Raw genomic sequence first — 55004 nt, 5'->3', positions numbered from 1 at the left:
TTTGTGGAGGTGCGCACTCGCTAAGCATGATGTTAGTCGGGCGTATTTTGCAAGGAATATGTGGCGCTCTGCTGATGCCGCAGATACTTGCTACTATTCATGCTTCCCTAAGTGGTGAGCGACATGCTCGTGCCGTCGGTATTTATACATCGGTAGCTGGGTTAGCCGTTGCCGTTGGTCAAGCCTTAGGAGGTTGGTTGGTGTCGGCTGATCTGATGGGTATGGGGTGGCGAATGGCGTTTTTTATTAATGTACCTATATGTTTGCTTATTATAGGCATTGGCGTTGTTGTCATTCCCGAATCGCGAGCTGAAAGCAACCAGAGTATGGATTTGGGCGGTATTACTTTGTTTACTCTTGGATTGCTTTGTTTACTGCTTCCCGTCAGTTTGGGCCAGCGCTGGCCAGAGTTGTGGTGGTTATTGGCGGCTATTATCCCTTTATGGAAGGGGCTATATACGATTGAAAAGGGAAAAGAAGCTAAGGGAGGACAGCCACTTTTCCCTCCTTCCTTATTTAGAACTCCGGGTTTTAGAACGGGTCTATACGGGGTGTTTGCGGTTGCTTTTACTTACGCTGGTTTCTTATTCGTAGTGGCTTTTTGCTTGCAGAGTGAACTGACCTTTCGTCCATTTCAGTCGGGCAATACCTTTATCTCGTTAGGGGTTCTATTTTTCTTTGGCTCTCTGGTCAGTAAACATTTGGGAAGGAATCTAGGGGATCACCGTAGCTTCACATTAGGTGTATGCATCACTACGATGGGCTTTGTATTGACCACAGGGCTGTTTTGGCTGTTTAAGAAGGTTTTAGGAGTCGAGGATCTCATTGCCGCGATGGGGCTAGTCGGCTTAGGAAATGCGCTAATGATCACCTCGGCATTTCGTATTGCGCTTGCGAACGTTTCCCAGAGCTATGCCAGCTCGGCTAGTGGGGCTGTGGTCACAATGCAACAGAGCTGTTTTGCTCTTAGCACGGCATTTACAGGTATGTTATTTTCAGTAGCACTGAAGCTTGGCTATTTAATTGCCATCTCTATTTGTATCGGTGTGTTGGCTACTTTACTGACTGTGATTGGCGTTTCTATTTATTCCAATCGTCCAAACGCTTTAGCGAGGCCGCTGGATCTGTCAAGCAAGGTGTAGTTGAGGAAGGGACAGTGGCGTGAAATACCTGAGTCACGTTCTCGTTGATACATGCTTTTGGTTCTATAAAGAAGAGAAACCGGATAGCAGTCGGTAGCCTGCTATCCGGTGAGGTATTAGTTGATTAACAGAGTCGCTAGCCCCAAAAAGGCGGATAGACCGACAACATCTGTCACTGTGGTCAGTGCCATTCCGCCTGCAAGTGCAGGGTCGATTTTCATCTTTTTAAGCATGATGGGTAGCGTCACCCCGGCAATCCCAGCGACAAATAGGTTGGTGAGCATTGCCGCAGATATGATGCTGCCAAGTAGCCAGCTACCTTTCCAAGCCACCACAATCCCACCGATGATAGCCGCCCAAATGATGCCGTTCAAAAAACCAATTGCGGCCTCTTTGTATAGCAGTTGTTTTTTATTGCTGTCACCGATTTGACCGAGTGCCAACCCCCGGATCACTAATGCCACGGTTTGGTTACCTGCAACCCCACCCATGGATGGCACTATCGTCATCAGTACTGCGATTGCGGCCATTTGTTGTAGCGTGGCTTCGAACATGTTGGATACTGATGCCGCTGCAAGTGCGGCAAGAACGTTTGCCCCTAGCCATATGCTTCGCTTACGCGCTGATTTGACTACAGGTGCGAAAGTATCTTCATCATCGTCCATCCCGGCAAGGCTCATCATGGTATGTTCGGCATCTTCACGGATCACATCGACGACATCATCAATGGTGATTCGGCCAACGAGAAACTGATGTTCATCGACAACAGGAGCAGAGATCCAGTTACGTCGTTCAAATAGACTCGCGATGTCCGTATCTTTCATGTCCACCGAAATAGCTTCATCGGCGTCGTCCATAACTTCACTGACTTGTGTATCAGGCTGAGTTGTGAGCAGCGTGGTCAACGCCAAATTGCCGATTAAGCGATCTGCTTGGTCGATAACATATAAGGTGTCTGTAGCCTCAGGGAGTTCACCTTTAATCCGTAAGTAGCGCAATACCACATCAATGTCTACATCACTTCGGATAGTGATGACATCGGTATTCATGAGCCCGCCTGCGCTATCCTCAGGATAAGACAGTGCGGTTTCAACTCGCAGTCGCTCATCCGTATCCATTTTCGCTAGCACTTCTCTGGATACTTTATCGGGCAGGCTACGTAAGACGTAAGCTACGTCATCGGTATCCATCCCTTCTGTCGCTTCGGCCAGTTTCTCTGGCGCCATTTTTGAGACCAAGTCATCTTTGACGTCTTCGTTTAGTTCGTCAAGAGTCTCACCATAATCTTCGGGATCGGTAAGTTGCCAGAGTACTTTACGTATCTTCCGTGGTGAGGCTTCGAGCAACAGTGCTATGTCTTCTGGCTCCATATCTTGGAGCTGCTTACGGACGTGTACAAAGCGGCCATGCTCGAGGGCGTCGGTGATTTCTTGGAGGGTCAGGTGGGCTTTATCAAACTCGATTTGTTCTGCCATTGTCTCCCTCTAGCGGTATGATTTACGATGTCAGCATAGTAACGTAATTTAGAACTTTGTTTAATAGTTGGTTGTGCTAAGAGCGGTCCGGCATTGCGTCGTAGCGAGAGACGAAGCGTTATTCGTCTTCTTGGAATTTGTCTTCAATCAGAGAGCAGATTGCAATCAGAGCTTTGCTTGCGTCGTGACCTTCAACGTTAATCGTCACGGTTTGATTTTGGGATGATTCAAGCATAAGTAGGCCCATCACACTGTCTGCTGTCGCTAGTTTACCATCTTGATTTTCTATCGTGATCAAAGCATTAAATGACTGGGCGAGTTCGACGAGTTTGATGGCTGCTCGCGCGTGCAGGCCGAGTTTATTGCGGATGAAAACCGTTTTGCTAGAGCGCATATCTTCCATGATTAAGATGCATGTTTCTCAAGAGATGTGTGACGGATCTGCACTTGGTGACCAAGGGCAGTAAAATATTCACCAATTTGCTGTGTTAAGTAAACGGAGCGGTGTTTGCCACCTGTACAGCCAATGGCGACAGTGAGGTAGCTGCGATTATTTTTTTCCAGTAGAGGTAGCCATTGCTCGATAAAGCGTTGGATCTGAACTCGAAGCTTTATAACTTCGATATGGCATTCCAAATATGTTTTTACTGGGCTGTCCAATCCGGTGAATGGGCGCAGTTCAGGTTGCCAATGTGGATTGGGCAAAAAGCGCACGTCAAACACATAATCGGCATCTTGGGGCAGGCCATATTTAAAGCCAAACGATTGAAAGACCATAACGAGGTTTTGCCGTTGTCGACCTTCTACGTACATGCGGACGTTTTCACTGAGATCGTGCAGAGATTGCTGGCTGCTATCTATGACTAAGTCGGCACTTTCTTTGATTGGCGATAGAATGTCTTTTTCGAGCTCGATGGCTTGTGCTAATGATAATTTGCTTTCATGCTGGGAAAGCGGGTGCAATCGGCGGGTTTCACTATAGCGTTTAAGCAGAGCATCTTGAGTGGCATCCAAAAATAAGATATTGGTGCTGCTGTCTTTTTTTAGACGCTCAATCAAAGTTGAAACAGACGACGGATCCTTAGGCAGATTGCGAATGTCGATACTTACCGCGACGTTTTGTTTTCCGCCGCGTACTGATTTGACGAAAGACTTCAATAAATCGACAGGCAGGTTATCGACACAATAGTAGCCGATGTCTTCTAGTGCTCGTAACGCGACACTTTTTCCGGCACCAGATTGGCCGCTAATGACAACTAAACGCATGGTATGATTGGTTATCCGTTGACGATGATACTGTAGAGTTCTTGATCGCTTTGCGCGCTACGTAGCTGCTTAAGCGTTCCCTTGTTATTGAGCTTTTCGGCCATGCACGAAAGTGTTTTTAGGTGCTCTTTGCACTGAGCATCAGGAACGAGTAAGGCAAAAAGTAAATCGACAGGTCGGTTGTCGATGGCACCAAACTCTATTGGTTGTTCGCACTGTAATAATACAGCAATGGCGTGATCGCTTGATGTCATTCGAGCATGGGGAATAGCAATGCCATTACCAATGCCGGTGCTGCCCATTTTTTCTCGGCTTAGCATACACTCGAAGAGCTCAGTGGCATCTTGACCCGTATGACATGCCACGATCTCGCTGATCATTTCCAAGGCTCGTTTTTTACTAGTACATTGGACTGCACTTTTAGTGCAGTCCAATGAGAGTACATCGCTTATTTGCATAGTTAGTGGCTACTGAGTTTTTCTTTGTGTTTGTTGAGTTGGCGTACAAGTTTATCAACTAAAGCATCAATTGCTGCATACATATTTTCGTCTTCAGCGGTTGCGTGGATATCACTCAAGTTGACGTGTAACGTGGCTTCTGCAATCTGAGTTACTTTTTCTACACGCAATACAACTTGGACGTTGTTGATATGGTCAAAAAATCGCTCGAGTTTTTGAAACTTCGTACGTACATAGTCCTGCATTGAATCGGTAAGATCAACATGGTGGCCATTAATATTGATTTGCATAGACTTTCCTTCTCTGTTGGTGTCCTATAAAAGGCGTTTACGCTGACTCGAAGGAGATATACCTAACGACTCTCGGTATTTTGCGATGGTACGCCTCGCTACCTGAATCCCTTGGTCAGCTAAAAGCGCTGCAATTTTGCTGTCACTCAGTGGCTTTGCCGAGTTTTCAGCCGCGACGAGCTTTTTGATAAGCGCGCGTATTGCAGTAGATGAGCATTCACCTCCGTTGTCGGTACTGACATGACTGGAGAAGAAATACTTTAATTCAAAGATCCCTCTTGGGGTATGCATAAACTTCTGGGTGGTGACACGAGAGATAGTGGACTCGTGCATGTCAACGGCAAGCGCCACGTCGTTTAATACCATAGGCTTCATGGCTTCTTCACCACGTTCAAAAAATTCGCGCTGGTGCTCTACAATACATTTAGAAACTTTTAGAAGTGTTTCATTACGGCTCTCTAAGCTTTTGATCAGCCATTTGGCTTCTTGCAAATTAGAGCGGATATATTGGCTATCTGAGCTATTGCCTTTGCCTAGCACAGCGTATTGTTGGTTAACCTTAAGCTTTGGAATACTATCTGGGTTGATGGTCACTAACCATTTACCATGATCTTTAAATACAGAGACATCTGGAATGACATACTCCGCATGATCAGCGGTAATTCGATTACCAGGCCGTGGATCAAGCTGCTGGATCAGTTTTAGCGCTTCACGCAGCTCAGTTTCTTTGAGCTTAGATTCTTTGGTGATTTGTTTGTAATCTCGATTGCCCAGTTGATCGATATGATTATTTAAAATCAGTTTCGCTTCGACTAACCAAGGGGTGTCTTCGGGAAAAGCGGCTAACTGAAGCAATAAGCAATCTTGTAGATTAACGGAGGCGACTCCGACAGGGTCAAATTGCTGAATGCGTTTTCTGACTGCTTCAATTTCATCTAACTCTATTTCATCGAGGCTGAAGCTGTCGAGAATATCCTCAGGAGAGACAGTAAGGTAGCCGTAGTCGTCAATCGCATCGATAATGGCGAGGGCGATGGTTCTATCGGTTTCCGAAAATGGAGTGAGATCTAATTGCCAAGTGAGATAATCCTGCAAGGATTCGGTGGTCTCTCCTTGGTAAATCGGCAGGTCGTCATCTAAAGCTAAGCCTGTGCTGCCTGTATTGGCGCTGTAGACATCATCCCAAGTGGTATCGATTTCTAACTCGTTGGATATCTCTGATTTTTCAATCAATTCGGAGCTATCAGCAGCTTCTTTTTCGCTAGGCTCATCGGCAGGTTCTGCGGATTCTTTGTCTTCTGGCGCTGGCTTATTTTCCAAGGCTTGGGCTTCATCGTTGGACTCTTCAACGTCAAGCAAAGGGTTTGAATCGAGTGCATCTTGGATTTCTTGTTGCAGATCCAGAGTCGACAGCTGCAACAAACGTATTGCTTGTTGCAGTTGAGGCGTCATTGCTAACTGTTGACCTAGCTTGAGTTGTAATGAAGGTTTCATTCAGTATTACTAACCTTTTATTCTGCTAACTTCTACTGAGCTACTGTTTAATCATAGACGGAATTGTTCACCCAGATAAACTTGTTTTACGTGCTCATTATTGAGGACATCCGAAGGTGTCCCTTCCGCAATTAAGTGACCTTGACTTACGATATAGGCTTTTTCACATACATCAAGGGTTTCACGTACGTTGTGATCGGTTATCAATACGCCTAGGCCACGATCTCTAAGGTGTTCAATGATCTTTTTTATATCAATAACAGAGATGGGGTCAACCCCTGCGAAAGGTTCGTCCAATAAGATAAACTGTGGGTTGGCAGCCAGAGCCCGTGCAATCTCTACCCGTCGGCGCTCTCCTCCTGATAGTGCCATACCTGCACTTTGACGAATGTGCTGTATATTGAATTCTTCCAATAAATCTTCCAGTTTGTCTTGTCTCTGCTCTCGAGTAAGCTCATTCCGTGTCTGTAAGACCGCCATAATGTTGTCTTCTACCGACAGTTTACGGAAGATAGAAGCTTCTTGCGGTAGATAGCCGATGCCGAGCCTAGAGCGACTATGCATGGGTAAGATACTGATGTCATTGTCGTCGATCAATATTCTGCCTTCATCGCGTGCGACTAAGCCAACAATCATGTAGAACGAGGTGGTTTTGCCTGCACCGTTTGGTCCAAGGAGTCCAACAATCTGGCCGGACTCAACTTGGATACTCACATCCGAGACCACTTTTCTATTTTTATAACTTTTTGCTAAATGCTCTGCTTTTAATACGGCCATAGTTATTTCTGCTGTTGCATCGCCTGTGGTTGAATAATGGTGGAAACTCGATCGCCTTGATCTTTACCATCAGCAATCAATGTTTGTGAAGATATCTTGTAGCGAATCTTATTGCCTTTGATCACACTGTCATCTTGAGAGAGCTTGGCTTGATCTATCATGGTGAGCTGATCGTTCGCCATGCTGTAGTACAACTCTTTAGCTTCGCCATACAAGGTCTTGCCATCGTCAGTCAGCTGAGAGAAAGTCGCAGGATTGCCGAAACCTTCAATATCTTTTATCGCACTGGTTTTAGGATCTCGGTAGACGATGACTTTGTCAGCATGAATATTAATACTGCCTTGTTTCAACTTTACGTCGCCAAGAAAAGTCACGACATTACTTTGCATGTCGAGTTGTTGACTGTCTGAATCAATGTAGACAGGTTGGCTACGGTCTGTCGACAACGCCAGAGCGTTGGTCGAAAAAACTAGGCAAGCCAGCAAACTAAGGTGTGAGATTTTCATATCGACCTTGTACATGGTTATAGAGAACAGCATCGTGATTGGCAAAATTGCCCTTCATCGCCTGTCCTTCAGTTTTAAATTGAGGGCCTATCATGGTGACAGGTGTGTCAGTCCAAAAATCTCTTTTGATGACCTGTATATGCATAGAGTCGGTTGAAAAAGTATCAAAGGCCGACTTCGGTAATAAATTTTTTGCGAGCACATTGTGGGTTAGCGTTAATACATTATGCTTATCCAACACACCCTGATCCGCCGTGACTTGCCACTCTTGAGTGGTGCCTTGTCGATAGATTTTTAGTACTGGGTGATTGAAGTAGGTATCACCACTGTTGGCATAGTACTCTAGGTGGTTTGAAGTAATGATATAACTTTTAATGCCAGTATCCGTATAGGATGTGTTGACGATGTCGTCACCAGTGAACATCGGGAGCTCAGAGCTCGGCGCGACTTGATTGTTGACGCTTTGATGGCGATCCAATAGATAATAAGCAGCCCAAAGCGCTACAAAGATCAATAACAGGTACATTACACGGGGAAAAGTCATATGCTTAAGCCTTGGTGTAACTCTAATTCATCTTTCGCCTGCAAGATCAGGTCGCACACTTCTCTCACTGCGCCATAGCCACCGAGTACTGTGGTAATATAATTGGCGCGTCTCTTCAATAGTGGGTGGCCATTTGCGACACACACTTGCAGCCCCACTTGCTTCATTACTGGCCAGTCAATTAAGTCGTCACCAATGTAGCCGCAATGTTGAGGTGCTATATTTAGTTTTTGACATAAATCTTGATAAGCGAGATCTTTATCATCTTGACCTTGGTATAGGTGTTGCACGCCCAGCGCTTGCATTCGGTTGGCAACAATATTGGATTTCCTGCCAGTGATCACGGCGATCTCGACGCCTGCTTTCATTAAGCATTTGATGCCATAGCCATCTAAGGTATGGAAAGTTTTGAGCTCTTCGCCGTCATTACCCATATAAATTCGGCCGTCAGAAAAGACTCCATCGACATCACAAATGAGCAATCGAATATCTTTGGCGATATCTATAATTTGTGGGTCAACAAAGCCATATAGGGTTTCTATTTGTTGGTTCATTACATGACTCCTGCTTTGAGCAAATCATGGATACTTAGTGCGCCCACGAGCTGATTATTTTCACAGAGCAACAAGCCGGTAATACTTTTCTCTTGCATCATATTGAGCCCTTCTACAGCAAGCATGCTTGGGCTAGCGATGGTTGGGTCAGTGGTCATAACTTTTTCGATGGAGGTGCTATGGACATCAATACGTTTGTCTAAAACGCGTCTTAGATCGCCATCGGTAAAAATGCCAACGAGTACGCCGTTCTTATCGACGACCGTAGTCATGCCAAGGCCTTTTTGGGTAATCACTAATAACGCGTCACGTATGCTGGTGGTAGGTGTGACCATGGGTAATGCGTCACCACTGTGCATGATGTCTTCAATTTTAAGCAGGAGTTTTCTGCCCAGTGCGCCACCTGGGTGGGATAGGGCAAAATCATCGGCGGTAAATCCGCGAGCTTCCAATAGCGCTACGGCTAAAGCGTCTCCCATCACGAGCGTTGCCGTTGTGCTGGAAGTTGGAGCCAGGCCAAGTGGGCAGGCTTCTTTTGGAACGGCCACGGTGAGGTTCACATCGGCCAGCTTAGACATGTTCGAATGTGGATTACCCGTCATGGCGATGATTTGGATATCTAACCGTTTGAGTACAGGGTATAGAGACAGTATTTCTGTCGACTCACCCGAGTTGGAGATGGCGAGTACGATATCGCCAGGTTCAATCATACCGAGATCGCCGTGCGCGGCTTCTCCTGGGTGAACAAAAAACGAAGCGGTGCCCGTACTGGCAAAAGAGGCTGCTATCTTTTTGCCAATATGGCCAGATTTGCCCATCCCCATTACGACGACTTTGCCGCGTTTATTCTCAAGGATAAGCTGACAAGCTTGGTCAAAGTTGTCATCAATATATTGATCGAGTTGCTGCAAAGCTTGAATTTCGGTTTCGAGTACTTGCAGGGCAACGTTGCGATAATCGAACATGGATTTCCTTTATCTCGCGTTTACGCTGAGATATTCATCAATAGGTAGGTTTGATAACAGGCAAAACATACCAATAAAATTAGGCCTTCAATTCGGTTGATGCGCCGTGACTTGCCTAAAGCCATGACCACCAATAGGAGCGAGATGCCAAGCATTACCCAATAGTCTCTATGCATCACGTCTTCACTGAGAATAGAGGGGTGAATAATACCGGGAATTCCCATCACGGCCAAAATATTGAAAACATTCGAGCCGATAATGTTGCCAACTGCCATGTCATCTTCCCCTTTGGCAATTCCAGCCAATGAGGCGGCAAGTTCAGGCAGGCTAGTGCCAACCGCAATAATGGTGAGGCCGATGACGAGGTCACTCATTCCGAAATATTGGGCAATTTTAACAGAGTTATCCACCAATGTGTCAGCGGAAATGGGTAATATTATTAACCCTACGATGACCCAAAAGACCGCTTTGCGATTGCTAATACCCGTTGGAATCTCTGATTCTTGCTCTACTAACAGTGGGTCGTTGTTCTTTTTTTCCTGCTGGCTAATTCTCAACATGATGAGGATAAAAGCGGCGAACAACACTAACAAGAGCACACCTTCGTAAAAGGCAAGGTGGCTATCCCAAAGAATGGCACCCGCTAATAGAGTGACGCCAATCATGAGGGGAAGTTCCCGACGAATCACGTTTGAGCTAATCGATAAAGGTTTGACCAGAGCGGTCAGCCCTAGAATAAGGGCAATATTGGCAATATTAGAGCCCAGTACGTTACCTACTGCGGTATCGGTCTTTCCCGCGAGTGCTGCGGTGGCAGAAACGACCATCTCAGGGGCAGAAGAACCCATAGCAAGGATAGTCATGCCGATGACCAGAGGAGAAATACCGAGGTTTTTTGCTAATGCTGCTGAGCCGAAGACTAATCTGTCAGCGCTCCATACCAAAAACACTAAACCCACGATCAGAAACGCTACCGCTTCGAACATGATGATCCCTAATTTGTTAAAATTCGACTCTTTTGAGTAATAATTTTGACGGTTAGACGGCGAAATGTGAAGCCACGGGAAACAATAATTTTCATTTAATGCCCAAAATTTGTCATTAAGCATTGTTGTTAGATTGGATCTTCTTCTGGGGTGGCTTAGATTTAATTGAACAGTGCTTTTAATTCACGCTTAGAGTGCTTATGATTGCCGAGTCTTAATATGAAATAAATTTAGGGGGCGCGCAGAGCCGTTATGCCAACTGAAAATTTGGTTACGATCAATAATTTAAATTTTTCACGGGCCAACCGAAAAATCTTCGATGACGTGAGTTTATCGGTACCCAAAGGAAAAATCACCGCCATTATGGGGCCGTCAGGGATAGGAAAAACTACCCTTCTGAAGCTAATTGGCGGACAACTAATGCCGGAAAGTGGGCAAGTTGTTTTCGATGGTGATGATATACCTCGCCTGAGTCGGCGGAAGCTATATCAAGCCCGTAAAAAAATGAGCATGCTGTTTCAATCAGGCGCTTTGTTTACCGACTTGTCTGTTTTTGACAACGTTGCGTACCCGCTGCGTGAACATACTGATTTGGATGAGTCTTTGATTCGCACCTTAGTATTGTTGAAGCTTGAAGCTGTCGGTTTAAGAGGTGCGGCGCAATTGCAGCCTAGCGAATTATCCGGGGGAATGGCGCGTAGGGCAGCATTAGCTCGCTCGATAGCACTCGATCCAGAGCTTATCATGTATGACGAGCCTTTTGTGGGACAAGATCCTATTACGATGGGGGTACTGGTTGAGTTGATTCGTAATTTGAATCAAGCACTAGGTCTGACTTCAATTGTCGTTTCTCATGATGTGCCAGAAGTGATGAGTATTGCTGACTGGGTCTACCTACTAGCCGATGGAAAGATCATTGCAAGTGGTTCACCGCAATCTTTGAGAGATAATGATGACCCAAGAGTGAAACAGTTTCTGTTGGGTGAGGCCGACGGGCCAGTACCGTTTCGCTTCCCAGCTCAATCATTAGAGAAGGACGTGTTCTAAATGTTGAACAAATTAACCTCGTTTACGGCTTCGGTGGGGCGCAGTGTATTAGGGAGTTGCGAGTCATTTGGGCGAGCTACTTTAATGTTATTCGGCGCTTTGGCTTCTCGCCCTCAACCAATCAAAAACTTCCCTTTGCTGGTGAAGCAGCTGTATAGCATTGGTGTGCAATCGCTCGCGATCATTCTTGTATCTGGGTTGTTTATCGGCATGGTGCTGAGCTTACAAGGCTACATTGTGCTGGTGGATTACAGCGCTGAAGCGAACCTTGGACAAATGGTGGCTCTGTCTTTACTTAGGGAGTTAGGTCCTGTGGTCACCGCTTTACTATTTGCAGGCCGAGCAGGCTCTGCTTTGACGGCGGAAATTGGCTTAATGAAGGCCACAGAGCAGCTTTCAAGCTTGGAAATGATGGCTATTGATCCGTTAAAACGCATTATCGCACCAAGGTTTTGGGCTGGTTTAATCTCGATGCCTTTGTTAGCGATGATCTTTATTGCCGTGGGTATTTGGGGTGGTCAAATCGTCGGGGTTGATTGGAAAGGAATCGATCCTGGTACGTTTTGGTCTACGATGCAAAGCTCAGTGCAGATTGGCTACGATATAGGTAACAGTGTGATCAAGTGTGTGATATTTGCTTTCACAGTGACTTTGATTGCCTTATACAACGGTTACGATGCGATTCCGACTTCAGAGGGAATTAGCCGCGCAACCACACGCACTGTAGTGCACTCTTCTCTAGCAGTATTAGGGCTAGATTTTGTACTTACCGCATTGATGTTTGGGAACTAGATATGCAACAAACACGTAAAACAGAGTTATTAGTAGGGAGTTTTGTGCTGGCTGGACTTTGCGCAATTCTGGTGATGATTTTTCAGGTCGCTGACGTTAAAAGTTTTGGTTCGAGCGATACTTATACGGTGAAAGCTGAATTCGACAACATTGGTAGTTTGAAAGTGCGCGCGCCAGTGAAAGTAGGTGGCGTGGTTGTTGGGCGAGTATCCACTATCTCGCTCGACCCTAAATCTTTGCTTCCGTTAGTCACTATGTCGATTAATAGTAAGTACAACCAATTTCCAGAAACCTCTAGTTTACAAATCCTGACTTCAGGTTTGATTGGTGAGCAGTATGTGAGTTTGATCCCCGGCTTTATAACCGCGGATGACGATCAAATGCTAACCAATGGCGCGTTGATTGAAGACACTAAGTCGGCGATGATTCTAGAAGATTTAATCGGCCAAATGCTGTACAGCGTTGGTGACTCGAAAGACAAAGGGAAATAACAATGAAAAAGCTTTATTCAGTATGGCTATCGGCACTATTGCTCGGCTTTTCCTTTGCTAGCCAAGCGGCAGATGCGAGTAGCTCGGCTGCGATAGACCAAACACACCCTTACGCAATGATGAAGCAGGTCGCGACCCGAACATTTGACCGTTTGAAAAAAGAGCAACCAGAAATCCATAAGGATCCACAGCAGCTTAAAGTGATTGTTGAGCAAGAGATGATGCCTTATGTCAACTCGACATACGCGGCACTTAAGCTGCTAGGGCCTAATTTACGTGGCGCTAAACGTAGTGATGTGGAAACTTTTATCAAGGCGTTTCATGACTATCTAGTGACCTCATATGCTCAGGCTCTAACTCAATATACGACTCAGACATTTGAATTCTCTCCGGCGCAGCCTGTGGCGGCTGATCGTCGCATTACCACCGTAAAAGTGAATATCATTGATGCGCCGCGTCCGAACATTGAAATTGCTTTCAAACTGATTAAGAACAAGAAAACAGGTAAGTGGTCTGCTTTTGACATGGTAGCGGAAGGAATCAGTTTGTTGTCGAGTAAACAAGCTGAGTGGACCAGTATCATTCGTCAAAAAGGCATTTTGGCTGTTGCGAAAGAACTGCAACAGAAAGCCGCTCAGCCGATTCATTTTGAGAGTGCCAAGTCATGATGCATGCACAATGGCAGCAAGAGACAAGCGGTCAAGTGTTGTTAAACGGAGAGCTTGACCGAGAGTCTGTGCCTGCTCTTTGGCGTTTTGTTGAGAGTTGGTCACCAAATATCGAGCAATTGGAGGTCTCTTTGCAGCAGATCGACAGGATTGACTCGGCCGGCATGGTTATGCTGATCCACTTAATAAAGCATGCAAAAAAACAAAATTGCCATATAATGCTCAGCTTTGTTCCTGAGCAACTCATTACATTATTGCAACTCAGTAATGTTAGCGAGCTCTTGGCCGATCATATACAAAATTAACTAGGAGCGGACTTGTGGATAGCACTCAAGTACAACAGATATTAGAACAAGCGTTAGACCTGCAAGAATTGCATGTAAAAGGCGAAGGAAGTCATTATGAAGTCGTTGCCGTAGATGCTTGTTTTGCAACGATGGGCCGTGTTAAAAAACAACAAATGATTTATGCGCCGTTAATGGAATATATTCAGCGCAATGACATACATGCCGTATCGATTAAAGCCTACACTCCGGAAGAGTGGGCACGCGATCAAAAATTGATGTCGCTATAAGGTTTGCTGATGGATAAATTTCGTGTAACTGGTTCGACTCAACCACTGTGTGGTGAAGTAACCATTTCTGGTGCGAAAAATGCGGCATTGCCGATTTTGTTTGCATCGATTCTGGCCGAAGAGCCTGTTGTGGTAAGTAATGTCCCTAAACTAAAGGACATCGATACTACGATGGAACTTTTGCAACGCCTTGGCGCTAAAGTCAGCCGAAATGGTTCGGTGCAAGTTGATGCTAGCCAGATTAATGAATACTGCGCTCCATACGACTTGGTGAAAACCATGCGCGCTTCAATTTGGGCGTTGGGTCCATTGGTCGCTCGTTTTGGTCAAGGGCAAGTGTCACTGCCGGGTGGTTGCGCTATTGGCGCTCGCCCCGTCGATTTGCATATTCATGGCTTAGAGCAGCTTGGCGCCAAGATCGTCTTGGAAGATGGTTATGTTAAAGCGAGCGTTGATGGCCGCCTGAAAGGCGCTCACATCGTTATGGATAAGGTAAGCGTGGGTGCCACGATCACCATTATGTGTGCGGCAACACTAGCTGAAGGCAAAACGATTCTAGATAACGCTGCTCGTGAGCCGGAAATTGTCGATACCGCTGAGTTCCTCAATACTCTTGGCGCGAAAGTCACTGGTGCTGGCACCGATACTATCGTGATTGAAGGTGTCGAGAAGCTAGGTGGTGGTGAGCATGCCGTGGTCGCAGATCGCATTGAAACCGGCACCTTCTTGGTTGCTGCGGCAGTTTCTGGCGGTAAGGTTACCTGTCGTAACACTAGCGCTCATTTGCTCGAAGCCGTACTTGCTAAGTTAGAAGAAGCAGGCGCGAGTGTGGACAGTGGTAGTGATTGGATTAGCCTTGATATGACAGGCCGAGAGCTGCAAGCGGTAACGATTCGCACAGCGCCTCACCCAGGCTTTCCAACGGACATGCAGGCACAATTTACTTTGCTCAACATGATGGCGAAAGGTGGCGGTGTGATAACTGAAACGATTTTCGAAAATCGTTTTATGCATGTGCCAGAGCTGATGCGGATGGGAGCGAAAGCTGAAATCGAAGGCAATACCGTTATTTTAGGTGACGCTGAACGACTGAGCGGCGCTCAAGTGATGGCCACCGATCTCAGAGCGTCGGCCAGCCTAGTGATTGCGGGCTGTATCGCGAAAGGTGAAACGATCGTTGACCGGATTTACCATATCGATCGCGGTTATGACAAAATCGAAGATAAGCTGTCGGCGTTAGGCGCTAACATTGAACGCTTTAGCGATCAGAATTAAGCTATCAATGCTGTAGAATGAGCCGAAACGAGGGTTTCGGCTTTTTTATTGGGTTCTATTGGAGAACAAGAATGATTGCACTACTACGTGTATTAGCGATGGCGGTTTTTGCCATTCTCATGTTTGTCTTTGGCTGCGGCTACTGTTTGTTTAGCCCGCGTAACCCAAAGCACGTATTTACCTTTGGTCGCTACTTTGGCCGTATGTCAAGAGTGTTTGGCATTAAGCTTGAGCTGCGTATTCCTGAAGATGCGTATTCTCGTGGTCAACACATCTATGTCGCTAACCACCAAAATAGCTGGGACCTGTTTACGGTATCGAGCGCAGTGACACCGAATGTGGTCACGGTCGGAAAAAAAAGCTTAGCGATGATGCCTTTGTTTGGTCAGTTGTACTGGCTAACAGGTAATATTCTTATCGATAGAAAGAACTTATCGAAAGCAATGGACACGATTGGCCAAATCGTTGACTCAATCAAGAGCTCTAACGTCTCTGTATGGATGTTTCCGGAAGGAACACGCTCAAGAGGTCGTGGACTACTGCCATTTAAAACTGGGGCCTTCCACGCCGCTGTAGGCGCTGAAGTGCCGATTATTCCTATCGTGTGCAGCAGTACAAAAGATTTGAAGTTTAATCGTTGGAACAATGGCCATGTTATTGTCGAAATGCTGCCACCGATTAGCACAGAAGAATATACGAAGGGCAGCGTAAGAAAGCTGACCAATCTGTGTAGAGCGCAGATGAAAGAGAAGCTGGAAGAGCTGGATAAAGAAGTCGAGCAGCGCAACAAACGCAAATAAGCCAGTGAAATAGATATGACAGCCAGCGCTAACCCGCTGGCTTTTTTGTGCCTATCGTATTTACAGATCTTTTTTACTAGTGAACTTCTAACCACGTCCCTTTACTCTGTGTCCAATTCGGCTTCATATGCAACTGTATTGAAAATACAGGAGGATGTACTATTTGAGTACACGAAAAGTTCAGAGAGCGTAAACTCGCAGGTAGGGTGGTCTCTATTGGTTGGTGTGCATCGTGAGTCTAGGGCGCGCGATTATTGAAGGTGATGCCCAATACATTCTAAAATATACTTAGAGCTACGAATACAATTATGGAGATTCCTGATAAGGAACGACATTTAACGTATCTAGCAGCTCCACATCGCTATACGTTTAAAAACCTAGCGCTAACCCATATACTTCTTCACAATGCTATCCAGCTCCTTATAGGAGCGTACGAGACCCAGAGAGGTAGGGAACAACATTGCGTATCACTAAGATCTAGGTAGAACAGCTTGGTGGCGTTAATCCTAAAACTACGCTTGAGTGATTCTTGGAAGTCGGTTGGGAGATAAGAGAAGTTCAAGTAGCGGAAAGAAAAAAGGCCTCAGCAAATGCTGAGGCCTTTTCAAAGTGGCTCCCCCTGCGGGACTCGAACCTGCGACATACGGATTAACAGTCCGCCGTTCTACCAACTGAACTAAGGGGGAATTATTCTTTAAATAAGTGGTGCCGACTACCGGAGTCGAACTGGTGACCTACTGATTACAAGTCAGTTGCTCTACCTACTGAGCTAAGTCGGCGCCGTGCTCTATTGAGCTTAATTTGGCTCCCCCTGCGGGACTCGAACCTGCGACATACGGATTAACAGTCCGCCGTTCTACCAACTGAACTAAGGGGGAATTATTCTTTTAAATAAATGGTGCCGACTACCGGAGTCGAACTGGTGACCTACTGATTACAAGTCAGTTGCTCTACCTACTGAGCTAAGTCGGCACACTTTATTTATTACTTGTTCGTGCTATGCACCAACAATTTAAATTGTGGTGCCCGGAGGCGGAATCGAACCACCGACACGAGGATTTTCAATCCTCTGCTCTACCGACTGAGCTATCCGGGCAACGAGGTGTATTAAACGGGTTTTCTCGGTTTAGGTCAACACTAAATTTAAAAAAAAATGCTGTTTGATGCTTTTCTATACTTAGAGTCGCATTTTTGCTCATTTTTACTCATTTTTGCAATGGTTCTTTAGAAAATCGTCAATAACCGGGAGGGGAATAAGTGCTTCAAACCCTTTTTATATAATGATTGTTGGCGTAAAAGTTTGCGCATTTGCCTTATGGGTGAATATTGTGCAGTCTCGAAGTTGACTCAGTAGGTTTGCAGGCTTTGTGCAATATTTAATGTGACTTTTGGTGCTTAAGAGGAAGATGGGGGTTTGATGGTGTTAAATTTACAATAGGGTTAAAAGCAAAAAGGCCTCAGCAAATGCTGAGGCCTTTTCAAAGTGGCTCCCCCTGCGGGACTCGAACCTGCGACATACGGATTAACAGTCCGCCGTTCTACCAACTGAACTAAGGGGGAATTATTCTGATAAGCATTAATAGCATGCTTATTTAAATAATGGTGCCTCGAGGCGGAATCGAACCACCGACACGAGGATTTTCAATCCTCTGCTCTACCGACTGAGCTATCGAGGCAATAAATGGTGCCGACTACCGGAGTCGAACTGGTGACCTACTGATTACAAGTCAGTTGCTCTACCTACTGAGCTAAGTCGGCACACTTTATTTATTGCTTGTTCGTGCTATGCACCAACAATTCAAATTGTGGTGCCCGGAGGCGGAATCGAACCACCGACACGAGGATTTTCAATCCTCTGCTCTACCGACTGAGCTATCCGGGCAACGGGGCGCTATTAAACGGATTTTTCGTCGATGCGTCAACTACTTTTTTAATAAAAAAAGAAAAATGTCGCACAACCGCTCGATATTTAAACGAAAGACGTTATTTAGCTCTTATTAGAGCTAAATTGCTGCTTGTAGTTGGTGACTTTTTCCAAGTAGCGGCGTGATTCCGAACTTGGATGTTTATGAGTTAACGCCCAATAAACTTGGTTGGGTTGCAGTGAGTTTAGGTCTTTCATTGCTCGGCTTCTGTTACGACTAAAGGTATTGAGCACACCACCCGCGCCACCGTTGTATGCAGAAATCATACTGTACTCGAGGGACAATGGGTTACGTACGCCTTTCAAGTAACGATTTTTTAGCAGATAGAAGTAGGCCGTTCCCGTATCTATGTTGTTTTCTGGGTTAAATAGATATTGCGGACTTGGCTGCCCAGATCGCTTCTTAACCAGCTTGAAGACATCACGGCCAGCGGTTTTTGGCACGACCTGCATCAACCCATAGGCGTTCGCCCAACTCACGGCGTAGGGGTTAAAGCTGCTCTCTGTTTTGATGATGGCGTAGATCAAGTCTTCTGGTATGCCATATTTTTTAGCTGCGCGGCGCACAATATTGGCGTATTGGTAGCTGCGGATCGCCATTTGATCTTTCACCATCGGGATCTCAACGTAATAGGCTTTTTTAAAATCGACCGTTTTTATTTTGAGCTGGTGACTAACCAAATAGTCTGCGAAGCGCTTTGCTCGCCACGACCATTGGATCGGTTGATGATCTTGATCGAGAACCTGTTGGTATAGAAAAGGTTTACCTTCTAATGTGATGTTTTTAGATGAGAAAAGATCAACTCTGGCTGGATCGTCAGGCGTGAGTAGGGTGGTGATAATGGCATTGCGTAAATGCTCTCTTGGATCCGTCGATGCCACCGTTTCGACCACTATGGTCCCTTTTTGGAAGTTAACTTCCGTTCGGCTGAGGTAGTTGTCGATGTATTTTACGTAGTTACTTTTGCCTGCAATACGTATCTCTTTGTCGCCCCAGCGCTTCTTGATGTGGCCAGAAAAGCTGTCAACTAAAGCGTCAAATGCGGCAGTATCTTTGGTGAATTGGCCAGGAAGTTGGGCTAGGTTTTTAGCGAAGCGGTTGGTTGGTTCATAATCGACATTGTAGACGCCTTCCACGAACTCACGGCTGCAGCCAACCAGCGTTAAAGCCATGAATAAATGGGCAAGCTTTTTCATTGCGGTCCTTTGCGTTTTCCAATTTTAAAGCCTGAGAGGCGCAATTTTGTCAAGCGCGCCTCTCAAGAGTATATCGGATGACTATGCGCTCGGCGGGGTATAGCCCTCAATATGAACATCTTTGCCCTCAAACAGGAAGTTTACCATTTCTGTTTCAAGCAATTTACGATGTTCTGGATCCATCATATTGAGTTTCTTTTCATTAATTAACATGGTTTGCTTGTGCTGCCATTGCCCCCAAGCTTCTTTAGAAATGTGGTCAAAAATGCGTTTGCCTAACTCACCTGGATAGAGTTGGAAATCTAAGCCTTCTGCTTCTTTGTTTAAACGGGTGCAATGTACGGTGCGGCTCATAGTAAATCCTCATTAAAAGTAGGTGGAAGCTCGTGTTTTAAGCCTTCGAGTAATTGTTTCACCGGTGCGGCCAAACCGATCTCTTCTGGTTGCGACAAGTTATACCAAAGACCTTTGTTCCCTTCCATGATCATCTCTGGTTGGTTGCTGAAATCAACCAAAATTGGCGTAATATCTAGGTGGTAATGGCTGAATGTGTGGCGAAAAGCAATCAATGTACGCTGTTCATGAACGTACTTTTCACTAATGTAACGTGAGTCGAGTGCCGTTTGGATTTCGAACGAATGATGTTCAGGAAAGCAGTATAGCCCACCCCAAATGCCGACTTGTGGCCGTTGTTCTAGCCAGATGTGGTTGCCATTGCGCAGCATCACAAAGTAGGTTTCCTTAACGGGTTTCTCTTTTTTAGGCTTCTTACCCGGGTAGTCGAGCGGGTTGCCTTGTTTTTTTGCCACACAGAATTCATTAATCGGACATAGCGAGCATTTCGGTTTGCTACGTGTACAAACAAGCGCACCCATATCCATCACTGCCTGATTGTATTTGTCGGTGTCGGTTTTCGGCGTGTATTGGTCAGCAAGTTGCCAAAGTTGGTTTTCGACCTTCTTCTGTCCGGGCCAACCGTCAACGGCAAAACTGCGCGCGAGAGTGCGTTTGACGTTGCCATCGAGAATCGCGTGGGGTTGTTTATAAACGGAAGACAAGATGGCTGCCGCGGTGGAGCGTCCAATACCGGGCAGAGCGTTCATCTCTGCTAAAGTGATCGGAAACTCCCCCAAATACTGGTCGCGAACTATTTGCGCGGCTTTGTGTAGATTGCGTGCACGTGCGTAGTAGCCTAAGCCCGTCCAAAGGTGCAACACCTCATCTTGGCTAGCATCGGCCAAATCTGTGACGGTAGGGAAACGCTGTAAAAAGCGTTCGAAGTAAGGAATCACAGTGGCAACTTGGGTTTGTTGCAACATGATTTCCGATAGCCAGACGCTGTAGGCGGTTTTATTTTGCTGCCATGGCAGTGTTTTACGGCCGTAGGCGTCGTACCAATTTAAGATTGCCGTAGCAAATGGAGTCACGATGGCTTTATCCCAGATAAAATTGAAAAATGTTAGTAGGGAAAATTGCACCACATTTGCCCTAGGTTATTCAAGCGATAATCCGCAAGTAAATTAAACAGGCTTTCACCATATTAAAACTTGCACCAATGCGATTTCTTTGGATAATCACAATCCTTCCGTAAACAGACCAATTTTTATGCAGGCAGACAATGAGTGATGTGACTACCAATGAATACACCGAAGACGGTAAGCTCGTACGTAAAGTGCGCAGTTTCGTTCGCCGTGAGGGCCGTTTAACCAAAGGCCAAGAGACGGCAATGACAGAATGCTGGCCAGTGATGGGTATTGATTATCAAGGACAATTACTGGATTGGAGTGCTGTGTTTGGTAACGATAACCCTGTCGTACTGGAAATCGGTTTTGGTATGGGTGCGTCACTAGTTGAAATGGCAAAGAACGCGCCCGAGAAAAACTTTATCGGCATTGAAGTGCACAGCCCAGGTGTCGGTGCGTGTCTCTCTTCCGCTAGCGAAGCGGGCGTGACTAATTTGCGCGTGATGTGCCATGACGCGGTAGAGGTGTTTGCTAACATGGTTCCTGATCATAGCTTAAGCACGCTACAGTTGTTTTTCCCTGACCCTTGGCACAAAAAACGTCACCACAAGCGCCGTATTGTTCAACTTGAGTTCGCTGAGATGATTCGTAGCAAACTTAAGCTGGAGGAAGGGGTTTTCCATATGGCAACAGACTGGGAAAACTACGCAGAGCATATGGTGGAAGTGATGGATCAAGCGCCAGGCTTTGCCAACATCGCTCAAGAAGGGCATTTTGTTCCTCGTCCAGACGATCGCCCTTTGACCAAGTTTGAAGCGCGCGGCCATCGTTTAGGCCACGGTGTATGGGATATCAAGTACAAGCGAACTAAGTAACGCTGACTTGTCTTTACATTAAATATTGGATAACGGCTAGTTTTCGCTCATCGTGAGCGCGTAAACTAGCACCGAACCATCATTACTAACCTGAGTTGGACTGCATTATGTTGAAACCTACCAGCGCGATATTGTCGGATATTTTGCAAGAAGTCCGCCCTTTGATCGGCCAAGGAAAAGTCGCGAACTATATTCCTGCATTGGCGAAAGTGGACAATAGCAAACTGGGTATTGCAGTGTGCATGAATTCAGGGGAAGTGGTGCATGCCGGTGATGCCGAAGAAGCGTTTTCTATTCAATCTATTTCTAAGGCGCTCAGCTTAACGTTGGCAATGGTGCTGTATAAGCCAGAAGAAATATGGCGTAGGGTAGGGAAGGAGCCCTCAGGTCAAGCATTTAACTCTATGATCCAGCTTGAGATGGAACAAGGCATTCCGCGTAACCCGTTTATTAATGCCGGAGCGATTGTGATTGCAGACTTGCTGCACAGCCGCTTATGCGCTCCTAGACAGCGCTTGCTCGAGTTTGTTCGTCAGCTGTCTGGTAACAATCACATTGTTTATGACAAGGTGGTGGCGGCATCTGAAATGATGCACAGTGACCGCAATGCCGCCATTGCATATTTGATGCGTTCGTTTAATAACTTTAGCAATGAAGTTATTCCAGTTCTCAACAACTATTTTCACGCGTGCGCACTCAAGATGAGCTGTGTCGAGCTGGCGAAAACCTGCAGCTATTTAGCCAACAAAGGTGTGTCAGTAGAAACTGGAGACGTGATCGTCACCCCAACCCAAACCAAGCAGTTGAATGCGCTATTGGCCACCAGCGGCTTGTATGACGGTGCGGGTGAGTTTGCTTACCGAGTTGGAATGCCAGGCAAATCAGGCGTCGGCGGCGGGATTGTTGCGATTGTACCGGGTGAAATGACCATCACGGTGTGGTCACCGGAGCTTGATGGGTCGGGCAACTCTTTAGCAGGCACGCGTGCATTGGAGATATTGTCTGAACGGATTGGACGATCAATTTTCTAAACGGGTTGTTATCGATAGATTTGCTATCCAGCGATTGGTTATTTAAACGTTTCTTATCTAAATGTTTCGTATCTAAATATTTGTTATTTAAAAGGCAGTGACGATTTCGTTCACTGCCTTTTTTGTTTTCGCTAGTTTCAGGTTTTCTCTAGAGAAATTGATGCGTTCATTACCTAACTCTCGTCATCCGCCATAAAGGCTTCTAGTAGATCGTTTAGGAACAACTTCCCTTTTTCTGTAATTTGCCAGTGGCTGTCCGTTTCGCTCAGATACTGCATGTCGAGGGCCCAAGTAATGGTATCGGCAATGCTCTCTAGTGCGAGTCCTGTCGTCTCGACGAAGTCTTGTTTTGGGCAGGCTTCCATCAAGCGAAAACGGTTCATAAAGAATTCAAACGGACGATCTTTGTCTTGGACCTGAGTTTCCGTATCCATAAAAGATTGCACCAAATTATTGTGCGCCGCTAAATAGCCTTTTGGGTGTTTGATTTTGGTGGTGCGTACGATACGGCCATCGGAGAAACTTACTTTACCATGTGCGCCGCAACCTATCCCTAAGTAGTCGCCAAAGCGCCAATAATTGAGGTTATGTTGGCATTGATAGCCGGGCTTGCTGTAGCCGGAAATTTCATATTGAACGTAACCTGCTGCAGTGAGCTTGTCGTGTCCTTGCTCAAAGATATGCCATAAATCATCGTCATCGGGCAACGTTGGACGTTTATAATAAAACTGAGTATTGGGCTCAATGGTTAGCTGATACCAAGAGAGATGCGGCGGATTGAGTTCAATCGCTTGCTCTAAATCCGTCAGTGCTTCGTTGATACTCTGGTTTGGCAGACCATGCATTAGATCGAGGTTAAAGCTATTTAAGCCAATAGTATGTGCTAGTTTGGCAGCATTTATCGCTTCTGTTGCGCCGTGTATTCGACCTAAGCTTGCTAATTTATCTTCTGCAAAGCTTTGCACGCCAATGGATATCCGATTGACGCCAGCCGCGCGATAATCGGCAAACTTATCCACTTCAATGGTGCCGGGGTTGGCTTCCATGGTAATTTCCATGTTTGCTTGAAATGGCAGTAGTTCGGCCACTCCGTTAAGTAATCTTTTGATTCCTTGAGCAGAGATGAGGCTTGGCGTGCCCCCACCGATAAAAATAGAATGCAGCGGCCGTGGCGCATCATCGAGGTGATAACGCTCAATGTCGGTCTGCAAGTCTTCTAAGAGTGCGTTGATGTATACATCTTCTGGAATGTCGTCTTTTACCTTGTGCGAGTTAAAGTCGCAATACGGACATTTCTCAATGCACCAAGGGATATGGATATAGAGGCTGAGCGGCGGTGGGGTTAGCATGTTTATTGCCCGAGGAGCCAAGGAGAATCAGTCAACTGAGCAAACAATTGCTTCAACGCTTTGCCGCGATGCGATAGCTGTTTTTTCTGCGTAGGTGCAAGTTCGGCTGAAGCGCAGTCAGTTTCTGGTACATAAAAGACAGGGTCGTAGCCAAAGCCATTATCACCGCTTCGCGCCGTTAAAATACTGCCTTCCCATGAACCGTGGCAGACAATCGGCGTTGGATCGTTTGCATGGCGCATTAGCACCAACACACAGTGAAAGCGGGCGCTTCTTTGGGCTTGTGGGGCATCTTGCATCGCACCGAGAAGTTTGTTGAGGTTATCTGTGTCATTGGCGTCTTCGCCCGCGTAGCGCGCAGAATAGACTCCTGGAGCACCATCAAGAAAATCGACTTCTAAACCTGAATCATCGGCAATAGCTGGCAACCCAGTCTCTTGCGCAGCATGGCGAGCCTTAATAATGGCATTTTCGATGAAGGTTGTGCCTGTTTCGGCCACATCGGAGACCTTTAGCTCTTTTTGCGATACAACATCAAAGCCAAATTCTGCCAGCAGATCGGACATTTCTGCGACCTTGCCTTGGTTGCCTGTCGCCAATACGATTTTCGTCATGGTTTCACCTATCATTTACTTGGCTCCAGTGTATGAGGGCCAAGGGTTATTCTTCGACATAGAAAGTTTGGCTGAACTTTATAGCACCTGAGCCTTTTTCGCCAGCATCAATGTTGATGGTGAAACTGATATTTTCTTGGTTGCGGATGGGAAACTGCGCGAGGTAATACTGAGCCTCACCCTGTTTGATTGGCTTGAATGTGAGTGGAATGATTTTGCCTAGTAGTGTTTTTCCGCTCGCTTCTATATCAGCAGTGGTGGAAGGTTTACCCGCTTTCGCTCGGTTGAGCACGCTAATGTTCAAGATACCAGTGTAGCCATTACGAGTTAGGTGGTATTGCGATGCGGTTGCTGGGGTTAGGAAACTGGAATTGAAGGCAGAGTAATGCACTTCGAGATCTTTCATTGCTTGATATTGCTCAGCCCAAACGGGCGTTGACAACCAACCAAGCCAGAGTAACGCTATCCATTTCATACTCACACCTTTACGTTTCGGAATGTAAAAAGCCATCAAACGATGGCTTTAATTTCAACTGCTGAGCTTAAGTGTAGCGTCTTGACTACAGTTGCATCCAGACAGGCCCCACAAAGTTGCCAATCAAAATATTGAGAAATTGCAATGCGATAAATAGCACCAACACACTTAAATCTAAGCCACCCATCACAGGAATGACACGGCGAAGAGGCTCGAGCATAGGCTCTGTCAGTTGGTGGAAGACATGTTCGATAGCGCTACGGCCTTGGCTGACCCAGCTCAAAATAGCGCGAATGATTAGCACCCAGAACAATAGACCACCCGCCGCTTTGAGAAGTGCCAGTAAGCCAATGTAGGCAAAGAACACGCCAAAGGCTGCTTGGCCATTTGAAGCAATGAGCATAAGTACGACAAATTTCACCACACACAGCACATATGCGAATAAAAGAGTTGCTAAATCAATGCTGCCGATAGACGGAATAATACGTCGAAGTGGTTTTACTACGGGTTGGGTCGCTTTCACTATAAATTGAGAAAACGGGTTATAAAAATCAGCGCGGGCAGCTTGTAGCCACATGCGCAGGATCACCACCATAATGTAGAGATCAAAGAGAGTCGAAACCAAATAGCTAATGGCGTTCATAGTTAGGCCTTATGACTGAGTAAATCGATAATTCGGTTATTCGAGCAGCTGAGCATGGTGGCCAGTTACTCGTATGTCCTGAATCGGTATGGGTTAAAATAACGCTTCCATTTCTTCGGCTCGCTTCACGGCTGCCTGCATGGATTTTGCGACTATGTTAGCAAGTTGGTGCTCATTGAAAGTTTTGAGCGCCTCAGCGGTGGTACCACCTTTTGAGGTAACTTGAGTTCGCAGTGTCGCTAAATCGACATCTGGGTTTGCCACGACCATTTGCGCTGCGCCTAATGCGGCTTGTTGCACGAGCTCGCGCGCTGTTTGTTGGTCAAAGCCTTGTGCAACAGCTTCAGATTGCATCGCTTCCATAAAGAGGAAGAAATAAGCTGGCGCACTGCCCGCCGCCGCAATCACATTGTTAATTTCGCTTTCTTTGCTTACCCAGCAGGTTTTTCCAACGGCATCCATTAGGTAGCTGGCGTAATCACGATCGGTCGCCGTTACGTTCTCTGTGGCGAATAAGCCACTCATGCCTTGGCCAATCAGTGATGGTGTATTCGGCATCACACGCACCATTTGCAAGGTTTGGCCAAACATTTCATTCAGGCGCGCACATTGAATGCCTGCCGCAATGGAGATCACGAGTTTGCCACTCAAATCTAGCGATTGTAGCTGCTCGCCGAGTGTTGCCATGATCTGTGGTTTTACGGCCAACACGATAACGTCTGCCTCGGCACTCGCCTCTATATTATCGCAACTGGTGTGAATCGCGAATGAACGTTCTAGCTCATTGAGTTTGGCAGTGCTTGGATTGGTTGCCGTAATGTTGTTTGCTGGGTAACCGCTTGCGACTAAGCCTGCGATAATAGAGCGGGTCATGTTGCCCGCGCCTATAAAGGTTATCTTTCTGTTGTTCATCAATCTGGGTCCTGGTTTATCTTTCAACGTCGGTCATGGATTAATGGCCGCCGCCTGTGAATGATTGTTACAAAATGCGTGATGCGCTTTCTTATATCGTATTTATTGTGTGGGGTAATCGCGCGCGCCAAAAATTGCGGTGCCGATCCTTACCATAGTGCTGCCAGCTGCAATGGCTGCTTCCATATCGCCACTCATCCCCATCGATAAAGTATCGAGCTGAGGGTGCTGTGTTAGAAGTGTATTTTGCAGATCCGCCAGCTGCTTAAACGCATCAAACTGTTGTTGATAATCGCTGAGATTGGCAGGAATGGACATTAACCCCCTTAACGTGAGGTTGGGTAATGAAGAAATCAACTCTGCAAGTTCTAGCACCTCGGTGGGCGTTGCCCCCGACTTGGATGCCTCGCCACTGGTGTTGACTTGGATAAGCACTTGTATCGGGGCTAACCCTGCGGGTCTTTGTTGACTTAACCTTTGGGCTGTTTTGGCTCTATCTATGCTGTGTACCCAGTCGAAACTCTCGGCTATCGGCTTGGTTTTATTGGATTGTATAGGGCCAATGAAATGCCACTCCAGACTCAGATCTGAATGCAGTTCGGCGACTTTTTGGACTTTATCCACGCCTTCTTGGACATAGTTCTCACCAAAAGCGCGTTGCCCAGCATTCGCAGCATCGAGAATCGCTTCTAAAGGTTTTGTTTTACTTACCGCCAAAAGTTGCACCGAGTCAGGAGCTCGTCCACACTTTTGTTGAGCGTCGTGAATCAAGGCGGTGATATGTTCGATGTTTTGTTGAATACTACTCATGGCACACTTTTATTAGGGAAAATACATGGATATTGCTGAGTTATTGGATTTCAGTGTAAAGCATAATGCCTCAGATCTACACCTTTCCGCAGGGGTTTCTCCTATGGTGCGAATTGATGGCGAAGTGCGTAAGTTGAGCTTACCGGTCTTATCTCATGACGACGTGCATCGCTTGATTTTCGATATCATGAACGATCGGCAAAAAAGTGAATTTGAAGAACGGTTGGAAGTGGATTTCTCCTTTGAACTTCCTAGCGTTGGGCGTTTTAGGGTGAACACCTTTAATCAGGCGCGTGGGTGCAGCGCTGTTTTTCGTACCATTCCGATGGAAATCCCAAGCTTAGAGCAATTGCAAACGCCAGATATTTTCAGCGATATTAGTCAGTATGAAAGAGGGTTAGTGCTGGTGACTGGTCCAACGGGCTCTGGTAAATCGACTACGCTTGCGGCGATGGTGGATCACATTAACCGCAATCACAACAAACATATCCTCACTATCGAAGATCCGATTGAGTTTGTGCACAGCAATCAGAAGTGTTTGATTAACCAGCGTGAGGTACACCGTGACACCCACAGTTTTAGCAATGCCTTGCGTAGTGCTTTGCGAGAAGACCCCGACGTGATTTTGGTGGGTGAGTTGCGGGACCAAGAAACCATTAGCTTGGCGCTTACTGCGGCCGAAACAGGCCATTTGGTCTTTGGTACCCTGCACACCAGCTCAGCGGCTAAGACAATCGATAGGATCATTGATGTCTTTTCTGGTGCAGATAAGGGCATGGTACGCTCGATGTTGTCTGAATCTTTACGTGCCGTGATTGCACAAAAGCTGTTGAAAAGAGTGGGCGGTGGGCGGGTCGCTTGTCATGAAATTATGTTGGCGACCCCTGCGATTCGCAACTTGATCCGTGAAGACAAAATTGCCCAGATGTATAGCGTCATTCAGACTGGGGCGGCGCACGGCATGCAAACCATGGAACAAAATGCCAAACAGTTGGTGGCAAAAGGATTGCTGGATGTGCAAGAAGTACAACAAAAAATCGAAATCGACTCGGCGATGTTTTAGATGAAACTTGATCAATATTTAATGGTGATGAGTAGCAAGAGCGCGTCAGATTTGTACCTGACGGTCGGAAGAGCTGCCAGTTATCGCATTGATGGCCAAGTTAAGGGGCAAGGAGATGCTCTGGAAGAGCAACACGTTACGGCTTTGCTACAATCGATGCTCACCGCTGAGAAATGGCAGGCGTTTACACAGCAGCGTGAAGCTAACTTTGCCATTGTGCAGGGCGAGCAGCGCTTTCGGGTGAGCGCCTTTTATCAGCGTGAATACCCCGCTGCCGTGATCCGCCGAATTGAAACGAAAATTCCGACCTTTGAACAGCTGCAACTACCCGAGATTTTGTCTGAACTGGCATTGGCTAAACGAGGTTTAGTGCTGGTAGTAGGGGCGACGGGGGCGGGTAAATCGACGACTTTGGCCGCAATGGTTGGTCAGCGTAATCAAAAGACATCGGGGCACATCTTAACGGTGGAAGACCCCATCGAATTTGTTCACCAACACGATAACTGTATTGTCACTCAGCGTGAGGTTGGGCTCGATACCCACAGTTATGAATCAGCGCTTAAAAACTCACTACGGCAAGCGCCTGATATGATTTTGATTGGTGAAATTCGTAGTCGAGAAACGATGCAGTATGCGCTGAGCTTTGCCGATACGGGTCACTTGTGTTTAGCGACGCTGCACGCCAATAATGCCAATCAAGCCATTGAACGCATTTTGCACTTGGTGCCGAAAGATCGGCAAGAGCAGCTGTTATACGATTTATCGGTGAACCTGAAAGGCGTTGTCGGTCAGCAACTGTTACGTGACAGCGAAGGAAAGGGGCGTCACGGGGTGTTCGAGGTTTTACTCAATACACCAAGAGTCTCTGATCTCTTACGACGCGGCGAGTTGCAGGAACTGAAAGCGACCATGGCTAAATCTGAACATCATGGCATGATGACGTTCGACCAATCGCTATTTCAATTGGTGCAACAAGGTAAAATCAGCGAAGAAGATGCCTTGCACAGCGCCGATTCTGCTAACGACTTACGCTTATTGCTGAAAACGAGCCGCCATCATAGCGCGGGTGGCTCAATGGCGGATGTGAAAATTGATATGGACTGATTGTCGATTTAGAGGGGTAGGGTTAATTAGCTGAAGCTATTTAGGACACGTTATCGGTTTCGATAAACTAAGCCCATTGGTTTTCAAACCAACTTTCTAGTATAACTACGGCTGACTGACAGTCGACATTCCCTTTCGTTAGTGCTTTATAGCCGCCTCGTTCATACAGGGAAGAGCGAGCTTCAGTGGTGGATAAACGCTCATCATGCAATTCGACAGGCACGCCAAATCTACCGAATAATCTGTTGGCAAATTTTTTTGCTCTTGGGGTAATGCTTTCAAGCGCTTGACCGTGTAAGTCGCTAGGCAGGCCAACAACTATTAAGTCGGGCTGCCATTCTTTGATCTGCGCCTCGATGGTGTCCCAGTTCGGTATGCCATCATTGGCTTTAAAAGCTTTGAGCGGCGCTGCCGTACCCGTGATATCTTGACCGATGGCTGAGCCAATGCTCTTGGTGCCAAAGTCAAACGCCATAATCGTTTTCGGCATAAGGTGTCCAGTAGAGTAAATCGAAAAGGAAAGCTACAAGCCCCGATAGGGCTCATAGCTTGGTGTTGAATTAGAGCTATGCATGACCGATTTGCGTCGAGAGCTGAGCAGAATCAATACCTAAAATCTGCACCGCTTTTTGCCAGCGCTGGTGGATTGGGGTGTTGAAGATGACGTCTGGATCTGCCTGAATGGTCAGCCAAGAGTTTTCCGCCAATTCAGATTCTAGCTGACCAGCTTCCCAACCTGAATAGCCTAGCGCGACTATGTAGCAATCAGGTTCGGCTTCGGTTCCTAACACGCTCAAAATGTCTTTTGAGGTCGTCACGGAGATATCGTCGGTCATCTTTAAGCTAGATTCATACTCATCTTTGGGTTGGTGCAAGATAAAGCCTCGGTCTTCAGATACCGGCCCACCGTTAAGCACTGGCTTTTCTAGACTTTGCTTTAGCAGTTGTGGCTGAGTCGGCTCAATATCGACCCGTTTTAGCATGCCACCAACCGTAATATCAATCGGAGCGTTAATGATTAATCCCATGGCACCTTCTTCGTTGTGCTCACAAACGTAGATCACTCTTTGTTTGAAATAGGGATCTTTCATACCAGGCATTGCTACTAAGAAATGATTTGTGAGGTTCATAGTCACTCCAATCCCAAAAAATGTCAGGGCAGTACAACTTCGACTGCCAATGGCTTTAAGCCTTCTTTAGACGACGTTCAATCGCGTCCATTAATTTTCCAGTGATTGAGATGTCAAATGCCGCTTCTATTTCTCTAATGCATGTCGGGCTGGTGACATTTATCTCAGTCAGCTTATCGCCAATAACGTCAAGGCCTACAAAAATCAAGCCTTTCTCTTTTAGTGTTGGAGCAACAGTGGCCGCTATTCTTTTGTCCGTTTCGCTCAATGGACGAGCTACTCCGGTTCCACCTGCGGCTAAATTACCTCGCGTTTCCCCTTTAGCAGGAATTCGCGCAAGGCAGTAAGGTATAACTTCTCCGTCCACAACCAAAATACGCTTGTCGCCATTGCTGATATCTGGGACAAATGTTTGTGCCATGGCGTAGTTTTGTCCGTGATTAGTTAAGGTTTCAATAATCACAGATACATTTGGATCTTGCTCTTTCACTCGGAAGATTGATGCACCGCCCATGCCATCTAGTGGCTTTAGAATCACATCGCCGTGCTGTTCGCGAAAAGATTTAATCTTTTCTGCTTTGCGCGTAACTATGGTGGTCGGTGTTAACTCTGAGAACCACGCGGTAAAGAGTTTCTCGTTACAATCACGCAGGCTCTGAGGTTTGTTAACAATCAAAGTTCCTTGTTCTTCCGCTCGCTCCAATATGTAGGTTGCGTAAATATACTCAGTGTCGAACGGAGGATCCTTACGCATCAATACTGCATCAAGCTCTGACAATTCAATTGTCTGTTCGCTTTTGAATTGGTACCAAGCGTTAGCATCTTCCTTAAGCTCGACAATTTTTGTGTCGGCGATAGCCGTGCCTTGTTCTAAGTGTAGATCATCCATTTCCATATAGTGGATTTCGTAACCGCGACGCTGTGCTTCTAGCATCATAGCGAAGCTTGAATCTTTTTTGATGTTGATGGATGAGATAGGATCCATCACGATTCCAAGTTTAATCATCTTATTCTCCAGTTAACCAAGGTCGCCAAATCTGACTTGTAGGGCAGCAATTGCAGTAAGGGCGGCGGTTTCAGTTCTCAATACTCTAGGGCCCAGTAAGGTTTCTTTAAATTGATGTTCTCTCGACATGCTGATTTCTTCATCAGACAGGCCGCCTTCTGGACCTATTAATAAACGCACTCGGCTAACCGGCTCTGGCAAGGTATTGATCGAATACTCTGCTCTTGGGTGCAAGTTGAGTTTGAGCGCGTCAGTTTGTTCTGTGCACCACTCTTCGAGAGTCATCACGGGGCGAATCGTTGGCAGCAGATTGCGGCCGCTTTGCTCGCATGCAGCAATCGCGATTTTTTGCCATTGCTGTTGTTTTTTATCTAAACGCTTTTGATCCAGCTTCACGCCGCAGCGCTCTGAAATCAGAGGAGTAATGGTGTTGACCCCAAGCTCCACAGATTTTTGGATTGTGAATTCCATTTTTTCACCTCGCGACATCACTTGACCTAAGTGAAAGTGCAGAGGGGATTCGATACTTTTTTCTACGCGTTCAATGACTTCAACCAGCACGGACTTTTTTGATATTTCACGGATCTCGCAGGGAAACTCATCGCCTCGGCCGTCAAATAAGATAACGGCTTGCCCCTCTTTCATACGTAAAACGCGTGCCACGTGGTTGGCAGCTTCTTCGCTTAGTGATAGGGGGCCTAAACCGAGAATCGGTTCGGGGTGAAAAATTCGTGGCTTTCTCATGATGGTGTGGTTCTTTTACGCCTATAGGTATCCGTAACATGGGCTCTCGAAGGGGAAAATACAAGTATTAACTCAGCCTCTGCCCAGTAAATGTTAGTTGCTGGCCGCACTTCCTGCACGAGTAAAGAGTTTGTTGTCTTTGTACTCGGTTATGCCTTCGTATCGACAAAGGATGGCTTTGGCACGCACATTGATATTCAAACGCTTTTCCTTGTACAGAAGCAATCGAAAAAGAATGAGTGGTACTGGCAGGCAGAGAGAACACATTCTGCATGATGCCTTGCCACTCACTGCCATGCGGTCTGACTTTGCCATAGAGACGAACGGTAAGTAGGTGCGCGATTTCATGTGGTACAACTTCATTGATAAAGGCTTCTTCATTCTCTTGTAGCAGTATGGGGTTGAGTCGAATTTCGTTCAAAGTGAAATAGGCTTTACCTGCTGCCTTACCGCGTAATGCATAGCTAACTTTAGGTGCGGGAAACGACTGCTTGAAATACAGGCTTGCGGTCTTGATGCACTCAGCTACTTTCGTTGTGATTTTTTCAGCGAGTGCCGATGGGATAGTCATGAAGAAATCAAAAAAGTCCTTAGAAGTATGTCTAAGGACTTATACCATAATTTGACAGGTTACCGCAGCAACGGATGCCTAATGGTGCTTTTTATGGATCGTTTCATGGTAAGCATGCCAAGTGCCGTAGCCTAAAATTGGCATAGTAAACAGCATGCCAATGCCATAAGTGGCAAATCCTATCAAAATGCCACCACAGATAATAAAGGCCCAAACGACCATCGCGGGTATGTTTTGTTTTACGGCATTAAAGCTGGTAAACACTGCTGTCATGACATCCACGCGGCGCTCCATCATCAATGGCATTGAATAGGCGGAGAGAGTGAAAATAATCACAGCTAGCAGGGAGCCAATGGCTGAACCAATGAATAAAAACGGTAAAAAGTCTATTAGAGGCGCGCCTTGCACTGAGGGGTAGATGGCATGCAGAAGGGCGGCGATACGCATCCAAAAAATCATCGCCACCATTAATATGATCGCAAATGCCCACTGCGAGGTTGAATTTCTGCCAATGGCTTTCATCGAGTGAAGCAAAGTGGCATGGTGGCCTTTTTCTCGTTCCCAAGCAGCATCATACAAACCGAGAGCGAGGAACGGGCCAATTAGCATGTAAACGACTAAGCTTGGCATGACCACTAAATGGGTTCCTTGCCATTGCACTAAAAGTACAATGCCCACCGCCGCCGCTGCAAAACACAATCCGTAAAACGCGCTAATTAAGGGCATACGAATAAAGTCGTGTAAGCCAAGTGCTAACCAGTGAAAGGGAGCCGAAACACTCAGTGTGTTGCAAGGTATGGTTTTGGCATACTCATGATCGGGAATATGGTGTTGGTTATTGTCTTGTTCTTTATCTTCATCGTTTGAAGGGTTTCCCGTACGAGGCATGTCTCCTCCTTTCCTAGCGGTGTGCGGAGCGGTAATGGGCTAGCTTCAATCTAATCACAGAGTAAATACCGAGAAAATACGGTGGCTATTGGTTTCAGTGATGTCGTGTCACTAGGCATGGTGTGACTGTTGATTGTTTAACTTGTTACTGCTGATTTTTTAACTATTGGTGAAGAGTGTAGAAAACACAAATGACGAGTGGCTTTTTATATAAAAATAAAGCCTCTGATCACTCAGAGGCTTTATGGAAAGAGTTCAGCAAAATATGCTGTAATCTATCGAATGATTATAGACCGGCAAAATCACGCAATAGAGCGGCTTTGTCCGTTGCTTCCCAAGGGAACTCTTCACGACCGAAGTGGCCGTATGCAGCCGTTTTTTGGTAGATAGGCTGCAGTAAGTTGAGCATTTCTTGTAGGCCGTATGGACGTAGGTCGAAGTTTTGACGTACAGCGTTAATGATAACTTCATGTGGCACTTTCTCAGTACCAAAAGTTTCCACCATGATCGACGTTGGATCTGCAACACCAATCGCGTAAGAAAGTTGGATTTCACAACGTTCAGCAAGACCAGCAGCAACAATGTTTTTCGCTACGTAACGAGCCGCGTATGCAGCACTACGGTCAACTTTTGAAGGATCTTTACCAGAGAATGCGCCGCCACCGTGACGAGCTGCGCCACCGTAGGTATCAACAATGATCTTACGACCAGTTAGACCACAGTCACCCATAGGGCCACCGATAACAAAACGACCGGTTGGGTTAATGAAGTAGTTAGTGTCTTTGTTGATCCACTCGCTAGGCAGTACAGGTTTGATGATCTCTTCCATTACCGCTTCACGCAGATCCGGTGTTGAGATTGAATCACAATGCTGAGTTGAAAGAACCACAGCATCAATACCAACAATCTTACCTTGCTCGTATTGGAACGTTACCTGTGATTTTGCATCTGGGCGTAACCAAGGTAGGGTGCCATTCTTACGAACTTCAGCTTGCTTTTTAACTAAAAGATGCGAGTAAGTAATTGGAGCTGGCATTAGGATATCAGTTTCGTTGGTCGCGTAACCGAACATGATGCCTTGGTCACCCGCGCCTTGCTCTTTCGGGTCAGACTTATCAACACCTTGGTTGATGTCTGGTGATTGCTTACCGATGGTGTTCAAGATAGCGCAAGAATCCGCATCAAAGCCCATGTCTGAATGTACATAACCAATGTCACGAACGGTTTGACGTGTTAGCTCTTCGATATCAACCCAAGCAGAAGTGGTGATCTCACCACCGACCATGACCATGCCCGTTTTCACGTAAGTTTCACATGCCACGCGAGCTTTAGGATCTTGCTTTAAGATCGCATCAAGTACTGCATCTGAAATTTGGTCGGCAATTTTATCTGGGTGACCTTCTGAAACAGATTCAGAAGTAAACAAGTGCTTAGCCATAGTAGCTCCGTTGTCATTGGTTATAAACAAACTGCTTATAAGCGAATGGTTTATATGCGAATTAGTGATAAACGAGCGTTCAGTGGAGTTCTCGTTTCAATAAATAGTCTGTGTAGGGGTTTCTACATCTAGACGTCTATTCTAATTTTCACGGAGACAAATTCAAGCTTTTTTTCATTATTTGAGTGCCTCGCTCGATTAACCTTATCATTCAATTCGAGTTTACGGGCTTGGCTCAAAGAGCAGATTGTAACAGTAAAACGTTTGCACACTAGAGGTGGCTTTGCGACAATTGGCTCCGCTGTTTTTCAGCCCCACTTTGATTGACAATGTGTAACGCTATTAGGAGTAGACATGACTTCTCGCAAACATCTCGCAAATGCTATCCGTGCTCTCAGCATGGATGGCGTTCAACAAGCTAACTCTGGCCACCCTGGTGCGCCAATGGGTATGGCTGACATCGCTGAAGTTCTTTGGCGCTCGCACCTAAACCACAATCCGAGCAACCCAAACTGGGCTGATCGTGACCGTTTCGTCTTGTCTAACGGCCACGGCTCTATGCTGATCTACTCTTTGTTGCACCTTGCTGGTTACGAACTGCCGATTGAAGAGCTGAAAAACTTCCGTCAGTTGCACTCAAAAACGCCGGGTCACCCAGAATACGGCTACGCGCCGGGTATCGAGACCACTACAGGCCCACTTGGCCAAGGCATCACTAACGCTGTAGGCATGGCGATTGCTGAAAAATCTCTTGCGGCGCAATTTAACCAAGAAGGCCACGACATCGTGGATCACTTCACGTACGCCTTCATGGGTGACGGCTGTCTGATGGAAGGCATCTCACACGAAGCGTGTTCTCTTGCAGGCACATTAGGTCTAGGTAAGCTGATTGCATTCTGGGACGACAACGGCATTTCTATCGACGGTCACGTTGAAGGTTGGTTCTCTGACGATACTCCTAAGCGTTTTGAAGCGTACGGATGGCACGTTATTCCTGCCATTGACGGCCACAATGCCGAAGCAATTAATACAGCGATTGAAGCGGCGAAAGCCGACCCTCGCCCAACCCTAATTTGTACTAAGACTATCATTGGTTTTGGTTCACCAAACAAATCTGGCTCGCACGATTGTCACGGCGCACCACTCGGTGCAGAAGAAATCAAAGCAGCACGTGAATTCCTAGGTTGGGAACACGGTCCATTTGAAATCCCAGCAGACGTTTACGCCCAGTGGGATGCCAATGAAGCGGGTAAAGCGAAAGAATCAGCATGGGACGAGAAGTTTGCCGCTTACGCCTCTGCTTACCCAGAACTTGCTGCTGAATTTAAGCGCCGCGTAAACGGTGATTTGCCAGCTGAATGGGAAGAGAAAACTCAGCAAATCATCGCGGATTTGCAAGCAAACCCAGCCAACATAGCATCACGTAAAGCGTCACAAAATGCACTAGAAGCGTTTGGCAAAATGCTACCAGAATTCATGGGCGGCTCTGCTGACCTTGCGCCATCGAACTTGACGATGTGGTCTGGCTCTAAGTCTCTAACGGCTGAAGACGCATCGGGTAACTACCTTCATTACGGGGTACGTGAATTCGGCATGACGGCCATCATCAATGGTATTGCGCTACACGGCGGGTTTATTCCTTACGGCGCGACGTTCTTGATGTTCATGGAATACGCACGTAACGCCATGCGCATGGCAGCATTGATGCAAATACAAAACATCCAAGTCTACACACACGACTCTATCGGTCTGGGTGAAGATGGCCCAACGCACCAACCTGTGGAGCAAGTGGCTTCACTGCGCCTAACACCGAACATGAGCACATGGCGTCCATGTGACCAAGTTGAATCGGCCATGGCATGGAAACTCGCGATTGAGCGTAAAGATGGTCCAACCTCTCTTATCTTCTCTCGTCAAAATCTTGCACAGCAAGAACGTAGCCAAGAACAAGTGGCGAACATCGCGAAAGGTGGGTATATCTTAAAAGATTGTGCAGGCAAGCCTGAGCTTATCTTGATTGCGACCGGCTCTGAAGTTCAACTCGCTGTAGACGCTGCTGCTGAACTTACAGCAGCAGGCAAGCAGGTTCGCGTTGTCTCTATGCCAGCGACTGACTTATTCGAGAAACAAGAGGCTGCATACCGTGAAGCCGTTTTGCCATCAGACGTTACCGCTCGCATCGCAATCGAAGCAGGCATCGCTGACTACTGGTACAAATACGTCGGCCTAGAAGGTCGTGTTATTGGTATGACGACCTTCGGCGAATCTGCGCCAGCGGGTGAGCTATTCAAGCTGTTCGGCTTTACTGTTGAGAATATTGTCGATACTGCTAACGAGTTAACGGCGTAAGCTGTTGAGTGAATAGTGACTACTTACACCGAGCCTATTGCTCGGTGTTTTTTTATTGATTGAGTTATCGATAATGTCGGTGCGGCCGAGGTCGATATAAGTGAAATAACAATGACACGCTTGGGATTATATTCGCATGTTAAAAGTAGCAATTAACGGCTTTGGCCGCATTGGTCGAAATGTTCTGAGGGCGTTATACGAATCGAGCAAAGATCAGCAAATTCAGGTGGTGGCGGTGAACGAACTGGCGCAACCGGAAGCCATCGCTCATCTATTGCAATACGATACCAGCCATGGACGTTTCGCCAAAAAAATCACCCACGATCAAGAGCATTTATACGTGCATCATGCCGATGGTGAGCGAGATTCTATCCGTATTTTGCACCACGCTGAGATTGAGCTTTTGCCTTGGCAGGATTTAGATATTGATATTGTTTTAGATTGTACTGGTGTGTTTGGCTGTCGAGATGACGGACTGGCGCATATAGAAGCAGGGGCCAAGAAGGTGTTGTTTTCTCACCCCGGCGCACACGATATTGATAATACGATCATTTATGGGGTTAATCATGAAACACTAACGGCCCAGCAAACGATCGTTTCTAATGGGTCGTGTACCACTAACTGCATCGTGCCGATTATTAAAGTGTTGGATGATGCGTTTGGCATTGATTCAGGGACAATTACCACGATTCACTCATCGATGAACGATCAGCAAGTGATCGATGCTTATCACAGTGATTTGCGGCGTACTCGCTCGGCGAGCCAATCAATCATTCCTGTGGATACTAAATTGCACAAAGGTATTGAGCGGATCTTTCCCAAGTTTTGCAACAAATTTGAGGCAATATCTGTGCGGGTGCCAACGGTGAACGTAACGGCCATGGATTTAAGTGTCACTTTACACAATGACGTCGCGGTTAATGATATAAATCAAACTATTGTAGAGGCGTCTGAGTGTACATTACAAAGTATTGTTGATTATACTGAAGCGCCTTTAGTTTCGATTGACTTTAATCACGACCCGCATAGCGCGATTGTGGATGGCTCTCAGACACGAGTGAGCAATGGCAGATTAGTGAAGCTGTTGGTGTGGTGTGACAATGAATGGGGATTTGCGAATCGTATGTTAGACACAGCTCTGGCGATGCAATCCGCCCATTAAGGCTGGAAAAATTAATTATTTTTAGCCTTGAAATAAAACAAAGCTATCACCATGTTAACAGATAGTTTCAAGAAAATTAGCGCTTAGCGAGGTTGCTAAGCAGACAAACAAATTTAAATTATGAATTGAGAGGACGAATCATGTCTGTAATCAAGATGACTGATCTAGAACTAGCAGGTAAACGCGTATTTATTCGTGCTGATCTAAACGTGCCAGTAAAAGACGGAAAAGTAACGTCGGATGCACGTATTCTTGCGTCTCTACCAACCATCAAGCGCTGCCTAGAAGCGGGTGCAAAAGTGATGGTGACTTCTCACCTAGGTCGTCCAACAGAAGGCGAATACGCTGAAGAATTCTCTCTACAACCAGTTGTTAACTATTTAAACGATGCACTTGATTGCGACGTTAAACTAGCGAAAGACTACCTTGACGGCCTAGAACTAAACGCAGGTGAGCTTGTGGTTCTAGAGAACGTTCGCTTTAACAAAGGCGAGAAGAAGAACGAAGAAGCGCTTTCTAAGAAGTACGCTGCACTATGTGACATTTTTGTCATGGATGCATTTGGTACTGCGCACCGCGCACAAGCGTCTACTCACGGCGTTGGCATGCACGCAGAAATTGCATGTGCAGGACCGCTACTGGCCGCTGAACTTGAAGCATTAGGCAAAGCAATGGACAAGCCTGCGCGTCCATTGGTTGCGATCGTTGGTGGTTCAAAAGTATCGACTAAGCTAACTGTGCTTGAGTCACTCTCTAAAATCGCAGACCAACTCGTTGTCGGTGGTGGTATCGCGAACACTTTCATTGCAGCAGAAGGCCACAATGTTGGTAAGTCTTTGTACGAAGCAGATCTTGTGGATACAGCGAAGAAATTGATGGAAGAGTGTGCGATTCCTGTTGCTACTGATGTTGCCTGTGCAAAAGCATTCGACGAAAACGCAGAAGCGGTAATTAAGCCAGTATCAGAAGTGTCTGACGACGACATGATCTTCGACCTAGGCCCAGATTCTACTGCAGCCCTTGCTGAGATCATCGGCAAAGCGAAAACGATTCTTTGGAACGGCCCTGTTGGCGTATTCGAATTCAAAAACTTCGAAGCTGGCACCGCGGGTATCTCTAAAGCCATCGCTGATTCAGAAGGTTTCTCAGTTGCAGGTGGCGGTGATACGCTAGCGGCAATCGACAAGTTTGGCATCAAAGCCGACGTGTCTTACATCTCAACAGGCGGCGGCGCTTTCCTTGAGTTTGTAGAGGGTAAAGTATTACCAGCAGTAGCCATGCTAGAAGAGCGTGCTAAATAATCCATATTGAAGAAAGCGGGCGCCATCTGGAGCCCGCTTTGTTGTTTGCTGCATCCGCTAACTTTCTTTGTTAGAATGGCGCGCGTTGTGAGCAAACGTTTGCTGAATTTAAATTAACTGTTTTATTTATAAAACGACAGAAAATAGGACTAACTCCATGTCTAAGATCTTCGATTTCGTAAAACCAGGTGTAATTTCTGGCGATGACGTACAAAAAGTATTTGCAGTAGCAAAAGAAAACGCCTTCGCTCTTCCAGCAGTCAACTGTATTGGTACTGATTCTGTAAACGCAGTACTAGAAGCAGCAGCGAAAGTAAAATCACCAGTAATCGTTCAGTTCTCTAACGGCGGTGCAGGTTTCTTCTCAGGCAAAGGCCTGAAACTTGAAGGTCAAGGTAACCAAATCCTAGGCGCAGTTGCTGGTGCGAAATACGTACACGCAGTTGCTGAGTCTTACGGCGTTCCTGTTATTCTGCACACTGACCACGCAGCGAAAAAACTGCTTCCTTGGATCGACGGCCTACTAGATGCTGGTGAAACGTTCTTCGAGCAGACAGGTAAACCACTTTTTTCTTCTCACATGATTGACCTTTCTGAAGAGTCTCTGGAAGAGAACATCGAAATCTGTGCTAAATACCTAGAGCGCATGGCGAAAATGAACATGACGCTAGAAATCGAACTGGGTTGTACTGGCGGCGAAGAAGATGGCGTTGATAACTCTGATATGGACGCATCTGAGCTTTACACTTCTCCAGAAGATGTGGCTTACGCTTACGAAAAACTGAACGCTGTTAGCCCTCGTTTCACTATTGCTGCCTCTTTCGGTAACGTGCACGGTGTCTACAAGCCAGGTAACGTTGTTCTGACTCCAACAATCCTACGCGACTCTCAAGCATACGTTTCAGAGAAATTTGGCCTAGAAGCTAACTCTCTAGACTTCGTTTTCCACGGCGGTTCAGGTTCTTCTCTAGAAGAAATCCGTGAGTCTATTTCATACGGTGTGATTAAAATGAACATCGATACTGATACTCAGTGGGCTGCATGGGATGGTATTCGTCAATACGAAGCGGAAAACCGCGATTGCCTACAAGCTCAAATCGGTAACCCAACCGGTGTTGACGCACCGAACAAGAAATTCTACGACCCACGCGTATGGCTACGTGCTGGTCAAACATCTATGGTTAAACGTCTTGAGCAAGCATTCTCAGACCTTAACTCTGTAGACGTTCTTTAATTCTCACGAATTAAAGAAAACAATTAATATAGCCAAAGCCCGCTCATTGAGCGGGCTTTTTTTATCTCCCCAGAATGAAAAAGCTTCGTGCTCCAATTCACAGTCTTCATCGCCAATTTACAGCTCAGTTAGTCTTAGGTATATCGTTTATCTACATCACTCAATCTTATCTTTGCTATTGATGCGTATAAAGATATAGCTAGAACAGTACCGCATTGATAGCGCCCCACAAGTGACTAATGGAGGCACGGAAATGACCACAGAGACAGGATCTTTATATCAGTCCACATCAATGAGCACTCATCTCGAGCAAGCCGAGCTATGGTTGGCCAAGCATTCCGACTTAATGCTCCAATACAGCGTGAATATTGTTGCGGCCATCGTCATTTTGATTATTGGTTATCTCGTGGCCAAAATCATCAGTAATAGCATGCTTAAGCTGCTAGAAAATAAACAAATGGACAAAGCGGTCGCTGAATTTATTTCCGGCCTCGTGCGTTATTTGGTGTTTATTATCGCTTTGATTGCCGCGCTGAGCAGAATTGGCGTGCAAACGGCGTCTGTGGTGGCTGTGTTAGCGGCGGCTGGACTAGCGGTGGGTCTAGCGCTGCAGGGGGTGTTATCAAACTTTGCCGCAGGCGTGCTGATTGTCGCGTTTCGACCATTTAAATCTGGTGATTTTGTGGTGGCTGGCGGTGTGTCAGGTTCGGTGGAAGCCATCCATATTTTTCAGACCATTTTGAAAACGGCAGATAATAAAATGGTAGTTATCCCTAACTCATCGGTGATTGGTGGCGCTATCACTAATTACTCCAAACATACCACACGCCGCGTTGATTTGACGGTGGGGGTTTCGTACAGCGCAGATTTACAGCTGACCAAAAAAGTGATCAGAGAAACATTGGAAAAAGATCTGCGTATTTTGAAAGATCCTGACATTACCATCGGCGTTCTCGCGCTGGCGGATTCTTCCGTTAATTTGGTGGTGAGACCTTGGTGTAATACTTCTGATTACTGGCCAGTTTATTACGATTCAACCCAAGCGATAAAAGAAGCCTTGGATGCGAACGGCATCGACATCCCATTCCCACAAATGGATCTGCATATGAGTAAGTAGCGACTCTTCGAGTTCATATCATGAGAAATTTAACCATCTATTTGAATTAATTGATTAAGTGACGGTCAAATAGCAACAGAAGTGATAATTAGACAGGTAGAATTATGAAAAAATTGTTGGCGGGTGCGATAGCCTTATCGGCTTTGGTGAGTGGTTATGCGTTGGCTGAGTCACCTGACTTTCCACATTTAGTGACCACGGGCTACGGTGAGGTTGTTGCTAAGCCTGATATGGCAGAGTTTTCGGTTAAAGTGGTTGAGACGGAGCCGAGCGCAGAAAAAGCCAAACACGCTGTGGATAGTGTGGTTGAGAAATATTTAGTCGGGTTGAAAAAGTCTGGTATGGCAGCCGACAACATTCACAGTTCGAACTTATATCTTGCTCCGCAATATCGTTACCCAAAGAATCAAAAGCCTCAGCTTATCGGCTACCAAGCCAGTCGCAGTATCCACGTGGTGGTGAACGATCTTAGCAAGCTTAACGGTTACTTAGATTTGGCGCTCAAAGATGGCATCACTCAAGTAAACAACATCCAATTGAAAGTCAAAGACGAGGCTAAGTTTCAGCGCCGAGCACGAATGGCGGCAATTAAAGATGCAAATGCAAAAGCCAACTCGCTGGCCAAAGGGTTTAATACTCATCTAGAGAAGGTTTGGCAAATCGATTATAACGCGCCGAATAACCCACCTGTGCTGATGCGAGCGATGGCGATGGACTCCCGCAAGCAAAATGACAGTTATCAAGACTCAAGTATTGTGATACGAGATCGCGTCAATGTTATTTACAAACTAGATAATTAGAGCAAAGTAGGTTGGTTGGTTTCAGGGGGTCTTCTTGCTGCCCTGTGAAAATTGGATCACCTAGATCCTCTATGATCGGGTTGGTGCGGAGTCCATCAGTCTAATAACCGAGTCAACATATAACGGACGGCAGTGCACTTGACTCTATGAGGTAGTAAACATGATCAATCGTTTTCTTGTTAGAGCGACTGTTGGCGGGTTAGCAATATTGAGCATTAAAATCAGTGCGTTGTATTTCTTCTTGATGGCATTATTAATATTCACTCATCGCAAAGATATTACCGGTTAAGGGGACTTCGTTGTTGCGAAATATTGAGAAACTATTTCGAGAATAACGGGTTCCAATAATAAAAAAATCGAGTACAAAAAGTCTCGATAATAAAAGTTTCAGAAATTAAAAAGGAGAGCCTAGGCCCTCCTTTTTTGACTTGCTCGAATACTTACAGTACGTGAACAGAAGCCGTGTTCGTTGTGCCAGAAGGAACAAGCGCACCAGAGACCATGATGACGATATCGCCTTTGTTACCTAGGCCAGTTTCTAGCGCGAGTTCTTTACCGCTTAGGTAGAAAGCGTCAGTGCTGTCGATAGAATCAACAAGAATTGGCATGACACCTTTCGTTAGCACTAGCTGAGCTGCGGTTTTCTGGTTAGTTGTTAATGCCAGAATATTTGCAGTTGGGAAGTACTTACGGATAGAACGCGCAGACTTACCGCCTTCTGTCGCGACAACGATGAGAGGCGCCGCCAGCTTTTCAGCTGTATCAACTGCACCTTTACATACCGCTTCAGTGATACGTAGGCGTGGGCTATCTAGGCGAGAGCTTAGCTCAGCTTTCAGTGCTGAATCAGTACGGTTAGCGATTTGCGCCATGATAGTCACGGCTTCAACAGGGTATTTACCTTTCGCTGTTTCACCAGATAGCATCACTGCATCGGTACCGTCCATGATAGCGTTCGCTACGTCACCCGCTTCTGCACGTGTTGGACGAGGGTTTTTGATCATAGAATCCAGCATTTGCGTTGCTGTGATAACCATCTTACGTGCACGGTTACATTTCTCGATCATCATTTTCTGAGCAAAGATAACTTCTTCAGCTGGAATCTCTACACCTAGGTCGCCACGAGCAACCATAATGCCGTCAGAAAGCTCTAGGATTTCATCAAAATTATCGACACCTTCTTGGTTTTCGATTTTTGAGATGATGTGGATGTTCTCGCCGCCGTGAGCGTTTAGCAGTTCACGGATTTCACGCACGTCGTCGCCTTTACGGATGAAAGAAGCAGCAACGAAGTCAACGTCTTGCTCACAGCCGAATTTAAGGTCAGCTTTGTCTTTCTCAGAAAGAGCAGGAAGGTTAACTGATACGCCAGGAAGGTTAACACCTTTGTTTTCACCGAGTGCGCCGTTGTTCAGAACTTTACACTTAACTTCAGTGTCAGTCGTTGCTAGCACTTCCATTTCGATCAAACCATCGTCGACCAGAATAGTGTTGCCAACCGTTAGGTCGCCTGCAAAGCCTGCATATGTAACTGCAACTGTGTTTTTGTTACCTACAACACTTGTATCAGTGGTGAAAGTGAACTCTTGGTCAGCCACTAGATCAACATCGTCGCCATTTTCTAGCTTGATCGTGCGGATTTCTGGACCTTTAGTATCCAAAAGAATAGCAAGCTGATTGCCAGACTCTTCCATCACAGTGCGGAAGTTCGCGATACGAGTGCCGTGCTCAGCAAAATCTCCGTGAGAGAAGTTAAGGCGCATTACGTTCATACCAGCGTTAACTAGTTCAGTAAGTTTCTCGACAGATTCAGTTTTTGGGCCAATCGTACATACGATTTTGGTCTTTTTCATGGAAGATATTCTCCGGTAAACATAGTTACAATTTGAAATTTGATGGCGGACTGAAGCGAGCACGGGTGGGCGGCAGAAATCAGGCTCGCCAAACCAAAGGGTGCACTCTTCATCGCTGTAACTCTTTCACAGAATTTAGTTATAAAATAACTAAATTCTGTGACCCACCCCTAGTGTAAAGGCTAGAAATGGACGAAATTATGAACAATTTATGTAATTTTTTTTCTTTTCAGGTGCGGATTCTACCACTGAATGCTTTCAATATCACTTCTTAAGGGGTGTTTTAGAGCAAGGTTTTACTACAAGAAATAATTTTTCGCCTCAAAATAAATAGACAAATAACTTACGAATCGATTACCATAAGTTTTGAATCGAAACTTACAGATCAACATTTCATGTCGAAGCGAAACACTCAGTTCAGAAGACACGCCATCTCTCACTTGGTTAATGAAAAAGGTGAGGCCAGTGTTGAAGAGCTTGCCAGCCAGTTTAATACCTCAGAAGTCACTATCCGCAAAGACTTAGCCTCATTAGAAGAGAATGGCCAATTGTTGCGCCGCTACGGTGGCGCGATTGCTTTGCCGAAAGAAGTCGTGAGCGAAGAACTTAGTCAAAAAGTTTCAGCTCGAAAGATTTTATTAGGTGAAGCGGCCGTCAATCTTATTCGCGACCACAACCGCATCGTCATTGATAGCGGCAGTACAACGAGCGCACTGATCCAGCAGTTGAACCAAAAACACGGTCTTGTAGTGATGACGAATTCTCTCAACGTTGCTAATGCACTTAACGAGCTTGAGAACGAGCCGACCGTATTGATGACCGGGGGCACTTGGGATAAACGATCTGAGGCATTTCAAGGTTTGGTGGCTGAGTCCGTGTTACGTTCATACGACTTTGACCAATTGTTTATTGGTGCCGATGGCATCGACCTTGCTAGAGGGACAACAACGTTCAATGAAATGGTTGGCTTAAGTAAGGTGATGGCAGAAGTATCACGCGAAGTGATTGTCATGATCGAATCAAAGAAAATGGGTAGAAAAATTCCTAACTTAGAGCTTAGCTGGGATGTTATCGATGTTGTTATTACCGATAGCGATCTCTCTAAAGAAGATAAAAAAAGCATTGAAGCCCATGGAATTACCGTGGTGTGTGTATAACCCTTTCAGTGCGGCACATTTGATGTGAAATCGATGCGCAAAACTAATTTTTGACTCAATTTGATTAGCAAATTGACCGAACAACAATTTTGAATACGGAGAAATAATATGTGTGGAATCGTCGGTGCAGTAGCGCAGCGTGATGTTGCGGAAATCTTGATTGAAGGATTACGTCGACTGGAATATCGCGGATACGATTCCGCCGGTGTTGCTGTGGTCGATTCAAAAAATCAGCTGACTCGCTTACGCCGTTTGGGCAAAGTTCAGCAGTTGGTTGAGGCCGTGGGCGAAGAAGATGTCATTGGCGGCACGGGTATCGCGCATACTCGCTGGGCGACGCACGGTGAACCTTCTGAAGCCAATGCGCACCCACATATGTCGGGTGATATCACAGTGGTACACAATGGTATCATTGAAAACCACGAAGAGTTGCGCCAAATACTGCGTGATCGCGGTTACTCTTTTGATTCCCAAACTGACACCGAAGTAATTGCTCACTTAGTTGAGTGGGAGCTGAGAAAAACCGACTCTTTGGTTGAGGCGCTGCAAAACACGGCCAGTCAGCTGCAAGGGGCCTATGGCACTGTGGTGATGGATCGCCGTGATCCTAGCCGCTTGGTAGTGGCTCGTTCTGGCAGCCCAATTGTTATTGGTTTTGGTGTTGGGGAAAATTTCTTAGCCTCTGATCAGCTAGCGCTGCTAAATGTGACTCGCCGTTTTATGTATCTTGAAGAAGGTGATGTCGCTGAGATGACTCGCCGTGACGTGAATGTTTTTGATGTGATGGGTAAACCTGTCACACGCGAAATTGTAGAATCGAACGCAGAACATGATGCAGCGGACAAAGGGCAATATCGTCACTTTATGCAAAAAGAGGTGTTTGAGCAGCCGCAAGCGCTTATGAATACAATGGAAGGTCGCTTAACAAAAGATGCGGTAATCACAGAAAGCATTGGCGTGAAGGCGCAAGACATTTTGAGTAAAGTTGAGCACATTCAAATTGTGGCCTGCGGCACCTCTTATAACGCGGGAATGGTGGCACGTTATTGGTTTGAAGGTTTGGCGGGCGTCAGCTGTGATATTGAAATTGCTTCCGAGTTCCGTTACCGCAAGTTCGTCACTCGGCCAAACAGCTTATTGATCACCATCTCTCAATCCGGTGAAACCGCCGATACGCTAGCCGCCCTTAGACTGGCAAAAGAAAAGGGCTACATGGCGGCAATGACCATTTGTAACGTGGCGGGCTCATCGCTGGTACGTGAATCAGATTTCGCTTTCATGACCCGAGCGGGTACTGAGATTGGAGTGGCTTCGACTAAAGCCTTTACCACTCAATTGTCAGCGTTATTAATGTTAGTGACAGCTCTGGGTAAACAAAAACAGCATATTGATGCCGTCAAAGAAGCAGAAATTGTCACGGCGTTGCACGCACTGCCAGATCAAATTCACGCCGCTCTCTCTTACGATGAGCAAATTGAAGCGTTAGCCGAAGATTTTGCCGATAAGAACCATACCTTGTTTTTAGGTCGCGGTGAGTTCTATCCAATCGCCATGGAAGCATCGCTCAAGCTGAAAGAAATTTCCTATATCCACGCAGAGGCCTACGCAGCGGGTGAACTAAAACACGGTCCGTTAGCGCTGATCGATGCCGATATGCCAGTCGTGGTTGTAGCCCCAAGTAATGATCTGCTAGAGAAGTTGAAATCCAATATTGAAGAAGTGCGCGCACGCGGCGGCTTGCTGTATGTGTTCGCCGATCAAGACGCTGGCTTCACTGCCGATGACACGATGAAGATCATCACCATGCCGCATATCAGTGATATTACTGCGCCGATTTACTACACCATACCGATGCAGCTTCTTTCCTATTACGTTGCGTTAATCAAAGGAACTGATGTCGATCAGCCTCGGAATTTGGCTAAATCAGTCACGGTGGAGTAGGGTATAATGTTGATTTAATTGGTTTTGTCGGAAGGTAATAAAGATTGACCAGTTACAATAAAGTCTGATCGTTTTTTAGCCTCCGACTAAGTTTAACTTAGTCGGAGGCTTTTTATGTTGGATGCAGATAATATGGGGGGTGACTTGAGCAATGAAGTTTATTCATTCTGAGGATTTCTTCATCGTGCCTTATTCATTGATACAACTTCATATTTAAACTGATAATTTCGCAGGTTTATGTCTGTTTCATTCGGTGCTCTACACCAAGATAGGTCTTTCTTTTCAGCCGCACCATAGACAATGAAATTGAACCTAGCTTCATTTAGCGAAACCCCGTTAGGGCCACCTAAGAATTCACTATGTTCTAGATGATCCTGACCATCGTCTTCCCAGAAACAAATCTCACAAATTTCGTATTGTGCAGGTTCACCTAAGGTTGCATACCCACAACATGGGCACGCATACAGGCCATTGTTTGCTTTTTCCCTAATCATAATTAGCTGTTCCACGAGTCGAGGCTTTTATAACTTGATATGTGTCGATACAACGATATCGAAGTCCTTGAATCCAGTTTGCTCAAACTCAAGTGCCCAACGAGAAAAAATCGAAACTGAGAGCCTGCCATCGACAATATCACCAAAATGGATTCGAGAAACATCTACAGGGTTATGGGCCGAGAAGAAGTAGATTGAGCCATCGATATATCCACTGCTGGGGTTAATTGAAAAATCGTAGCAAGAAGACTCTAGTTCACTTGGATGTGCGGGCATGTCTATAGCGTCTAGACAGATCTCCGTATTGACCTCCTCACTATAACCCTCAAGCTCTAGAACAAACGAGTGCAGTTTTACCTCTAGATTAACATTGCCATCGATACCCATTAACTTTGCGCTTATCGGTGAAATGAGTTGTTTAGGGAAATCTTCCATTCTTAGGCACCTTAGCTCAGTCATTCATTTGTTTGGCATTGTCGTAGCAAACGCTACAAAGTAAGGTTACCCCTGCAAACTCTTCCGATTCATCATCCCATTCTCCGCCAGAAAGCTTAACTCTCTCTTCACAAGCATCGCACCAAGAATCAGGTCGTTCATGACCAACCTCAGGTTCAGCAGACCAAAAACCTCTTGGGATTCCATCTTGCAGGCTTACGATCACATGCTGACACACGTAGGTTGCTTGCTGCCTCCCATGATTACAACATTCTACAAATCTATCTTCATAACTCATATAGAGCAGCCTTATAATGCCTTATTAAAGGGTGAGATAACGCAATACTTAAGCCGCTGCAAGCAGCTTAATCATTTAAACTAACGCGCAGTAAAAATGTTACGCGCGGTGAATTACTCTTGAACAATCTATTAGCTGTGTAGCTTAACTATTTCACCATTCTCTTTTATGTAATCAAACCCTTTGATTACAAATGCCATAGCATCAACACCACAGTGTTGAGTGGAGGTGACAACCAAAGGGAAGTTAATATGAGGAAGGTTCTCACTTGACGGATTTACACTACCAAACCATAAAGTTACGGCTTTTCCTTCTAGGAATAGGCAAGGTTGAGAGTAGCAAAGAGCCTTTAAACCTAAATGTACGTAGCCTTCGTATGTTTGACCTTTTGCATCTAGAAAGGTCGCAAGACCTATAAGTGCAACGTTAGGATCTTTGCAAACTACCCTAGATGCCGGAGATAGAATCGTTTCATCATAGTCACTATCGATACAATGCTTGTAATACCAAATCGGATCTACTCTTAAGTCATCAAGAGAGATCTCCCATAAGTGCTTTTCCATGCTGTATCCTAAATCAGCTAATGTTTGCTATAAACGGCGAGTGAGTTTTGAGAGTTCAGCCCTGAGGTGCGATGTTTGATGGTTTTGTTATGTGTGTTTGCAAATTCACTCAAAATCTTCTTCCCATGATTTTACATAAACTTTGCTCTCTGCTGAGTCCACCTCGAAAGATACTTTAAAGCCTTCCCAAATATGAGACTTAAGCCAGCGTATTGCCATTGTGCAATCTTGTGGCTCCCAGTCTGGAATAAAAAATTGATAGTTATCGGTGTCACTTCCTAATTCATGCAACAGGCTTTCGGCTAGCATTTTCACTTCTAGTTCTACGTTCAATCACTCGTAGTTTCGAGCTGCTTGCAATGCATCGGCAAACAACTGCCAACTTGCTTCAGTTGTATCTATATCTAAATTGAAGTTCTTGTAGTAACCCTCAGCGTCACTTAACCATGCTCCAAGAGCTTCGATGAAGTCTGTCGCCGATCTGTTTTCCCAAAAGTTAGAATTTTCAGATGCTAGGGACTTTATCAATGAAAGTAGTTCGGCCTTACTTTTTACACTGTGTTGATTCATAAACACTCAGCTCCTAGGAGTACATGACGCCGCTTACAGCGCCTGAGCTTACCTGTTTTTCACTGGGCTTTGCTGCTTGGCTTTGTATGAACTAAAGCCTACTCCAATAAATTAGGCTCTTTCCACCTGGTTTTGACTTATTTGCAAAATCAACCAAATCAGAAAAAAGGCTATTTATATCGGAAGGTTTCCAGCCCCACTTAAACTCTTCAATTTCTGACCATGCTTAAATTATCTCGGTGTTGTCCTTTCCGGTACGAATTGCTAGCAGAGAAACCAGCTTTTCTGGTATTACAAATGCCCAAGTTTCTCCATCTGGAGAGATGGTGGCCTTAACATCTGAATCAAAAAACTCGGAACCTGTTAAATTGGCCATTACTTCCCAGAGTCCAGAAAAATGAAATTCATTAAGTTGCTTCCATGTCTTACTTTCCCTAGTTGAGTATGGCTTCTCCTCCAAGACTACTGACTTCATGTCAGAGGGCTCCAATAATATGATTTCACCTAACATAGCTCCTCCATCCTAGATATATAATTTCGGCCACAAATGGCGAGCGTGGTTTGATGGCCTTATTGGTTTACTCTTCTCGGTGTTCTAACGTTTTAACTATTGTCCACTTATCACCAAGTTTATTCCGCCATGCGTGGAAGCCAGGTTCAATCTTCGCGACTTCGAACACGGTAGGGTCCATCTTGGTAATTTCTTCTAGGCCAACCAGCCTGGCATCTTCCATTGTGTATTCAATAGTACTAACAAATTGCCAACCGCCGTCTTCTAAGTCGTGATATACAATTTGAATCGGATGTTCACCCTCAATTATTTGCTGAATAGTAAAAACAGCGCAGTTCTTTGGCTGATCGAATGGCCACTCAGTTTCTTTTTTGAACAATCCAAACATATCTCCATCCTACCGGGGAAACTCACATCTTTAAGGGTCTGCTAGTTTGTGTATGTTATCGAAGTTAATCGACCTTTAACCAGCAGGTGACTGTTTTATTTTAAAAAAAACCTTGAGATTATACCTATGTTGACCTTAGAAACATACGCCAGTTCAAAGCACCGAGTGCTTCGACACACTGTCTAATAGAGCTTGATTTTCGTCTGCATCCTCTGTGACAAGTTCCTCTTTTATCTCCTAAGGGTCAGCATAGGTAAACACAGACATACGTTCGTCCAAAACCTTTCACCGAAGTACAAGACTTAAACAGATATCACATGTGTTTGCTCGTGAATTTGAAAACGAAGTAAATGGGAAGCGTTATCTACCAAATTGAGCCCTGCAATGGGATATACTCGACTTTCATGCAATCTGGAGATTAAGGTAAGTCAATGATCGAAAAAGTAGAGTGCAAGAACGATACATGTAATGCTGAGATACTTGTGCTTACAGCAGCAAACAATGAAGGCTATTGCATACCTTGTGTTCAAAGAATGCAGAATGAAGCTAGGTTAGCTTACATTAAGAAGCATCGTAAAACCGTTGATCCATATGCAGGAGTATCAGATCCGGTAGAGTTGATTAAGATCTATCATGAAGAAAGGCCCTATAACCCTTTGGTTGAGTATCTGCCTTTATGTTCTCCCATCGAGGCCGTTTATCGCGACCTATCTGAGTTTGATGTATCTAGTTTGATCAAGCATGCCATCCAACAGGCTGAATCTGGACACGTAGACTCTATTGAAGCCATTGGCACTGCGTTGGTAGCCTTTAGAAATAGCAATGTAGTGTTGTTACATCACTACATGTTGAAGCACAAAATATATTATCCGAGCATTATTTTCAAAAATGCTGCTTCAGATGTAGTTAATACGCTTTTAAATGAAGTTCATCGTGATTCAGAAAACCGCAATCGGATCCTTCTAGCACTTGCTTGGGCATCCAATAGCGATGTAGTAATGGAGTTTGGCGAATGGAGTCGGCAGGCTCCCAAATGGTCGGGTGAACTTTATATCCCTCCTTATCAATATTCACAGGAAGCAGGTTGGGATCTTGATTCATTAGACAAGAAACGAAATCTCTTTTTTGATAAGTGCTATTCACTAATGGCAGCAAAAGCAGACTCTAAACCTAGCACATGTAATACGTGCACTCCTTCTAACAATGAATGCCAATGGTGTGGCAGAGAATTGACCAACCTGCTGGAAATTGACCTTACTGATTCGAAGTTCGACTTTCTTGGCATTCAAGGAGAATGTCTAAAGATCACTACGTGTGATGCATGCGCTAGCTACTCTGAGGGACTATTTATGGAGTATGATACTCAAGGCAACTCCCTGTGGTCACGATTCAATACTAAACCTGAATACTTACCTGAAGACTTAAGTGAATGGGAAAAGCTTCCAGTAATGCCTCTAGTTATGTCAGCTAACACCAGGTCCGCTCATCATGCAGCTAATTGGCTTGTATCTACGACTTGTTCGCAAATAGGCGGGATGCCAACTTGGATTCAAGACTTTTCTTATCTCACCTGCCCTTGTTGTGAAAGCACGATGATGTTTGTTGCTCAGTTATCAAATGATGAAATTCATGAATACGGGGAAGGAACATACTATATGCACATTTGTCGTGATTGTCAGATATCGGCGGTCAATTATCAGCAGACGTAAAGTATGAAGAACTTTTTCAAGCGAAGCGGGTTAGCGAAGTTAGATGACCTGAACTTCCCGAAAGAAAAGATTAACTGGCCTGAACCATGGTGGTGTTTAGAGCAAAACCTCCTCTTGAGGCGTAAAATGCAGAAGGCACTGAATTTAGAAATAGGACCTAAGCACCCACTCTGGGGACTCAAACCAGTTGTAATAGGAAAAACAGACGCAAATGATGACGTGATAGTGCACCTTAGCAGTCAGACATTTGCTTGTGTCCACCTTCTATGGACTGGAAAGCACGATATGTTTCCTGCAGAGAACCCCGCAACCGAAATTTTCGAAAAAGTATCGGAACTTCAACTGTTCTTGGAACAAAAAGCAGGTGAATATTCGTAGTTGGACCGTCAAGTAGGTCTTGTAATAAGTGCCTGATTTTTATTTAAGATAACAGTCCAGATAGTATTGGTTCTATCTTAGGGGCCGATGTGGCAGTGATGTGAATAGATTCAGTAATCAAATCATACTTTGATTAGATTAAGCATGTTTTCAGTTCAAATATTCCGTGTCTAATCTTCACTGATCAAGAGGTTTCCAATGAGCTTGAGATGAACTTGAAATGGATAAAGCCGCTTATTGATATCGAAGACAACTCTCCTCTATCTGAGCCAGAAGTCATAGATTTTGTAGGTAGAATTTCTAAGAAGCCTAAAGCATTTGTCGCTCGCTACTGCGTGAAGTTGGACGATGTGTACCAGCTAGAGCCAGAAACACATAAGTATGCCCATCCCTATGAGTCAGTTTGAGTGGAGGCTATTCACAGTGGTATATGGAGTACAGCATAGTTCAACCTATGCTAGACTCCCGCCATCCGCGAGATAAGTGTTCTCATCTATCGGCGTGAGGGCATACAAGTGACCATTCTATTTTTATAAAGGTATATCAATGAGCAAATTGAGTTCAGCAGAACGCAAAGCACGCGACAACGAGCGTTTTTCACAACGTGTAAATGAACGTAGAGAGAAAGGTGAAGATATCGTTGCGTACGCACTTTCAAACAAGAAGGCGGTGAAGTTTCTGACGAAGTCAGAAAAAAAAGCACTGAACGAACGTAAAGCAGCAGTTCAAAAAGAACTTAAGCTGAAAGAGCAAGAAGAGCTTGAAAGAATTGCAGAGTCTTTCTCAGTTGATGAACGTGAAGGTTAAAGAGTAACTAGAAAAAGGCAGTCTCTAAACAGTGCTCTCGTAAGACGCCAAGATTTAAATCGACAGACAAAGTCGATGAAGGTTTAGCCGCTATAGCCATTGATTTCAAATTCTCAATATAGAGCAATTTCCGATCAAATTTTGTTGTACTCCGACAGAGGTTATTTTGGGTTAAGCTTGATCGTTTACAATAAGGTGTGATCGATTTTTAACCTCCGGCTGAGTTTACCTTGGCAGGAGGTTTTTTTATATTGGATGCAGATAAATCAGTTAATAAGAAAGACCAAAATCGTTTAAAAGACAAGCGTGGCGAAGATGTTGTAGGCATACATTAAAGTGTGTGATTCATAGAGATGGTTTCAATTTTCTTGAGCCTGTAATTTGTATTAGTTTGAACTAGATCTGACACTTCGATTTGAAAAGAAGAGAGTTACCCACTTTGATTAAGGTGCTGAAACTTAAATCAAAGGAAGAGGTAACTCTCATGCTTCATACTAGCAATCCAATCATAAAACACAAAGCGGGCCTTCTGAATCTTGCTGAAGAGCTGGGTAATGTATCTAGAGCCTGTAAAGTGATGGGCGTATCAAGAGATA

64 protein-coding genes and 9 tRNA genes (1 of these 73 running past the window's edge) are annotated in these 55004 nt (G+C 45.6%); 27 read left to right on the top strand and 46 right to left on the bottom strand.

Annotation, left to right across the window (positions count from 1 at the left end; genetic code table 11):
- Positions 1–1142, top strand: partial view of an MFS transporter gene (locus L4C34_RS18140; protein WP_428790733.1) — the 3' portion only. 274 nt of this gene lie to the left of the window's left edge; only the last 1142 of its 1416 coding nucleotides appear in the window; its start codon lies beyond the left edge, outside the window; its stop codon occupies positions 1140–1142.
- Between the two features lie 116 nt (positions 1143–1258).
- On the opposite strand, the gene mgtE is transcribed toward L4C34_RS18140, so the two are convergent.
- The 12 genes from mgtE to L4C34_RS18080 all read right to left on the bottom strand — a co-directional run bounded on the left by mgtE (position 1259) and on the right by L4C34_RS18080 (position 10457).
- On the bottom strand, positions 1259–2617 hold the full coding sequence (mgtE, locus tag L4C34_RS18135; RefSeq protein WP_428790732.1) for a magnesium transporter: 1359 nt from the start codon (positions 2615–2617) through the stop codon (positions 1259–1261).
- A 118-nt stretch (positions 2618–2735) separates the two neighbouring features.
- Positions 2736–3011 carry an HPr family phosphocarrier protein gene (locus L4C34_RS18130; RefSeq protein ID WP_428790740.1) on the bottom strand — a complete coding sequence of 92 codons (276 nt, stop codon included), beginning with the start codon at positions 3009–3011 and terminating at the stop codon, positions 2736–2738.
- 11 nt (positions 3012–3022) lie between these two features.
- Positions 3023–3883 carry an RNase adapter RapZ gene (rapZ, locus tag L4C34_RS18125; protein ID WP_428790731.1) on the bottom strand — a complete coding sequence of 287 codons (861 nt, stop codon included), beginning with the start codon at positions 3881–3883 and terminating at the stop codon, positions 3023–3025.
- Between the two features lie 11 nt (positions 3884–3894).
- Positions 3895–4341 carry a PTS IIA-like nitrogen regulatory protein PtsN gene (gene ptsN / locus L4C34_RS18120; protein ID WP_428790730.1) on the bottom strand — a complete coding sequence of 149 codons (447 nt, stop codon included), beginning with the start codon at positions 4339–4341 and terminating at the stop codon, positions 3895–3897.
- A 2-nt stretch (positions 4342–4343) separates the two neighbouring features.
- Complete coding sequence (hpf, locus tag L4C34_RS18115; RefSeq protein ID WP_428790729.1) at positions 4344–4631, bottom strand: ribosome hibernation promoting factor; 288 nt, start codon at positions 4629–4631, stop codon at positions 4344–4346.
- Between the two features lie 24 nt (positions 4632–4655).
- Entirely contained in the window at positions 4656–6125 is a 1470-nt protein-coding gene (locus tag L4C34_RS18110; RefSeq protein WP_428790728.1) for an RNA polymerase factor sigma-54, read from the bottom strand.
- A 51-nt stretch (positions 6126–6176) separates the two neighbouring features.
- Positions 6177–6902, bottom strand: coding sequence for an LPS export ABC transporter ATP-binding protein (gene lptB, locus L4C34_RS18105; RefSeq protein WP_428790727.1), 726 nt, complete (start codon positions 6900–6902; stop codon positions 6177–6179).
- 2 nt (positions 6903–6904) lie between these two features.
- The gene (gene lptA / locus L4C34_RS18100) at positions 6905–7408 is read right to left on the bottom strand and encodes a lipopolysaccharide transport periplasmic protein LptA (RefSeq protein ID WP_428790726.1); all 504 of its coding nucleotides are present in this window, start codon (positions 7406–7408) and stop codon (positions 6905–6907) included.
- Positions 7389–7952, bottom strand: a complete 564-nt coding sequence (gene lptC, locus L4C34_RS18095; protein ID WP_428790725.1) for an LPS export ABC transporter periplasmic protein LptC — start codon at positions 7950–7952, stop codon at positions 7389–7391. The genes lptA and lptC overlap by 20 nt, the downstream gene beginning before the upstream one ends.
- Positions 7949–8506 carry a 3-deoxy-manno-octulosonate-8-phosphatase KdsC gene (gene kdsC / locus L4C34_RS18090; protein WP_428790724.1) on the bottom strand — a complete coding sequence of 186 codons (558 nt, stop codon included), beginning with the start codon at positions 8504–8506 and terminating at the stop codon, positions 7949–7951. The genes lptC and kdsC overlap by 4 nt, the downstream gene beginning before the upstream one ends.
- A complete protein-coding gene (locus L4C34_RS18085) occupies positions 8506–9471 on the bottom strand; it encodes a KpsF/GutQ family sugar-phosphate isomerase (RefSeq protein ID WP_428790723.1) in 966 nt (321 codons plus the stop codon). The genes kdsC and L4C34_RS18085 overlap by 1 nt, the downstream gene beginning before the upstream one ends.
- A 20-nt stretch (positions 9472–9491) precedes the next feature.
- Entirely contained in the window at positions 9492–10457 is a 966-nt protein-coding gene (locus L4C34_RS18080) for a calcium/sodium antiporter (RefSeq protein ID WP_428790722.1), read from the bottom strand.
- Positions 10458–10709: 252 nt separating this feature from the next.
- On the opposite strand from L4C34_RS18080, the gene mlaF reads away from it, so the two are divergent.
- The 8 genes from mlaF (at position 10710) to L4C34_RS18040 (ending at position 16104) form a co-directional block, all read left to right on the top strand.
- Positions 10710–11504 carry a phospholipid ABC transporter ATP-binding protein MlaF gene (mlaF, locus tag L4C34_RS18075; RefSeq protein ID WP_428790721.1) on the top strand — a complete coding sequence of 265 codons (795 nt, stop codon included), beginning with the start codon at positions 10710–10712 and terminating at the stop codon, positions 11502–11504.
- Positions 11505–12296: a lipid asymmetry maintenance ABC transporter permease subunit MlaE gene (mlaE, locus tag L4C34_RS18070; RefSeq protein ID WP_428790720.1), complete on the top strand. Its 792-nt coding sequence runs from the start codon at positions 11505–11507 to the stop codon at positions 12294–12296.
- A 2-nt stretch (positions 12297–12298) separates the two neighbouring features.
- On the top strand, positions 12299–12787 hold the full coding sequence (mlaD, locus tag L4C34_RS18065; RefSeq protein ID WP_428790719.1) for an outer membrane lipid asymmetry maintenance protein MlaD: 489 nt from the start codon (positions 12299–12301) through the stop codon (positions 12785–12787).
- A 2-nt stretch (positions 12788–12789) separates the two neighbouring features.
- The gene (gene mlaC / locus L4C34_RS18060; protein ID WP_428790718.1) at positions 12790–13455 is read left to right on the top strand and encodes a phospholipid-binding protein MlaC; all 666 of its coding nucleotides are present in this window, start codon (positions 12790–12792) and stop codon (positions 13453–13455) included.
- Positions 13452–13760 carry an STAS domain-containing protein gene (locus L4C34_RS18055; protein ID WP_428790717.1) on the top strand — a complete coding sequence of 103 codons (309 nt, stop codon included), beginning with the start codon at positions 13452–13454 and terminating at the stop codon, positions 13758–13760. Before mlaC ends, L4C34_RS18055 begins: the two co-directional genes overlap by 4 nt.
- Positions 13761–13774: 14 nt before the next feature.
- Positions 13775–14029, top strand: a complete 255-nt coding sequence (gene ibaG / locus L4C34_RS18050; protein WP_428790716.1) for a BolA family iron metabolism protein IbaG — start codon at positions 13775–13777, stop codon at positions 14027–14029.
- Between the two features lie 9 nt (positions 14030–14038).
- Positions 14039–15304, top strand: coding sequence for a UDP-N-acetylglucosamine 1-carboxyvinyltransferase (gene murA, locus L4C34_RS18045; RefSeq protein ID WP_428790715.1), 1266 nt, complete (start codon positions 14039–14041; stop codon positions 15302–15304).
- Positions 15305–15375: 71 nt separating this feature from the next.
- Positions 15376–16104, top strand: coding sequence for a 1-acylglycerol-3-phosphate O-acyltransferase (locus tag L4C34_RS18040; RefSeq protein ID WP_428790714.1), 729 nt, complete (start codon positions 15376–15378; stop codon positions 16102–16104).
- 610 nt (positions 16105–16714) lie between these two features.
- Here L4C34_RS18040 and L4C34_RS18035 read toward each other — a convergent pair.
- From L4C34_RS18035 to mutY, 12 genes are all read right to left on the bottom strand, one after another.
- Positions 16715–16790, bottom strand: a tRNA-Asn gene (locus L4C34_RS18035).
- 17 nt (positions 16791–16807) lie between these two features.
- Positions 16808–16883: transfer RNA gene (locus tag L4C34_RS18030), tRNA-Thr, on the bottom strand.
- Between the two features lie 23 nt (positions 16884–16906).
- A tRNA-Asn gene (locus L4C34_RS18025) sits at positions 16907–16982 on the bottom strand.
- Positions 16983–17000: 18 nt separating this feature from the next.
- Positions 17001–17076, bottom strand: a tRNA-Thr gene (locus L4C34_RS18020).
- Between the two features lie 48 nt (positions 17077–17124).
- A tRNA-Phe gene (locus L4C34_RS18015) sits at positions 17125–17200 on the bottom strand.
- 388 nt (positions 17201–17588) lie between these two features.
- Positions 17589–17664, bottom strand: a tRNA-Asn gene (locus L4C34_RS18010).
- Positions 17665–17704: 40 nt separating this feature from the next.
- Positions 17705–17780: transfer RNA gene (locus L4C34_RS18005), tRNA-Phe, on the bottom strand.
- 6 nt (positions 17781–17786) lie between these two features.
- Positions 17787–17862, bottom strand: a tRNA-Thr gene (locus tag L4C34_RS18000).
- 48 nt (positions 17863–17910) lie between these two features.
- Positions 17911–17986: transfer RNA gene (locus L4C34_RS17995), tRNA-Phe, on the bottom strand.
- A gap of 105 nt (positions 17987–18091) precedes the next feature.
- Positions 18092–19225 (bottom strand): membrane-bound lytic murein transglycosylase MltC, encoded by a 1134-nt coding sequence (gene mltC, locus L4C34_RS17990; protein WP_428790713.1) that lies wholly within the window; start codon positions 19223–19225, stop codon positions 18092–18094.
- A gap of 81 nt (positions 19226–19306) precedes the next feature.
- On the bottom strand, positions 19307–19579 hold the full coding sequence (locus tag L4C34_RS17985) for an oxidative damage protection protein (RefSeq protein WP_428790712.1): 273 nt from the start codon (positions 19577–19579) through the stop codon (positions 19307–19309).
- Positions 19576–20652: an A/G-specific adenine glycosylase gene (mutY, locus tag L4C34_RS17980; protein WP_428790739.1), complete on the bottom strand. Its 1077-nt coding sequence runs from the start codon at positions 20650–20652 to the stop codon at positions 19576–19578. The genes L4C34_RS17985 and mutY overlap by 4 nt, the downstream gene beginning before the upstream one ends.
- Positions 20653–20843: 191 nt before the next feature.
- Between mutY and trmB the strand changes: the two genes are divergently transcribed.
- Positions 20844–21563 (top strand): tRNA (guanosine(46)-N7)-methyltransferase TrmB, encoded by a 720-nt coding sequence (gene trmB, locus L4C34_RS17975; RefSeq protein WP_428790711.1) that lies wholly within the window; start codon positions 20844–20846, stop codon positions 21561–21563.
- Positions 21564–21673: 110 nt separating this feature from the next.
- A complete protein-coding gene (gene glsB / locus L4C34_RS17970; protein WP_428790738.1) occupies positions 21674–22594 on the top strand; it encodes a glutaminase B in 921 nt (306 codons plus the stop codon).
- Between the two features lie 173 nt (positions 22595–22767).
- On the opposite strand, the gene hemW is transcribed toward glsB, so the two are convergent.
- The 6 genes from hemW to L4C34_RS17940 form a co-directional block, all read right to left on the bottom strand.
- Positions 22768–23943, bottom strand: coding sequence for a radical SAM family heme chaperone HemW (gene hemW, locus L4C34_RS17965; RefSeq protein WP_428790710.1), 1176 nt, complete (start codon positions 23941–23943; stop codon positions 22768–22770).
- Positions 23944–23945: 2 nt separating this feature from the next.
- The gene (locus tag L4C34_RS17960) at positions 23946–24557 is read right to left on the bottom strand and encodes an XTP/dITP diphosphatase (RefSeq protein WP_428790709.1); all 612 of its coding nucleotides are present in this window, start codon (positions 24555–24557) and stop codon (positions 23946–23948) included.
- A 46-nt stretch (positions 24558–24603) separates the two neighbouring features.
- Positions 24604–25032, bottom strand: a complete 429-nt coding sequence (locus L4C34_RS17955) for a DUF4426 domain-containing protein (RefSeq protein WP_428790708.1) — start codon at positions 25030–25032, stop codon at positions 24604–24606.
- A gap of 85 nt (positions 25033–25117) precedes the next feature.
- Entirely contained in the window at positions 25118–25675 is a 558-nt protein-coding gene (locus L4C34_RS17950; RefSeq protein ID WP_428790707.1) for a YggT family protein, read from the bottom strand.
- A gap of 93 nt (positions 25676–25768) precedes the next feature.
- A complete protein-coding gene (gene proC, locus L4C34_RS17945) occupies positions 25769–26587 on the bottom strand; it encodes a pyrroline-5-carboxylate reductase (RefSeq protein WP_428790706.1) in 819 nt (272 codons plus the stop codon).
- Positions 26588–26689: 102 nt separating this feature from the next.
- The gene (locus L4C34_RS17940; protein ID WP_428790705.1) at positions 26690–27397 is read right to left on the bottom strand and encodes a YggS family pyridoxal phosphate-dependent enzyme; all 708 of its coding nucleotides are present in this window, start codon (positions 27395–27397) and stop codon (positions 26690–26692) included.
- Positions 27398–27422: 25 nt separating this feature from the next.
- Between L4C34_RS17940 and L4C34_RS17935 the strand changes: the two genes are divergently transcribed.
- Together L4C34_RS17935 and L4C34_RS17930 are read left to right on the top strand one after the other, a co-directional pair.
- The gene (locus tag L4C34_RS17935; protein WP_428790704.1) at positions 27423–28460 is read left to right on the top strand and encodes a type IV pilus twitching motility protein PilT; all 1038 of its coding nucleotides are present in this window, start codon (positions 27423–27425) and stop codon (positions 28458–28460) included.
- The gene (locus L4C34_RS17930) at positions 28461–29564 is read left to right on the top strand and encodes a PilT/PilU family type 4a pilus ATPase (protein ID WP_428790703.1); all 1104 of its coding nucleotides are present in this window, start codon (positions 28461–28463) and stop codon (positions 29562–29564) included. It abuts the gene before it with no gap.
- Positions 29565–29631: 67 nt separating this feature from the next.
- Here the strand turns inward: L4C34_RS17930 and ruvX are convergent, their stop codons facing one another.
- The 7 genes from ruvX to metK all read right to left on the bottom strand — a co-directional run bounded on the left by ruvX (position 29632) and on the right by metK (position 35341).
- Positions 29632–30054 (bottom strand): Holliday junction resolvase RuvX, encoded by a 423-nt coding sequence (gene ruvX / locus L4C34_RS17925; protein ID WP_428790702.1) that lies wholly within the window; start codon positions 30052–30054, stop codon positions 29632–29634.
- A 76-nt stretch (positions 30055–30130) separates the two neighbouring features.
- A complete protein-coding gene (locus L4C34_RS17920; RefSeq protein ID WP_428790701.1) occupies positions 30131–30694 on the bottom strand; it encodes a YqgE/AlgH family protein in 564 nt (187 codons plus the stop codon).
- A gap of 55 nt (positions 30695–30749) precedes the next feature.
- A complete protein-coding gene (gene gshB, locus L4C34_RS17915; RefSeq protein ID WP_428790700.1) occupies positions 30750–31700 on the bottom strand; it encodes a glutathione synthase in 951 nt (316 codons plus the stop codon).
- Positions 31701–31712: 12 nt separating this feature from the next.
- Positions 31713–32444 (bottom strand): 16S rRNA (uracil(1498)-N(3))-methyltransferase, encoded by a 732-nt coding sequence (gene rsmE, locus L4C34_RS17910; protein WP_428790699.1) that lies wholly within the window; start codon positions 32442–32444, stop codon positions 31713–31715.
- A gap of 67 nt (positions 32445–32511) precedes the next feature.
- Complete coding sequence (locus tag L4C34_RS17905) at positions 32512–33009, bottom strand: SprT family zinc-dependent metalloprotease (RefSeq protein ID WP_428790737.1); 498 nt, start codon at positions 33007–33009, stop codon at positions 32512–32514.
- An 84-nt stretch (positions 33010–33093) separates the two neighbouring features.
- On the bottom strand, positions 33094–33903 hold the full coding sequence (locus L4C34_RS17900) for a DUF2189 domain-containing protein (RefSeq protein WP_428790698.1): 810 nt from the start codon (positions 33901–33903) through the stop codon (positions 33094–33096).
- A 286-nt stretch (positions 33904–34189) separates the two neighbouring features.
- Positions 34190–35341 carry a methionine adenosyltransferase gene (metK, locus tag L4C34_RS17895; protein WP_428790697.1) on the bottom strand — a complete coding sequence of 384 codons (1152 nt, stop codon included), beginning with the start codon at positions 35339–35341 and terminating at the stop codon, positions 34190–34192.
- 354 nt (positions 35342–35695) lie between these two features.
- Here metK and tkt point away from each other — a divergent pair, with 354 nt between their 5' ends.
- From tkt to L4C34_RS17860, 7 genes are all read left to right on the top strand, one after another.
- Complete coding sequence (gene tkt, locus L4C34_RS17890; protein ID WP_428790696.1) at positions 35696–37690, top strand: transketolase; 1995 nt, start codon at positions 35696–35698, stop codon at positions 37688–37690.
- A 136-nt stretch (positions 37691–37826) separates the two neighbouring features.
- On the top strand, positions 37827–38852 hold the full coding sequence (gene epd / locus L4C34_RS17885; protein ID WP_428790695.1) for an erythrose-4-phosphate dehydrogenase: 1026 nt from the start codon (positions 37827–37829) through the stop codon (positions 38850–38852).
- A gap of 140 nt (positions 38853–38992) precedes the next feature.
- Entirely contained in the window at positions 38993–40153 is a 1161-nt protein-coding gene (locus tag L4C34_RS17880) for a phosphoglycerate kinase (RefSeq protein WP_428790694.1), read from the top strand.
- Between the two features lie 157 nt (positions 40154–40310).
- Positions 40311–41387 carry a class II fructose-bisphosphate aldolase gene (fbaA, locus tag L4C34_RS17875; RefSeq protein ID WP_428790693.1) on the top strand — a complete coding sequence of 359 codons (1077 nt, stop codon included), beginning with the start codon at positions 40311–40313 and terminating at the stop codon, positions 41385–41387.
- A 292-nt stretch (positions 41388–41679) separates the two neighbouring features.
- The gene (locus tag L4C34_RS17870; protein WP_428790736.1) at positions 41680–42504 is read left to right on the top strand and encodes a mechanosensitive ion channel domain-containing protein; all 825 of its coding nucleotides are present in this window, start codon (positions 41680–41682) and stop codon (positions 42502–42504) included.
- A gap of 104 nt (positions 42505–42608) precedes the next feature.
- The gene (locus tag L4C34_RS17865; RefSeq protein WP_428790692.1) at positions 42609–43304 is read left to right on the top strand and encodes an oxidative stress defense protein; all 696 of its coding nucleotides are present in this window, start codon (positions 42609–42611) and stop codon (positions 43302–43304) included.
- Positions 43305–43464: 160 nt separating this feature from the next.
- A complete protein-coding gene (locus L4C34_RS17860) occupies positions 43465–43593 on the top strand; it encodes a hypothetical protein (RefSeq protein ID WP_428790691.1) in 129 nt (42 codons plus the stop codon).
- A 151-nt stretch (positions 43594–43744) separates the two neighbouring features.
- Here L4C34_RS17860 and pykF read toward each other — a convergent pair whose 3' ends face one another.
- Complete coding sequence (gene pykF / locus L4C34_RS17855; protein ID WP_428790690.1) at positions 43745–45157, bottom strand: pyruvate kinase PykF; 1413 nt, start codon at positions 45155–45157, stop codon at positions 43745–43747.
- A gap of 395 nt (positions 45158–45552) precedes the next feature.
- Between pykF and L4C34_RS17850 the strand changes: the two genes are divergently transcribed.
- Together L4C34_RS17850 and glmS are read left to right on the top strand one after the other, a co-directional pair.
- A complete protein-coding gene (locus L4C34_RS17850; protein WP_428790689.1) occupies positions 45553–46314 on the top strand; it encodes a DeoR/GlpR family DNA-binding transcription regulator in 762 nt (253 codons plus the stop codon).
- Between the two features lie 108 nt (positions 46315–46422).
- Entirely contained in the window at positions 46423–48255 is a 1833-nt protein-coding gene (glmS, locus tag L4C34_RS17845; RefSeq protein ID WP_428790688.1) for a glutamine--fructose-6-phosphate transaminase (isomerizing), read from the top strand.
- Between the two features lie 179 nt (positions 48256–48434).
- Here the strand turns inward: glmS and L4C34_RS17840 are convergent, their stop codons facing one another.
- The 8 genes from L4C34_RS17840 to L4C34_RS17805 all read right to left on the bottom strand — a co-directional run bounded on the left by L4C34_RS17840 (position 48435) and on the right by L4C34_RS17805 (position 51514).
- Positions 48435–48749: a CPCC family cysteine-rich protein gene (locus L4C34_RS17840; RefSeq protein ID WP_428790687.1), complete on the bottom strand. Its 315-nt coding sequence runs from the start codon at positions 48747–48749 to the stop codon at positions 48435–48437.
- A 27-nt stretch (positions 48750–48776) separates the two neighbouring features.
- Positions 48777–49184 carry a hypothetical protein gene (locus L4C34_RS17835; RefSeq protein WP_428790686.1) on the bottom strand — a complete coding sequence of 136 codons (408 nt, stop codon included), beginning with the start codon at positions 49182–49184 and terminating at the stop codon, positions 48777–48779.
- Between the two features lie 16 nt (positions 49185–49200).
- Positions 49201–49482, bottom strand: coding sequence for a hypothetical protein (locus L4C34_RS17830; protein ID WP_428790685.1), 282 nt, complete (start codon positions 49480–49482; stop codon positions 49201–49203).
- Positions 49483–49613: 131 nt separating this feature from the next.
- On the bottom strand, positions 49614–50045 hold the full coding sequence (locus L4C34_RS17825) for a hypothetical protein (RefSeq protein WP_428790684.1): 432 nt from the start codon (positions 50043–50045) through the stop codon (positions 49614–49616).
- Between the two features lie 105 nt (positions 50046–50150).
- Positions 50151–50378, bottom strand: coding sequence for a hypothetical protein (locus tag L4C34_RS17820; protein WP_428790683.1), 228 nt, complete (start codon positions 50376–50378; stop codon positions 50151–50153).
- On the bottom strand, positions 50379–50615 hold the full coding sequence (locus tag L4C34_RS17815; RefSeq protein WP_428790682.1) for a DUF7660 family protein: 237 nt from the start codon (positions 50613–50615) through the stop codon (positions 50379–50381).
- A gap of 226 nt (positions 50616–50841) precedes the next feature.
- Entirely contained in the window at positions 50842–51090 is a 249-nt protein-coding gene (locus L4C34_RS17810; protein WP_428790681.1) for a hypothetical protein, read from the bottom strand.
- A gap of 103 nt (positions 51091–51193) precedes the next feature.
- Positions 51194–51514: a hypothetical protein gene (locus L4C34_RS17805; protein WP_428790680.1), complete on the bottom strand. Its 321-nt coding sequence runs from the start codon at positions 51512–51514 to the stop codon at positions 51194–51196.
- A gap of 431 nt (positions 51515–51945) precedes the next feature.
- On the opposite strand from L4C34_RS17805, the gene L4C34_RS17800 reads away from it, so the two are divergent.
- The 5 genes from L4C34_RS17800 to L4C34_RS17780 form a co-directional block, all read left to right on the top strand.
- On the top strand, positions 51946–53223 hold the full coding sequence (locus L4C34_RS17800; RefSeq protein WP_428790679.1) for a hypothetical protein: 1278 nt from the start codon (positions 51946–51948) through the stop codon (positions 53221–53223).
- A gap of 3 nt (positions 53224–53226) precedes the next feature.
- Positions 53227–53601, top strand: a complete 375-nt coding sequence (locus L4C34_RS17795) for a hypothetical protein (RefSeq protein ID WP_428790678.1) — start codon at positions 53227–53229, stop codon at positions 53599–53601.
- 209 nt (positions 53602–53810) lie between these two features.
- Complete coding sequence (locus L4C34_RS17790; protein ID WP_428790677.1) at positions 53811–54008, top strand: hypothetical protein; 198 nt, start codon at positions 53811–53813, stop codon at positions 54006–54008.
- A gap of 139 nt (positions 54009–54147) precedes the next feature.
- Positions 54148–54408: a DNA polymerase III subunit epsilon gene (locus L4C34_RS17785; protein WP_428790676.1), complete on the top strand. Its 261-nt coding sequence runs from the start codon at positions 54148–54150 to the stop codon at positions 54406–54408.
- 484 nt (positions 54409–54892) lie between these two features.
- A partial coding sequence (locus L4C34_RS17780) for a helix-turn-helix domain-containing protein (RefSeq protein ID WP_428790735.1) occupies positions 54893–55004 on the top strand: 112 nt, incomplete at its 3' end.

This window comes from Vibrio profundum (genome assembly GCF_050337555.1).
Taxonomy (GTDB): domain Bacteria; phylum Pseudomonadota; class Gammaproteobacteria; order Enterobacterales; family Vibrionaceae; genus Vibrio; species Vibrio profundum.
The sequence above is the reverse complement of the archived record's forward strand: the minus strand, read 5'-3'. Positions and strand labels throughout refer to the sequence as shown.

Bases quoted from the DNA above. Each gene is read 5' to 3' on its own strand.
- epd (WP_428790695.1), top strand. From the start codon at position 37,827: ATGTTAAAAGTAGCAATTAACGGCTTTGGCCGCATTGGTCGAAATGTT.
- mlaC (WP_428790718.1), top strand. From the start codon at position 12,790: ATGAAAAAGCTTTATTCAGTATGGCTATCGGCACTATTGCTCGGCTTT.
- L4C34_RS18080 (WP_428790722.1), bottom strand. From the start codon at position 10,457: ATGTTCGAAGCGGTAGCGTTTCTGATCGTGGGTTTAGTGTTTTTGGTA.
- L4C34_RS17985 (WP_428790712.1), bottom strand. From the start codon at position 19,579: ATGAGCCGCACCGTACATTGCACCCGTTTAAACAAAGAAGCAGAAGGC.
- L4C34_RS17920 (WP_428790701.1), bottom strand. From the start codon at position 30,694: ATGAACCTCACAAATCATTTCTTAGTAGCAATGCCTGGTATGAAAGAT.
- L4C34_RS17960 (WP_428790709.1), bottom strand. From the start codon at position 24,557: ATGACGAAAATCGTATTGGCGACAGGCAACCAAGGCAAGGTCGCAGAA.
- proC (WP_428790706.1), bottom strand. From the start codon at position 26,587: ATGAACAACAGAAAGATAACCTTTATAGGCGCGGGCAACATGACCCGC.
- mlaF (WP_428790721.1), top strand. From the start codon at position 10,710: ATGCCAACTGAAAATTTGGTTACGATCAATAATTTAAATTTTTCACGG.
- L4C34_RS17955 (WP_428790708.1), bottom strand. From the start codon at position 25,032: ATGAAATGGATAGCGTTACTCTGGCTTGGTTGGTTGTCAACGCCCGTT.
- L4C34_RS17900 (WP_428790698.1), bottom strand. From the start codon at position 33,903: ATGCCTCGTACGGGAAACCCTTCAAACGATGAAGATAAAGAACAAGAC.
- ptsN (WP_428790730.1), bottom strand. From the start codon at position 4,341: ATGCAAATAAGCGATGTACTCTCATTGGACTGCACTAAAAGTGCAGTC.
- tkt (WP_428790696.1), top strand. From the start codon at position 35,696: ATGACTTCTCGCAAACATCTCGCAAATGCTATCCGTGCTCTCAGCATG.
- murA (WP_428790715.1), top strand. From the start codon at position 14,039: ATGGATAAATTTCGTGTAACTGGTTCGACTCAACCACTGTGTGGTGAA.
- metK (WP_428790697.1), bottom strand. From the start codon at position 35,341: ATGGCTAAGCACTTGTTTACTTCTGAATCTGTTTCAGAAGGTCACCCA.
- L4C34_RS17860 (WP_428790691.1), top strand. From the start codon at position 43,465: ATGATCAATCGTTTTCTTGTTAGAGCGACTGTTGGCGGGTTAGCAATA.
- ruvX (WP_428790702.1), bottom strand. From the start codon at position 30,054: ATGCCGAAAACGATTATGGCGTTTGACTTTGGCACCAAGAGCATTGGC.
- L4C34_RS17865 (WP_428790692.1), top strand. From the start codon at position 42,609: ATGAAAAAATTGTTGGCGGGTGCGATAGCCTTATCGGCTTTGGTGAGT.
- pykF (WP_428790690.1), bottom strand. From the start codon at position 45,157: ATGAAAAAGACCAAAATCGTATGTACGATTGGCCCAAAAACTGAATCT.
- L4C34_RS17825 (WP_428790684.1), bottom strand. From the start codon at position 50,045: ATGGAAAAGCACTTATGGGAGATCTCTCTTGATGACTTAAGAGTAGAT.
- lptB (WP_428790727.1), bottom strand. From the start codon at position 6,902: ATGGCCGTATTAAAAGCAGAGCATTTAGCAAAAAGTTATAAAAATAGA.
- L4C34_RS17880 (WP_428790694.1), top strand. From the start codon at position 38,993: ATGTCTGTAATCAAGATGACTGATCTAGAACTAGCAGGTAAACGCGTA.
- mltC (WP_428790713.1), bottom strand. From the start codon at position 19,225: ATGAAAAAGCTTGCCCATTTATTCATGGCTTTAACGCTGGTTGGCTGC.
- trmB (WP_428790711.1), top strand. From the start codon at position 20,844: ATGAGTGATGTGACTACCAATGAATACACCGAAGACGGTAAGCTCGTA.
- L4C34_RS17835 (WP_428790686.1), bottom strand. From the start codon at position 49,184: ATGGAAGATTTCCCTAAACAACTCATTTCACCGATAAGCGCAAAGTTA.
- gshB (WP_428790700.1), bottom strand. From the start codon at position 31,700: ATGATTAAACTTGGAATCGTGATGGATCCTATCTCATCCATCAACATC.
- lptA (WP_428790726.1), bottom strand. From the start codon at position 7,408: ATGAAAATCTCACACCTTAGTTTGCTGGCTTGCCTAGTTTTTTCGACC.
- L4C34_RS17815 (WP_428790682.1), bottom strand. From the start codon at position 50,615: ATGAATCAACACAGTGTAAAAAGTAAGGCCGAACTACTTTCATTGATA.
- L4C34_RS17785 (WP_428790676.1), top strand. From the start codon at position 54,148: ATGAGCAAATTGAGTTCAGCAGAACGCAAAGCACGCGACAACGAGCGT.
- mgtE (WP_428790732.1), bottom strand. From the start codon at position 2,617: ATGGCAGAACAAATCGAGTTTGATAAAGCCCACCTGACCCTCCAAGAA.
- L4C34_RS17795 (WP_428790678.1), top strand. From the start codon at position 53,227: ATGAAGAACTTTTTCAAGCGAAGCGGGTTAGCGAAGTTAGATGACCTG.
- rsmE (WP_428790699.1), bottom strand. From the start codon at position 32,444: ATGAGAAAGCCACGAATTTTTCACCCCGAACCGATTCTCGGTTTAGGC.
- L4C34_RS17840 (WP_428790687.1), bottom strand. From the start codon at position 48,749: ATGATTAGGGAAAAAGCAAACAATGGCCTGTATGCGTGCCCATGTTGT.
- L4C34_RS17850 (WP_428790689.1), top strand. From the start codon at position 45,553: ATGTCGAAGCGAAACACTCAGTTCAGAAGACACGCCATCTCTCACTTG.
- L4C34_RS17935 (WP_428790704.1), top strand. From the start codon at position 27,423: ATGGATATTGCTGAGTTATTGGATTTCAGTGTAAAGCATAATGCCTCA.
- L4C34_RS17810 (WP_428790681.1), bottom strand. From the start codon at position 51,090: ATGAAGTCAGTAGTCTTGGAGGAGAAGCCATACTCAACTAGGGAAAGT.
- lptC (WP_428790725.1), bottom strand. From the start codon at position 7,952: ATGACTTTTCCCCGTGTAATGTACCTGTTATTGATCTTTGTAGCGCTT.
- mlaE (WP_428790720.1), top strand. From the start codon at position 11,505: ATGTTGAACAAATTAACCTCGTTTACGGCTTCGGTGGGGCGCAGTGTA.
- mlaD (WP_428790719.1), top strand. From the start codon at position 12,299: ATGCAACAAACACGTAAAACAGAGTTATTAGTAGGGAGTTTTGTGCTG.
- glmS (WP_428790688.1), top strand. From the start codon at position 46,423: ATGTGTGGAATCGTCGGTGCAGTAGCGCAGCGTGATGTTGCGGAAATC.
- L4C34_RS18040 (WP_428790714.1), top strand. From the start codon at position 15,376: ATGATTGCACTACTACGTGTATTAGCGATGGCGGTTTTTGCCATTCTC.
- L4C34_RS17790 (WP_428790677.1), top strand. From the start codon at position 53,811: ATGAACTTGAAATGGATAAAGCCGCTTATTGATATCGAAGACAACTCT.
- L4C34_RS18110 (WP_428790728.1), bottom strand. From the start codon at position 6,125: ATGAAACCTTCATTACAACTCAAGCTAGGTCAACAGTTAGCAATGACG.
- L4C34_RS17870 (WP_428790736.1), top strand. From the start codon at position 41,680: ATGAGCACTCATCTCGAGCAAGCCGAGCTATGGTTGGCCAAGCATTCC.
- L4C34_RS18055 (WP_428790717.1), top strand. From the start codon at position 13,452: ATGATGCATGCACAATGGCAGCAAGAGACAAGCGGTCAAGTGTTGTTA.
- L4C34_RS17950 (WP_428790707.1), bottom strand. From the start codon at position 25,675: ATGAACGCCATTAGCTATTTGGTTTCGACTCTCTTTGATCTCTACATT.
- L4C34_RS18130 (WP_428790740.1), bottom strand. From the start codon at position 3,011: ATGCGCTCTAGCAAAACGGTTTTCATCCGCAATAAACTCGGCCTGCAC.
- L4C34_RS17930 (WP_428790703.1), top strand. From the start codon at position 28,461: ATGAAACTTGATCAATATTTAATGGTGATGAGTAGCAAGAGCGCGTCA.
- fbaA (WP_428790693.1), top strand. From the start codon at position 40,311: ATGTCTAAGATCTTCGATTTCGTAAAACCAGGTGTAATTTCTGGCGAT.
- L4C34_RS17830 (WP_428790685.1), bottom strand. From the start codon at position 49,482: ATGAGTTATGAAGATAGATTTGTAGAATGTTGTAATCATGGGAGGCAG.
- kdsC (WP_428790724.1), bottom strand. From the start codon at position 8,506: ATGAACCAACAAATAGAAACCCTATATGGCTTTGTTGACCCACAAATT.
- hemW (WP_428790710.1), bottom strand. From the start codon at position 23,943: ATGCTAACCCCACCGCCGCTCAGCCTCTATATCCATATCCCTTGGTGC.
- rapZ (WP_428790731.1), bottom strand. From the start codon at position 3,883: ATGCGTTTAGTTGTCATTAGCGGCCAATCTGGTGCCGGAAAAAGTGTC.
- hpf (WP_428790729.1), bottom strand. From the start codon at position 4,631: ATGCAAATCAATATTAATGGCCACCATGTTGATCTTACCGATTCAATG.
- L4C34_RS18085 (WP_428790723.1), bottom strand. From the start codon at position 9,471: ATGTTCGATTATCGCAACGTTGCCCTGCAAGTACTCGAAACCGAAATT.
- L4C34_RS17940 (WP_428790705.1), bottom strand. From the start codon at position 27,397: ATGAGTAGTATTCAACAAAACATCGAACATATCACCGCCTTGATTCAC.
- L4C34_RS17800 (WP_428790679.1), top strand. From the start codon at position 51,946: ATGATCGAAAAAGTAGAGTGCAAGAACGATACATGTAATGCTGAGATA.
- L4C34_RS17805 (WP_428790680.1), bottom strand. From the start codon at position 51,514: ATGTTTGGATTGTTCAAAAAAGAAACTGAGTGGCCATTCGATCAGCCA.